Genomic DNA, 55,817 nt, shown 5'->3' with positions numbered 1-55,817 from the left:
ATCAACCGGGTCATCCCCAGCGGCTCGTAGACCATCTTCGCCTCGCGCACCTCGTCGAGGGTGTACACGTCCTGGAACTGCGCGTACGGATTGTTGGCCGAGTGCCGGTGGTTCTTCTCGGCGATCTTGGCGTAGTGCTCGGGCGTTGAGCCGTAGGTTTCCATATGCTCGACACCCGCCGCGCCGAACATCCACGGCGCCACCGGCATGGCGAAGTCCCGCAGTTCGGCCAGCGCCTGGATGTGGTTCATGAGCGGCTGTTCACGGTCGTTCCACTGCGACTCCAGGGAACCGGTCTGCATCTTCTCGAAGCCGATGGCCAGCGAGCAGTCCACGAAACCGCCCCGGATGGCCCTGGCCGCGAGGTAGAGCGCGGTGGATCCGGTGGAACAGTTGTTGTTGACGTTCACGATCGGGATGCCGGTCATCCCGAGTTCGTAGATCGCGCGCTGGCCGCTGGTCGAGTCGCCGTAGCAATAGCCCGCGGCGGCCTCGCCCACCGCGCGGTACTCGATTCCGGCGTCCGCGAGCGCCTTGGTGCCGGATTCCTTGGCCATGGCCGGGTAGTCCCAGCCCTCCCGGCGGCCCGGCTTCTCGAACTTCGTCATGCCGACGCCGACGACGAACACTCTGTTGGACATGATCACTCCTGAAAGTTGGCGCGGCTCAGGCGGTGGCGAACTCGGCCAGGCCGTCGGTGATGAGGAACTTGCCCGGCTTCTCGTCGCCCGCCGTCTCGTAGGCGTAGACCTCGCGGTCGCCCACCACTCCCTTGCGCCACACGCTGGTGGTGATGGTCTCCAGCGGCAGACCGGGTTTGGTCAGTCGCACCGCCAGACGCTTGAGCCGCGTCGGGTCCTGCGGGCTGATCTCGGTGATCAGCGCGTGCGAGGTGAACGCGATCGTGCACAGACCGTGAATGATGATGCCGGGCAACCCCATCGCCCGCGCGAAGTCGTCGTCGAGGTGGATCGGCATCGGATCCTCGGCGGGCCCGGAGTAGCGGAAGGTCTGGTCCTCGTCGAACTTCTGCACCGTGGTGAAGTCGGCCTCGCGGGCGCGCAGTGATTCGTCGAAGGCGTGGTCCGGACTGGCTGTTCCGACAGACCCCTCGAACTGTCCGCCCCGGAAGAACCCGATGAAGTACTGCTCGTTGACCAGATCACCGCTTTCGCCGCGGGTCTCCATCAGCGTGGTCACCACGACGCCCGACGACTTGCCCTCCACGCCGATCGGCTTGGCGCGCACCGTCAGGGTCTCGCCGGGCACGATCGGCCGGTGGAGCCGGAAGTCGTGCTCCCCGTGCAGGATTCGCATCATCAGTTCGTCGGGGACCACCGACATGGTGGCGTCGGCCATCATGACCATCGCGGGAACCACCGCGAAGACCGGCGGCGCGTAGGTACCGTCCAGGTGCTGCGCGATGGGGTCGTTGGTGGCTTCGGCGTACGCGATGGTCTGCTCGGCGTCGACCTTGAACCGCTGTTCCTCGCCCCAAGTGTCTAGGTGATCGAGGTTGAAACCCTCGTTGTCGGCCACGGCTGTCTCTCCTGTGCGCGTCGTTGGGCAGTGCCTGACTCGACGGTAGGGAGCGCGCACCCCTGGCTGCGATGACCGAATCTCTCTGCGCGTTGACCGAAACGCTCGACCTGACCGTCGCGCCCGGATTCGATTGATACGGTCTGGCCCGTGCCCTCCTCCGACGCCCAGAACACCCTGCCCATCGGCCGGGTGCGCGCCATGGTCGACCTGGCCGCGCACCGCGGCTGGGACGTGGACGCGCTCCTGGCGCAGGCCGGCATCCCGCCCACCCTGCTGTCGGAGGAACGCTCCCGGGTCACCTGGGAACAGGGCGCCGAGCTGGTGCGGCGGGTGTGGTTGGCCACCGATGACGACCTGCTCGGTCTCGGCCTGCAGCCCGTGCCGCGCGGAATGTTCCGGGTGGTGTGCTTCGGCTTGATCAGCGCGCCCACCCTCGGCGCGGGCATCCGCCGCTTCGAGAGCTTCGAACGGTCGCTGCCCGGGTTCCCGGCGATCGTGTTCACCGAGGCCGAGGGCCAAGCGCGGCTGGCCTTCGATATCAGCGCCATCGCCCACCCGATCGCCATTCTCGTCGACACCATGCTGGCCACCACGCACCGCTTCCTCGGCTGGATGATCGGCAGGCGGTTACGGCTGCTGCGGGTGGAGCTCCCGTATCCGCAGGACCCCGAGATCGACGACTACGACATCATCTTCGGTGCGCCCGTGGTCTTTTCGGCGGGGGCGCCGACACTCGTCTTCGACGCCGCGCAGCTGGACGCGCCGATCGTGCGCACCGAGGACGACCTGACCGCCTTCCTGCGCGACGCCCCGTCGGGTGTGATCGGTACCCGCAGCTATTCGGTATCGCTGGCCGCGCAGGTGCGGCGCATCCTCGAACGCGGCCTCTCGGGCCGATGGCCGACCGTCGACGACATCGCGCGGGAACTGCTGATGAGCCCGCAGACCCTGCGCCGCAAGCTGCAGGAGGAGCACACCACGCCGCGCGATATCCGCGAGGAGATCCTGCGCGACGCCGCGATCGCGAGCCTGGTTCGCGGCGAGGAGACCGTGGCCGCGCTCTCCCGCCGCCTCGGCTTCTCCGAACCCAGCGCGTTCTCCCGCGCTTTCCGCCGCTGGACCGGCAGCCCGCCCGGGTCGTATCAGCACCCGCCCGCCGAGTGAGCGATCTGGTCAAGCCCGCGATCGACCGGGTCATCGCCGCCGGCGCGGCACCGCCCTAGCGTCACAGCGGAGCCGACAAGAACAGAGGAGTTCACTCGTGGCCCTGCACCGATCGCCGTGGATGGATGAAGACCTGGACGCGCTGAGGGACCTCGCGCGCCGGTTCTTCGAGAAGGAATGCGCCCCCAACGAGGACCGCTGGGCGCGGCAACATCACATCGATCGCGACATCTGGAACAGGGCGGGCGAACTGGGGCTGCTGTGCCCCAGCATCCCGGAACAGTACGGCGGTGGCGGCGGCACGTTCGCCCACGAGGCCGTCATCCTGGTCGAGCAGATCCGCGCGCTGGCCCCGAGCCTGGGCAACCCCGTGCACAGCGGGATCGTCGCGCACTACCTCAACGCCTACGGCACCGAGGAGCAGAAACTCGCCTGGCTGCCCGGGATGGCCGCAGGCGAGCTCGTCGGCGCGATCGCCATGACCGAGCCCGGCACCGGCTCGGACCTGCAGAACATCAAGACCAAGGCGGTCACCGACGGTGACGACTACGTCATCACCGGGGCCAAGACCTTCATCACCAACGGCTACCTGTCCGACCTGGTGATCGTCGCCTGCAAGACCGCCGACGGCAAAGGGGCCGACTCGGTGTCGCTGATCGTGGTGGAAACCGAGCGAGACGGATTCCGGCGTGGGCGCAACCTGGAGAAGATCGGCCAGCACGGCCAGGACACCTGCGAGCTGTTCTTCGACGGCGTCCGGGTGCCGCGGTCGAATCTGCTGGGGACGACCGAGGGACTGGGCTTCATCCAGCTCATGCAGCAGCTGCCGCAGGAACGGCTGATCATCGGCGTCATCGCCGCCGCGGCGATCGAGCAGACCGTCGAGATGACCCTCGCCTACACCAAGGAACGCGAAGCCTTCGGCAAGCCGCTGTTCGCGTTCCAGAACACCCAGTTCACCCTCGCCGAGTGCGACACCATCAAGACCATCGCGTGGTCGTTCCTGGACGACTGCATCACCAAGCACCTGCGCGGCGAACTCGACGTACCCACCGCGGCCAAGGCCAAGTGGTGGCTCACCGAGCAGCAGTGCCGGGTCGCCGACGAATGCCTCCAGATGTTCGGCGGCTACGGCTACATGGCCGAGTACCCGATCTCCCGGATGTACGCCGACGCCCGGATCCAGAAGATCTACGGCGGCGCGAACGAGGTCATGAAGCTCATCATCGGACGCTCGCTGTGAAAGCCGGCCCGCTGCACGGGGTGAAGGTCGTCGAGATGGCGGGGCTGGCGCCCGCTCCGTTCGGCTGCATGATCCTCGCCGACCTGGGCGCCGAGGTGCTGCGCGTCGATCGCGGCGGCGCACCCGGCGCTGGACTCACTCCGCCGGAGGGTCCGCTGGACCGCGGCAAACACTCTGTGGCGCTGAACGTCAAAAACCCCGCCGACCGCGAAACCCTCTACGCGCTGATCGACCAGGCCGATGTGTTCGTCGAAGGCTATCGACCCGGCGTCGCCGAGCGCCTCGGCATCGGGCCGGAGGATCTCGCCGCGCGCAATCCGCGGCTGGTCTACGGCCGCATGACCGGGTGGGGCCAGGACGGCCCGCTGGCTCCTCGGGCCGGACACGACATCAACTACATCGCCCTCTCCGGCGCGCTCCACCTGATCGGCCGGGCGGGCGAACGCCCGGTGCCGCCGGGCAATATCCTCGGCGACTTCGCCGGTGGCGGAATGCTTTTGGCGCTCGGTGTGATATCCGCACTCTACGAACGCGCTCGGTCCGGGCAAGGCCAGGTCGTGGACGCGGCGATGGTGGACGGCTCGGCGCTGTTCACCGCGTTCATGCACGGCATGCACCAGGCCGGCCTGTGGAACGCTCCGCGCGGGGAAAATCCGCTCGACGGCGGCGCGGCGTTCTACGACACCTACGAATGCGCCGATGGCGGGTACGTGGCGGTCGGGTGCGTCGAAACGCAGTTCTACGCGCAGCTTCTCACCATCCTCGAGATCGACGATCCAGCGCTCCCCTTCCAGCTCGACCCGTCCGGATGGCCGCGTCTCAAGGAAGTCATCGGCGCGAAATTCAAGGAGCGAACCCGCGACGAATGGGCTGCCCGCTTCGCCGACTCCGACGCCTGCGTCACCCCCGTCCTCACCCCGTGGGAAGCCCACGAGCACCCCCACAACCAGGCCCGCCACGCCTTCATCGACATCGACGGCCTCCGCCAGCCCGCCCCCGCCCCACGCTTCACCCGCACCCCCACCACCACCCCGGCGGCACTGACGAAGGATCCGGAACAGATCCGAAAGCTGCTGTCCGCCTGGGGAGTCCCGAAGGAGATGGTCTCTCGTCTCACCTAAACCGCCGTCCCGGCCCGATGAGCAGCAGGGCGAGCGCCACCGGAGCCGGAGCGAGGAAGGTCCAGCGCCAGTCGATTCCGGTCAGCACCCCGGACAACAGCAATCCGACGGTGAAACCGGCCGCTCCGAACAACGCATCGGTGAGCACAGCGCGTCGCTGGCGCGCGGCATCGGGAAACGCGGCACCGATGAGTGCCAGGCCGAGAGGCGCGGTCAGCACGACGCAACCGCCCTTGATCACCCGCGTCGCGATCAGCAGGCCGATGTCATCGGTGAGCCCACCGTTCAGCGACGCCACCGTAAACACCAGCATGGCGCCCAGATAGACCCTGCGCGTTCCCCATCGGGTGGTGATCATCGGGCCCAAGGAACGGGGCGAACGCCGCATCGATCTCGGGTGTCGTGCCGACGCCGATCGCCAGCGCGTGCAGCACCTGCCACCGCCCGCGGTCCAGATCCTGATCGGCCAGCGCGGCCGCCATGTCCTCCTCGAACGTCAGCTGCAGAATGAGCAGCCAGTATCCGAGGCGTTTGGTCGTATTCTGCTGGAGCATAAGGGATCTCACCTTCGGTCATCGGAAGTCGATGACCGAAGGATCCGCAGTGTCACTGAAGTCGCAGCGCCGACGCCTAGGCGGGAGCTCGAACCCCGGCACCGGGGGCGCGCACGGCGCGCTGAAGCAGCTCGCGCAGGTGGGCCCGGTCGTGGTCGGCCAACTCGCCGAGGGGCGATTCCAACGTCATCACCCGTTTCAGCTCCTCGCGCAGCTCGGCGCCCCGAGGACTGAGTATCAGCTGTTTGGCACGCCGATCACTCGGGTGCGGCTGCCTGCTGACCAGACCTCGGTTCTCCAGTTTGTCGATGACGAACGTGACGTTCGACGGCTCGCACGCCATCCGAACGGCCAGCTGCCGCATGGTCAGCGGTTCACCCAGTTCGTGCAGCGCGATCGCCTGCGTCGCGGTGAGTCCGACGGTGGCGGCGCACTCGTGGACATGGTCCTGGATCTGCCGGGCGAGCTGATTGACGAGCGCGCACAGGTCGGCTGCAGGCAGTAGTCCCATGTCCGGTGAGTCGGCTTCCACGAGTCCAGTGTACCGCCGATACATCAAGCCTTAATCCTTGCAGCTTAAATTGTTTCTGCTTTAAGCTTCAGTGGTTCGCACGACTGTCGTTCACGTCTCGAGAGGTAGCGCCCGATGAGCGAAATCACCGACACCGCAGTGGGGCTCACGAAGTCACCCACCCCCGAACCACCCGGCGCCGGACGGATGACGGGCGGGCAACGACTCACCCTGGCCGTCCTACTCGGGGCCCAGTTCATGGTTGCCGTCGACTTCTCGATCCTGACCGTGGCGCTGCCGATCATCGGCGACAGTCTCGGGTTCTCCCTCGCCGATCTGCAATGGATCACCACCGCGTTCGCCCTGGCCTCTGCCGGGTTCATGCTGCTGTTCTCACGAATCGGCGACCGGATCGGCCGCCTGCGCATCTTCCTCGCCGGGATGGCGCTCCTCACCGTGGGCTCGCTCGTCGGCGGCCTCGCCGACAGCCCAACTGTGCTCCTGGCGGCACGCGTCGCGCAGGGCCTCGCAACGGCGGCGGTGATGCCCGCCGCGCTAGCCCTGCTCACCACGTCGTTTCCCGAAGGCCCCTTGCGGAACAAGGCCATCAGCTTCAACGGCGCGCTCCTTTCGCTCGGGTTCGCCGCCGGCGCACTGATGGGCGGCGTCCTCGCCGACCTGCTGAGCTGGCGATGGAACTTCTTCGTCAATGTGCCGTTCGGCCTGCTGATCCTGATCTGCGCGCCGCTGGTGCTCCGACAGAGTCGCGCCGAACACGCCAAGCGACTCGATCTGCCCGGAGCGTTGACCGTGACCGCAGGCCTGCTCGCGCTCATCTACGGTCTCACCGGAGCTCAGCACAACGGCTGGATCAGCATTCCCACCCTGGCCTCGCTGGCGCTGGCGGTCGCCCTGCTGGCGGGATTCATCCTCATCGAGCTTCGAGCACCAGAACCGCTGGCGCCGTTGCGCGTGCTCTCCCGCAAGACGGTGAAATGGGGCAACATCGCCGGGCTACTCACCTTGTCGATGGAAAGCGGTCTCTCGTTCCTGTTGACCATCTACATGCAGCAGGTACTGGGCCTGTCGGTCCTCGCCACCGGCCTCGCGTTCACCCTGCTCGGCATCGGTGTCTTCCTGGGCGGAGTCATCGCACCGAAGGTCATCGGGAGAGTCGGCATCCGGGGAGCGCTGCTGCTCGGCCTGGTGGTGCAGGCGGTCGCGACCGGCGCCCTGCTGGCGATCGGAGAACAGGTCAATGTCGGCATGGCAATCCTCCTCGTCGGTTCCGCCATCGGCGGCGTCGGCCACGTCTGGGCGGTCGTGGCGTACACGATCACCGCGACGTCCGCGCTGCCCGACAGCGAGCAGGGCTTGGCCACCGCCCTCACCTCGATGACACAGCAGATCGGCTTCACCCTCGGCGTCCCGGTCCTGAGCGCGGTCGCCGTCGCCTGGATGGGTCATCTGGGCGATGTGACCTCGGTGGAGACCATTCTGGGTGGCGTTAGATTCGCGATCCTCGTCGACGCCGCCGTGGTCTTGATCGGCGCATGGCTGATCGCCGCATTCCTGAAGTCGACCGACCTGACGCCGGAACCGACCAACACCGAGCCCTGAACCTACGGCGCATAGAGAAGTCACAGCTCCAGTACTCCACGTATCGCGCCGGATCAGCTCGGAAAGCGCCCCGCCCGGGCGGGGCGCACCAGCCCGCGGGCCGTTGACCACTTTCACCGACACGGATTCAGAAACCGGATTCGCTGTCGCGCAGTGCACTGCGGCCGTGGACACGCCCCCAGCGCATTTCGGGCGGCGCGCTCTCGGCGGTGGTCGGCGCACCCTCTCGAGTGCGCAGCGAGTGGACACGTGCTGAACACCGTTGGAGCTGAATGCTTCTCCATCCCTGATCGGCGTACCGACGGGGCAGCCCTGCCACCCACGGCACGGGCGCCACAGCCATCTCTGCGACAGCGCACAAATGAAATCCACCGGCCAGTCAAATGAGACACCCGCACCACAACCCGAGCTACGCGGTCCGAGAAGGACCTGGCACAGGCCCGTGGTCGCGGCGTATCGGACCCGCGACACAGGGGGCGGCAGGCGGCATCTATCAAACACACAGCCAAAACGGGGGTCACGGGGAGCCATGACCGAAAAACAGGTCAGGCCCGGTCAACGACCGGGCCTGACCTGCTATTTCTGTGGAGCTAAGGGGACTCGAACCCCTGACCCCCACATATAGCGCCATGAGCTCATCGGGCTGGCGAGGATGGAACTTCAGCGTCCACACCAAACGACCTCCTCCGAGACGCGACAGATGTGGCACAGATCAGCCCGTCTGTTGCGGCGGATCATGTTCAGCGACGAGGGATTGCACTGCGCGTTGCAGATACTTCGGCCAGGACCGGGCCGTATGGCTTCCACTCGTGGCCACCCCGAGGGGCCCGACGCCGGGCATCCAACCCCCATGACCGGTAGTCAGAACGTCAAATTCGACTGACAGCATCGCAGCGTCTCATCCATCAGTATCACCAGACACCACCTCGGCTACGAAAGCGCGGGGTAACCGGGAGGGCAGCTCGAGTCCCAAGTTGGACGGTCACGATCGTTCCTTGAGATCGTCAGACCGCTGTCAGCTCAGGCGAGCCGTCCGGCGATGACGATCGCTGTCGATGTGCGGCTAACGATGATCGGTGGCACCGGGGCCTCTACGTCGGGATCACATCGAAGTACTCAGCCCCGACGTTGTTGAACAGCCGTCGACCGTTATTCGTAGCCAGGCCACCGACCTCGCCTTCCGATGAGTCCGCCTCGAAGATTGCCGGCATCGAGATCCCCGACCGACACCTTCTCGCCAAGGTCACTGCCGGAAACTTCGTACAGACCATCCGACGGACTAGAGAACCTCTACCCACCTGAGAAATTCGTCGAATTACACTGTAGTACAGCATTTTTCATCTATCTCCCGATCGCCATCTCCTAAGAGCTCCTAGGCCCAGGGTCGATGACTTGCCAGTCGTTGTCGTACTTGGCGGCGAGGCTGCGGGCCTGCCCGCATCGACGAAGCGGAGCGTGACAGCGGCTCGGGTGATCCCGACAATCGCGGCGACACCGAGCACGATTGCGATGATGATCAGTCCACGTCGAGACCAGTTGCGCCCCTTGATATGCCCTACAATTCACGCGCGTGATCCTCGCACTCCGCCCGGTGTCCGCAGCGAACACCCGCAAGTCAACACCATTGCTGTTGCATTCCGTGCTGGAGTGTCGCTACGCTGGTCTCGGCATACCGAGGAGGGGGTTCGCGTGTCGACCGAGTCAGGCACGCCTGGAACAGATTTCGCTATGGTTCCAGGAGAGGTGACTGATGCCGGAGTCTACATCCAGCAAGTCGCGGAGTCCCTGATCACCGGACTGAGTTCGCTCGACCGTGAGGTTTCGAGCGTCCTCGACATTTGGAGCGGCGCGGCGGCAGATGCTTTCGGGGATGGCTGGACTGATACCAAGAAGGGTGCCGCTGACGTGTTGAATGCCCTCAACACCATGGGCGAGCTATTGGAGTTCGCAAGTAAAACAATTGCCGACCAAGACATTTCGAACGCTGGCGATTTGAGTTCGATCGACCTACCAGAACTGAACATGTAATGGCCGACAACTCCCGCGAATTCACATTCGATATCGACGAGTTGGACCAGCTCGTCACCCGCGCCAATGGATTCATCGGATTCCTCACCGACAGTCTCGACGGAATCAACCAGCGAATCGCCACCGTTCACCAAAACTGGGAGGGAGCCGCCGCCACCGCCCAGGAAGAAGCCTATCGGAAATGGGCAACCGGGGCCGCTACGGTGGTGGAAGGCCTCACCGAGATGTATAACGCCGCCGTCACCGCCCGCGACGCCTACAGTGCGGCAGCGGAAATCAACTTGCGAATGAGCGGTGGCTGAACTCAGTGGGCTCGATCTCCCCACAGTCCTACGAGAGCGCGGCCAAGGAATGCTACGACCTGTCGGAGAAATTCCAAACCGTCTACAACTCGCTGCAAACCGTCCTTTTGGAAACAAGCGCGATGGCCGGTGGTTATCAGGCGGTCAAGACGTGGTCGAAAGCCTACGACGACCGCGCCGCCGCCGTGACGCTGGTAGCGACCAGCTTCGCGTCGGCCCTGCAACACTTCGGGGACATACTGACCGCGGCCGGCTACAACTGGAAGTGCGGGGAGTACAAAGCCAACCGCGACCCCAAGAAGGGTGACCCACCGGCCTTACCCAGTGGCTTCCCCTCGGAACTACCCTATGGCGCGGGCGTAGTCACCGGCGTCGCGTCATCGGGGACCAACAGTCGCGGACTCGAGACGGACTGGACCGAACTGCAAGATAAAGTCACCGCGCTTGTCGCTGGTGGCGAAGTCCCTGACGGCGACACCGACAAGCTCGCACGCGCCGCAACCGCATGGAAGACCTTCGCCCAGTCGGACCCGGTATACGGCGGCAAGGCACGACTATTAACGGTCGCCTCCGGACTGGAGCGTGGATACGGATCCGATGTCCCGGAGGACATCCCGAACCTCGCAGGCCACCTCCGTACGCTCGCTACCAGCGTGGGCGAGATCGAGGCCGCCGCCCGCGACATCGCGGCCGGAGTCGAGGCCCACAAGGTTGCTTTGACCACGATGCGCTCGGACATGAACACTCAGTTCGCCATGGTGGTAGTCGCCACTGCAATTCAGATCGGGACTTCGATGGTGCGGGTCAAAGAGCCACCAGCGAAGCAATAGAAACCGAATGAGCAAAAGACACCCAGCGAACGTCAAGAAGAGATCGACTTCCTGAACCAGGCCGCCGGAGCTTTAGCTGGTCCCGCCAATACATTCCTCATCGCGCTGAGCGGATTCACCTTCAGCATGGCAGTGATGACGAAAGGTGGACTGACCACCATTGCCGACCTGCCGATATTGATCACTGAAATGGATCTAGATAATGACGGAAAACCCGATGCTCCGTTAACATTCCCCCCGCAGTCCGCCATCGACAAAGTCCCGACCGAGTGGGGAGAAGGAAAACCGAACAGCAAGAAGGTTGGACATCGTTGGGAGGACCCCAAGAACCAGGGCAACGGCATACGGATCGACGAGGGGGACCCCACCAGTCAGTACCCGACACAGCAGGTGGACCACGTCATTGTCCGATCGGGGGGTAAGGTAATAGGCCGGGATGGAAAGCCCATCGACGGGAGCATCAAAACCAACCCTGAGATGGCACATATACCATTGAGCGAATGGCTGACTTGGAGGAGTTGGGATCAACCATGACCAACGTTCGATATCCCGAGATGCGCAGGTCCGTGATAGAAGCGCTCGCATCATTCGCCGATCCGGACTATCAAAGGAGAGTCTGGATAAATCGCGAATTCCCGCAAGAGAATTTTTACGACGACCTGGACGTAAACGTGAGTATCTTGTACGACGACTGCGTAGTGGTCCCCGACCCTCGCAGCAGGATCGGCACCGTGCTCGTAGATGGACCAGAGATCGACCGACTGATCGAGTTGGACCAGGTGCTCGGCCCCATGATTCGCCGACTAGGAAACGCACCGGATGCCACATACCTCGCCGATTCAGAGTGGCCGCTAGTGGTTGCCGCCGCACGTGCAGCTCTGGCTGCGATGGGGGATATATGACCACCCTTCAGATAGTTCTTGCCGAAGCAGTGCCACTCGGCCAGGTCGAGGTTCGGGCATCTCGCGTCGACGTGCGGGTCGTAGCCTCGAGCTCGACTTAGCGATCAGGCCTCAGTCTCCCCAAGACGCTGGCCACAGAACTTGGCGCCGTACCACCATCGTTGCCGTCATCGACGAACAGCCGGACGAAAGTGTTGACAGCATCCGAGATTACCGAGGTCGGCCGGGTACATCTGAATCGGCAAGCCGATCGCGCTCTTCGGCATCGGATCAGAATGCCGTGGCAGCTGCCCCGTGGCCGCCACTTCCGAAGCAGCCAGGTCGATCACTTCTGGGCCGCCGACGGCCCAAGCCGTATCGACGGGAAGCAGAACGAGGGTAACGCGGGGCCAGACACAAGACAGGTCAGGCCCGATCCAAGGAGAGTCGGCTCCGTGCTGACCCCTTACCACAGCCAAGGTTCGCGCCCGCGGCCCGACCTGCTCGGTCGTGATGACTCACCCGGAGGAAGTGGACCATGCGATCTGGAGCGCAGGATTTCTCAGGTAGTGGGTGCTGCCACCGACCTCCACAGCCGGGACGTGGGATCTGTTCGCGGTTGAAGGTCTTCCGCGAGGACAAGAATCAGCAGCGGCCACAGGCCCACGGCCAGAACGGGCGCGGCGACAGCGGGCACAGAGGAATGCAACGGGGACCTTCGGGCACGAAAAGAGCCCCCAGCGGCTGCCGAGGGCTCGAAGGGTATGGACGTTAAGAACGACGAAAGCCTCAGTGGCAGTGCGACTGAGGCTTCAGGCATACCTGTGCCCGTGTAGAAGCGAATACAGCAGCAGCCGCTATGGCCGGGGTGCGCAATCTATGGTCCCCAGCGGGCGACACCGCAAGCCCGTGCGGCGAACTTGACCCCCAAGAATTCCATCCCGCGACCAAAAGCTATCACTGGACGGCGGAGTGAGATCCCCGGACAGGTTCTCAGTGTCGCTACGGCCGCGTCGCCCATCACGGCGGATCGGAACCACGGCGGTCCGCCCGCCGCATCCATCAAGCGCACAACCAAAACGAGGGGTTTACGGGGGCCAGAACCGGAAAAACAGGTCAGGCCCAGTCAATGACCGGGCCTGACCTGCTATTTCTGTGGAGCTAAGGGGACTCGAACCCCTGACCCCCACACTGCCAGTGTGGTGCGCTACCAGCTGCGCCATAGCCCCGTGTTCTTTTGTTTCAGCCGCTCTCGCTGCTGCCTGAATGAAGTTACACCATGCATCTCGGCGACAACAAATCGGCTGGTAGACGGCGGAAAAGTGGGGTTCTGTGCGGGGCGGGAGTGGCGTGGGTGGGAGGCGGGGAGGGTGGGGGCGGAGTAGAATGTGCCGAACCTCACGTAGGGGTGTCAGGGGGCGAGGTTCACGACCCAGTTCGCGTCGGTCCAGTCGATCTTGGTGGTGCCGTCGTAGATGGCGGGGGTGGCGGCCTTGTTGCCGGTGCGGGCGTCGAGGTCGTCGAGGTTCTTCTTGGCGGCGGTGCGGGCGGCGTCGAGCTGGGTGCCGTTGGTGATGCACGGGCCGACCGACTCGGGGGCGCCGGATTCGATGGCCAGGGCGGCCAGGGCGGGGTTGCTCAGGTCGTCGCCGCCCTCCTCGGGCTGCTTGGTGGTGAACAGCGCCTCGTGGAACTTGCTGTAGGTGGGGCCCGAACCGGCCTGGGCGACACAGAGATTCGCGGCGAACGCGCGGGTGGAGTAGTCCTTGCTCTTGGACTGCGGGTCGAGGAACGTCACGAAGTGGTAGTTCACCGCCAGCTTGCCCTCGTCGATCTTCTGGGCGAGTTCCTGCCCGAAGGTCGTCTCCATGACGCCGCAGGCGGGGCAGATCGGGTCCTCGAAGATATCGATCGTCTTCGTCGCGTCGGGCTTGCCCAGGCGGATGACACCCTCCGGCGTGGCCGTGACCTGCACGGCCGCGTCGCGCACGGCACCGTAGCCGGCGTTGCGGACCTCGGTGGGCGCCTGCTTGGTCCACTTGAAGGCGGCGAACACGAGGAGCCCGATCACGACGACAGCCACCGCGGCCAAGGCGTAGGTGGTGTTGCTGGAAACGGGACGGGGATTGTGCTGGGAACCGGCGCTACTCACCCGTCCACAATGCCTCGAGTGCTCGGCGACGCGCCGCCGGGGCGGTCGATCGTGCCGCTGACCTGGGGATCTATCGGGTCGGCGTGTCGGAGTCGAGCGGCTTGCGCAGCGGAACCAGCCCCGCGCGCACCACCGGCACGCCGTCGGGACAGCCGTCACAGCTGCATTGCGGGTCCAGGCCGTCGCCGGCGTGGTCGAAATGCTCCGGGTCCTCGGGGTGGCGGATGCGTGACGGCTCGGGCGTCAGCACCCAGACCGTCGCCGAGACCGCGAGCACACCGCCGGTGACGGCCATGCCCACCCCGAACGAGGTGTGCTCGGCGATCCAGCCGATCCCGATCGGCCCGAGCACCGTGCCCAGGTCCGCCGCCATCTGGAACGCCGCCAGCACCGGTCCGCCGCGCGAGCGGGTCCCGATCACATCGGCCAACGCCGCCTGCTGGGCGGGGCTGAACATGCCGGACCCGACCCCGGCCACGAACGAGGCCACCAGGAACCAGGGCAGCGACGGCGCGAACCCGAGCACGCCGGTGCCGAGCGCGCAGATCGCCGACCCGGCGATCAGGAACGGTTTGCGGCCGAACCGGTCCGACAGCCGGCCCGCGACGAACAGCACGGCGGCATTGCCCGCCGCGAACACCGTCAGCGCCACGCCCGCCATGCCCGACTCCTGGTGCAGGGTCTCCACGACCAGCAGCGGGACGAAGGCCATGCGCACGCCGAACACGGCGATGCCACCGGCGAAACTCGACAGCAGGATCGCGCGGTAGGCGGGCTCGGACCACGCGTGCCGGAAGGTGAACGCCGGTGCCGCCGCGCTCTCCTCGGCCGCCAGCACCGGCGACTCCCGCAGACCGAGGAACACGATGAGGCACACGATCAGCAGGGCGGCGGCGTAGATCAGGAAGGGCGCGCGCAGCCCGAGCCCGGCCAGCGCGCCGCCGACCAGCGGACCGAGCAGCGAGCCGATCAGGAAGCTGGTGGAGTACACCCCGGAGACCCGGCCGCGCGCGGCGGGCGGGGACACCCGGATGATCAGCGCCATCGACGACACCGTGAACATCGTCGAGCCGACGCCGCCGAGCGAACGCAGCACCAGCAGTTGCCAATACGTCTGCGCCAGCGCGCACGCACCCGTCGACAGCGCGACGATCAGGATGCCCGCCAGGTACACCCTGCGCTCGCCCAGCTTCTGCACCAGCCGCCCGCTGGCGGGCGCGAACAGCAGCCGCATCAGGGCGAACGCGCTGACGATCGCCGAGGCCGCCGCGATGCCGACGCCGAACTCGCGCGCGTACTGCGGCAGCACCGGGGCGACCAGCCCGAAGCCGAGCGCGATGACGAACGCCGCCGCGATCAGGACCCAGATCTCGGCGGGTAGCCGGACCTTGGCGGGTGCGCTCACTCGCTCAGCGCCTGGGTCACCATCTCCTCGGCGGCGGCCTGCACCTGGGTGAGGTGCTCGGCGCCGAGGAAGGACTCGGCGTAGATCTTGTACTTGTCCTCGGTGCCCGACGGGCGGGCCGCGAACCAGGCGTTCTCGGTGGTCACCTTCAGCCCGCCCAGCGACGCGCCGTTGCCGCGCGCGGTGGTGAGGATGCCGGTGATCTCCTCACCCGCGATCTCGGTGCCGGTGATGGCCTCCGGGGTCAGCGCGGCGAGCTTGGCCTTCTGCGGGCCGGTGGCCGCGGCGTCGATGCGGGCATAGGCGGGGCTGCCGTACTGGCGCTCGAGCTCGCCGTAGCGGGCCGACGGGGTCTGCCCGGTGACGGCGGCGATCTCGGCGGCCAGCAGCGCCAGCAGGATGCCGTCCTTGTCGGTGGTCCACACGGTGCCGTCCATCCGCAGGAACGACGCGCCCGCGCTCTCCTCACCGCCGAACGCCAGGCTGCCGCTGAACAATCCGGGCACGAACCACTTGAAGCCGACCGGGACCTCGTAGACGTCGCGGCCGAGCACATTGACGACCCGGTCGATCATCGACGAGCTCACCACCGTCTTGCCGATCTTGGTCAGCGCGTCCCACCACATCCGGTTGGCGACCAGGTATTCGATCGCCACCGCCAGGAAGTGGTTGGGGTTCATCAGGCCACCGTCGGGGGTGACGATGCCGTGCCGGTCGGCGTCGGCGTCGTTGCCGGTGGAGATGTCGTAGTCGTCCTTGATGCCGACCAGCGCCGCCATCGCGTGCCGGGAGGACGGGTCCATCCGGATCTGGCCGTCGCTGTCGAGGGTCATGAAGCGCCAGGTCGGGTCGACGAACGGGTTGACCACCTCGAGTTCGAGATCGAACCGCTGCCCGATCTCCTCCCAGTAGTCGACGCTCGCGCCGCCCATCGGGTCGGCGCCCATCCGGATGCCCGCGCCCCGGATCGCGTCCAGGTTCAACGCGTTCGGCAGGTCGGCGACGTAGTGGTCGAGGTAGTCGTAGCGCTCGACGTGGGTGCTCAGTGCCTGCACCAGCGGCACCCGCTTGACCTCGGCCAGGCCGCCGCGCAGCAGCTCGTTGGCGCGCGCGGCGATGGCGTCGGTGGCCTTGGTGTCGGCCGGGCCGCCGTGCGGCGGGTTGTATTTGAAGCCGCCGTCGCGCGGCGGGTTGTGCGACGGGGTGACCACGATGCCGTCGGCCTGGTGCTTGGTGCCGCCCCGATTGTGGCGCAGCACAGCGTGACTGAGTGCCGGGGTCGGGGTGTAGCGGTCGCGCGCGTCGACCACCGCGGTGACGTCGTTGCCCGCGAGCACCTCGAGCGCGGTCGTCCAGGCCGGCTCCGACAGCGCGTGGGTGTCGCGCGCCAGGTAGACCGGGCCGGTGATCCCGCGGGTGGCGCGATACTCGACGATCGCCTGGGTGATCGCCATGATGTGCGCCTCGTTGAACGCGCAATCCTCGCTCGAGCCGCGGTGTCCCGAGGTGCCGAACACGACCTGCTGGCTCGGTTCGGCCGGATCGGGCACCCGGCTGTAGTACGCGGTGACCAGGTGGGCGATGTCCACCAGGTCGGTCGGGCGGGCGGGCCGTCCGGCGCGATCGTGGGCCATGGTGGGTGTTCCCTTCCGTGTCGGCTGCGCGCGGCTGGTCATGAGGATCATGCGCACAACCACTGGGTAAGGGACGCGGCGGCGTATACCGCGGCCAGGCTCGCCGCGACACTGATCACGACGTTGCCCACGGCATACACGTAGGCGCCCTCGGTCACCAGACGGATCGTCTCGTAACCGAACGTGCTGAACGTGGTCAGCGCACCACAGCAGCCGGTTCCCGCGAAGGCGAGCAGCGTACTGCCCGCACTCGCGCCGATCAGACCGCCGAGCAACGCCGAACCGACAATGTTAACGGCAAGCGTGCCCCACGGCAGCCCAGTGGGAAAGCGCGCGGACACCGACCGATCGACCAGGTAACGCGCCGGTGCGCCGAGCATTCCGCCCGCCAGGACCAGTGCCGTCGTCATGCCCGGCCTCCCCGTCCCCGCGCCCACATCTCGATCATCGGATGGCACCTTCCGTCGTCGGATTCATGTGGTCCGCCCCGCCACCCACCTGGTCGCGCCCATGGCCACGACGACAGCGCCGAGCCCGGCGAGCATCGACAGCCCGAGATAGGCCACCGCCGTGGCCGCCGCGCCGGCGTCGATCAGTCTACGAAGCTCGAGGGCGAAGGTGGAGAAAGTCGTGAACCCGCCCAGCACACCGATTCCCAGGAACGGGCGCACCAGCTTCGGCGCCGCCCACAGTTCGGTGACCGTCACCATCAGCACACCGATGGCGAAGCAGCCGACCACGTTGACCGCCAGCGTCGACCACGGGAACTCCCCCGGCCGGACCGGCCACCACTGCGCGACGCCGAAACGCGCGGTCGCACCGAGGCCACCACCCACCGAGATCGCCGCCAGGACGGCCGGATCGAGCGCCGGGGGCCGCGATGCCATGCGCTGCCCTCCCCTGCCGATCCGATGATGGTCGTTGCTCATGGTATCGAGAAGCACCGACAGCCGGACGGGCGGTCGCCCGCAACGACGGCGCGAGCGCGGACTCGGGCAAACTTCCAGCACCCACGCGGCGGCACCCGCCGGGAACGCGAAACACGACGGCCCGGACCGATCTCGGTCCGGGCCGTCGTGGCGTTTCCGGCAGGTCAGTGCGCGAGCACCGGCTCGCCTTCGGCGGGCGCGGGCACCGTGTTCGGCATGAGCAGACCGATCACGATCGCGCCCAGCACGAACGTCGCTGTCGCCCACCAGAAGCTGGTGGTGTAGCTCTCGATCGCGCCCTGCGCCATGGTCAGCGGGCCGGGCTGGTGCGAGGACACGTAGTCGGTCATCGCCGAGGCCGCGATCGTGCTCAGCAGCGCGGTGCCGATGGAACCGCCGACCTGCTGGCTGGTGTTGACCATCGCCGAGGCCACGCCCGCGTCGTCGTGGTGCACACCGGCGGTCGCGCCCTGGAACGCCACCGACATCGCGCCACCGAGGCCGAGGCCCAGCAGGATCAGCGCGGGCAGGATGTGGGTGACGTAGCCGGTGTCGAGACCGATCCGGGTCAGCCACAGCATGCCCGCCGCGGCGACCAGGAAGCCGCCGCTGATGACGACCTTCGGCCCGACCTTCGGCAGCAGCAGCGAGGGCGCGGTGGTCGAGGAGGCCACCATGCCCGCGACCATCGGCAGGAACGCGACGCCGGTCATGATCGGCGAGTAGCCCAGGGTCAGCTGCATGTAGTAGGTGAGGAACAGGAAGATCGCGAACATCCCGATGCCCATGATGAACACGGTCAGGTAGGACGCACCACGAGTGCGGTCGGCCACGATGCGCAGCGGCAGCAGCGGATGCGCGACCCGGGTCTCGATCCAGGCGAACGCGGCCAGCAGCACGGTGCCACCGATCAGGAAGGCCAGGGTCGACGGCGCGGTCCAGCCCTCGGTCTCGGCCTGCGAGAAGCCGTAGACGATGCCGAACAGCGCGGCGGTGACGGCGATCGTGCCCGGCCAGTCGAGCTTGGGCCGGGTGGTCGAGACGTGCTTGGCCAGCAACAGCACGGCACCGACCAGGGCGACCGCGGCGAAGATCAGGTTGACGTACATCGCCCAGCGCCACGACGCCCATTCGGTGAGCGCGCCGCCGAGCAGCAGGCCGATGGCGCCGCCGGCACCGGCGACCGCGCCGAAGATGCCGAAGGCCTTGGCCCGCTCACCGGGTTCGGTGAAGGTGACCGTCAGCAGCGACAGTGCGGCGGGGGCGAGCAGCGCGCCGAAGACACCCTGGCCGACACGGGCCGCGACGAGCATCTCGAAGCTGGTGGCCGCGCCACCGATGGCCGAGGCCAGCGCGAAGCCGATCAGGCCGATGATGAAGGTGTTGCGGCGGCCGAACAGGTCGCTGAGCCTGCCGCCGAGCAGCAGGAGGCTGCCGAAGGCCAGGGCGTAGCCGGTGATGACCCACTGCCGGTCACCGTCGCCGAAGCCGAGGTCGGCCTGGGCCGCGGGCAGGGCGATGTTCACGATCGTCGCGTCCAGCACGACCATCAGCTGGGCGATGCCGAGAACGGCAAGCACCCACCAGCGCAGGGCGTGGGACCCGCGGCGGCCGGTGTCCGCGGCCGCGGGACTCTTCGTCCCGGTCTCGAGTGTGGTGGTCATAACTCCCCTTGTAGGTCGGCTGGGTTCGGTGCGAGTGGCATAATCGGAGATACCGCCTCCGCTTCATTCGAAGCTACCAGATTAACGGAGAAACCACCTCCGCTTAATCCCGTCGATTGGTAGGATGTACCTGTGAATCACGCCACCACGACCGCCTCACCGCCCCGCCGACTGCGTGCCGACGCCGCCCGCAATCAGGCGCGCATCGTCGCGGCCGCGCGTGAACTATTCGCCGATCACGGCCTGGAGATCACCCTCGACGACGTCGCCGAGCGCGCCGGCGTCGGCGTCGGCACCGTCTACCGGCGCTTCGCGAACAAGAAGGAACTGATCGCCGAGGTCTTCGACCAGCACATGGTCGACTTCGCCGACGCCGCCGACGCGGCGATGAACAACCCCGATCCATGGCTGGGCCTGGTGGAGTTCTTCGAGGACGCCTGCCGGCACCTGGCGACCAATCGTGGCTTCGGCGAGGTGATGCTCGAACTCGAGGAGGACCCGGCCCGCTTCGCCGAACTGCGCGACCGGATCCGCCCCTCGGTCACCGCGATCATCGATCGCGCCCGCGACGCGGGTGCCGTGCACCCCGACGTCACCACCACCGATTTCTTCGCGCTGATCCACATGGTGAACGCCTTCGCCGAGTTCGCCGGCCCGGTGAATTCCGAAGTGTGGCAGCGCTATATGGCGATCACCCTCAATGGCGTGCGCACCGACGCGGTACCGCGCAGGCCGCTGCTCGTGGCCCCGCTGACCGATGACGAGGTCGAGCGCGCCAAGGCGGCCGGCTGCCTCGGCCGACGCCGCTGAGCAGTACTTCTTCCCGCGACGAGTAGCGCGCGTCACAGTCCATCCTCTACAGTTGGACACATGACCAAGAGCACCTGGGTGAACTGGGCGGGCGAGCAGCGCTGCTCACCCGCCGTCGTCGCCGCACCACGCGACGTCGAGGAACTGGCCGAGATCGTCACCGCGTCCGCCGCCGCGGGCCGGACCGTGCGCGTCGCGGGATCGGGCCATTCGTTCACCGATGCCGTGCTCACCGACGGCACCCTGCTCGATCTCGGCGGCCTGGACCGCGTGCTCGACGTCGACACCGCCACCGGCCGCGTCCGGGTCGAAGCGGGCTTGACCCTGCACGCGGCGAGCCCGCTGCTGCACTCGCACGGCCTGGCCTTCCCCAACCTGGGCGATATCGACACCCAGACCATCGCGGGCGCGACCGCCACCGGCACCCACGGCACCGGCGCCAAGCTGCGCAATATCTCCGCCGCGCTGCACTCGGTGCAGATCCTGCGTGCCGACGGCACCACGGTCGAGCTCGACGAGGAGACCGATCCCGACGGCTGGCGCGCGGCGCGGGTCAGCATCGGCGCGCTCGGCATCGTCACCGCGGTCACCCTGCAGCTGGAGCCGTCGTTCGTGCTCGACCTCGTCGAGCGACCGGTCCCGATCGCCGACGTGCTCGCGAATCTCGACGAATTCGCCGACGGCAGCGATCATTTCGAGTTCTTCGCCTTCGCGCACGCCGAGGTGGCGATGACCAAGTCGAGCAACCGCAGCGTCGAGCCCGAGCAGCCGCGCGGCAAGGCGGGCGCCTGGCTCAACGACGTCCTGCTCTCGAATCATCTGTACGACACCATGTGCAAACTGGGCAGACGGGTCCCCGCCACAGTCCCGGCGATCCACCGGCTCGCGACCAAGGCGGGCAGCAACAATCGCAAGATCGACCGGTCCTACCGCGTCTTCGCGACCCCGCGCCTGGTGAAGTTCAACGAGATGGAATACGCCATCCCGCGCGAGCACGCGCGGGCCGCGATCGGCGAGATCCTCGACGTGACCAAGCGATTCGGCACCCCGATGCCGATCGAGGTGCGCTGGGTGGCCCCCGACGACGCGCTGCTGTCCCCCGCCGGCGGACGCGAGACCTGCTACATCGCCGTGCACCAGTACGAGGGCATGGTGTGGGAACCGTATTTCCGCGCGTGCGAAGCGGTGTTCGACCGGTACCAGGGCAGGCCGCACTGGGGTAAGCGGCACTTCCAGACCGCCGAGACGCTGCGCACCCGCTACCCCGAATGGGACCGGTTCGCCGAGGTGCGCCGCCGGTTCGATCCCACCGGCGTGTTCGCCAACGACTACGTGAACCGGGTACTCGGCCCGCTGAGCTGACGCGGCCGAGGCGGACATCCGCCGGACAACAGTGTCGCCGGTCGGCCCCACACCCACCGTGACGGATGGAATGATGGTCGGCGATACCCGAAGCGCCACAAGCACTTCGCCCCTGCGCCGAAAGGGCGACCATGGCCCACACTCCCAGCGTGTTGTTCGTCTGCGTCCACAATGCGGGTAGATCGCAGATGGCGGCAGGTTTCCTACGGGCGATGGCGGGCGACCGGATCGACGTCCGGACCGCGGGCAGCGACCCGGCGGCGGCGCTGAACCCCGCCGCCGTCGCGGTGATGGCCGAGATCGGCATCGACATCGCCGGGGAACGGCCCAAGCCCCTCACCGACGACGCCGTCGGCCTGTCCGATGTGGTGGTCACCATGGGCTGCGGCGAGGTGTGTCCGTACTTCCCGGGGATCAGCTACCGGGACTGGGTGCTCGCCGATCCGGCCGGGCAGCCGATCGAGGTGGTCCGCAGTATTCGCGATCACCTGCGGATCCTGATCGGCAATCTCATCGCCGAACTGGTGCCGGTGCCTGCCCGCTGAGATCGTCGGCGGCGACGTCCGATTCGTTCAAGACGACTCCCCACGACCGTGTCTACGCTGCGGATATGACTCCTCAGCTCGATGTCGTCTCGATCGTCGTCTCCGATATGGCCGCCTCGGTGGCCTTCTACCGCAAACTGGGGCTCGTGTTCCCCGAGGGCGCCGAGTCCGAGGTCCACGCCGAGGCCCACGTCGGCAATGGCCTGCGGCTGGCGTTGGACACCGAACAGGTGATCGCCTCGTTCACTCCCGGCTGGCAGCCGCCGACCGGCTCCGGCCGCAGCGGCATCGCGTTCCGCTGCGCCGACCCGGCCGAGGTCGACAAGCTCTGGGCCGAACTCGTCGACGCCGGCTACCACGGTGAACTCGCGCCGTGGGACGCCGTCTGGGGCCAGCGCTACGCCACGCTCGCCGACCCCGACGGCCAGGGCATCGACCTCTACGCCCCGTTGCCCAGCGAATAGGCCGACCAGCCGCCCGGGTCGCGCCGACGCTGCTGATAGCGGCCCAGGATCTCGCGGACCTCGTCGCTGACCGGTGGTTCGCCGGTCAGCCTGGTCCACAGGTGGGTGTCGTGGTCGGCGAGCGTCACCGGCCCGGTCGCGGCGACATCGACGACGAAGGTGAACTGGCGGGTGCGCGCGCCACCACCGGACAGATAGTCGAATTCGCCCAGGTAGTCACTGATCCCGGTGACCTCGAGACCGGTCTCCTCGAAGACCTCGCGCGCCACCGCGTCGTCGAGCGACTCCCCCGGCTCCACGACCCCACTCGGCAGTTCCCAGCGACCGCTCAGCGAATCCGATCGTCGGCGGCGGAGGATGAGCACCCGGTTGTGGCGGACGACGATCGCTCCGACGACAAGTCGACGGACTTCGTCTCTTTCGGCCTCGATACGGAGCGTGGAGTACACGGATACGTCGATCATCGGGTTCACATCCTCTCGTCGGTGGTTCGGACTTGCCTGGCACATACGACGGGGCGTGCCCTCTGAGCGTAACTCGCCGGTACGACCTTGCCGAATGAGACTTTCCGGGCGCGGACGGCGCGATCACCCCGCCTGCAGCGCGCGAACTGAACATCCGGCCAGGTCACGGACATCCCGGGACAGATGCGCCTGGTCGGCGAACCCGGTGACCGCGGCGGTCTCGGCCGCCGGAACACCAGCGCGCACCGCCGCCAGCGCCCGCTGGAACCGCAGAATACGGGCCAGCGTCTTGGGTCCGTAGCCGAAAGCGGCCAGTGAGCGCCGGTGCAGCAAACGCGCGGACATCCCCGCCGCGGCCGCCGTCCGCGCCACCGACGCGCCCGCGGCGATGGAGTCGACGATCCCGGCGAGGGCCGGATCGGGCGGTGCCGTCTCGGCGGCGAATCGCAACGCGATCGATTCCAAGGCCGCAACGCGGTCGGGCGCGTTGTCCACCCGGTCGACCAGGGTGCGGACCCGGCGGCCGGGGAACAGCTCGGCCAGGTCGACCCGTCGATCGAGCAGTTCGACGGCGGGAGTGCCGAGCAGCGCGGGCGCGATACCCGGCGCGAACCGGATACCGACGAACTCCGCGGCCCTGGCGGTGGGCACGTGGACGGCGCGACTGTCCGGACCGGCCACCATCAGCGTGCCCTCGGTCCAGATCAGGTCCATGCAGCCGTCGGGGAACACCGTGACCGGGCCGCTCGGGGCGGTCACCGCGCGCGTCCAGACCACGGCCCGATCCAGCCGCGCGGCGCGTTCCCGGTACTCCGTCACGCTTCGACGGTAACCCCGGCCACCGACGAACCGCTCCGCCGCGCGCCCGCCGTCGATACCCTGACGGCGTCGGGACAGTGAGGTCCCGTTTCGCGAAAGGACGCGGCCCATGCCCGCAGACGACTTGGTCGACACCGTCAACAGCGCCATCGAGGTGGCCGTGCCCGTGGCCGCGACCATGGGCGTCCGGGCGCTCGAGGTGCGGCGCGGTTACGCCGTCACCACCGTGCCGAGCGAGGGCAACGGCAATCACTTCGGCGCCATCTACGCGGGCGTGCAGTTCACCGTCGCCGAGGTGCTCGGCGGTGCGATCACCGCGGGCAGTTTCGACACCTCGGCGTTCTATCCGCTGGTGAAGTCGTTCGACATCGCGTTCCGGGCGATGGCCCGCAGCGATCTGCGCGCGGAGGCCACCCTGAGCGAGGACGAGATCGCGCGCGTCAGCGCCGAGGCCGCGGCCAACGGCAAAGCCGATTTCGTGCTCGAGGCCGTCGTCACCGATGCCGCGGGCACCACGGTCGCCACCTCGCGCGGGCTCTACCAGCTGCGAGCCTTCGGGCGCTGAACTCGTAGGGTCGCGGCATGACCGTGCTGCGCTCCGTCCTGCTGTTCGTGCTGGCCGCCGTCGCCGAGATCGGCGGCGCCTGGCTGATCTGGCAGGGTGTGCGCGAGCACCGGGGCGTGGCATGGATCGGCGCGGGCGTGCTGGCGCTCGGCTTGTACGGCTTCGTCGCGACCCTGCAACCCGACGCCCACTTCGGCCGCATCCTGGCGGCCTACGGCGGAGTGTTCGTCGCGGGATCGCTGCTGTGGGCGATGGCGCTGGACGGGTTCCGGCCCGACCGCTGGGATGTCCTCGGCGCGCTGGTCTGCCTGGTCGGGGTCGCCATCATCATGTACGTGCCGCGCGCGGCGAGCTAGGCGTGTCCCCGCGGCCGACCAGGCCTGACTGCCGCCCGGCGCGGAATCGGTCGTAAGATCTGGCGGCACAACGTTTCGGCTCGGCGGAGGGGTGGCTCCATGCAACCGGCAGGATCAGTGCAGCGGCCGCGCGTCGCGGGCTTTCCCGGCCCCGACATCGACGACGAACCCGACGTCTGGTCGGGCGCGGCGATCGACGACGACCGGATCAGAGCACTCGCCGTCGGCGCCTACTACGGGCGCAGCTGGGGCGCGTACTGCGACGGCGTCGCATTCCTGCCCGAGGAGGACGACAGCACCTCGACCCGGCGCGAGACCGCGATCGAGGGCCTGCACGAATCGTGGGGCGTCGACAACGCCGACGACGCGCGCGACACCATCCGCAGGCTGCTCGCCGGCATGCACGCGCCGCTGTTCGAGCTGGTCCACCCGCTGGCGGTGGCCGCGGCCACCGAGGCCGGCCGGGTCGACCGCGCGGGCCTGGCCGACGAACATCGCGAATTCCTGCACACGCTCTCGGGTTTCCGCGGCTACCGCGGCCCCGCCGGCATCGACCGCGACTACGACGCCTGGCTGCAGGCCATCAAACTCGGCATCACCGAGAGCCTGCCGACGCCGCTGCAGACCGACGCCACCGCCTGGGACCTGGCGCGGCTGGTCTTCATCGCCCGCGCCGCCTGCACCGCCGGGTATCTCACCGAGGACGAGGCCTGGGAGCACATGCTGACCGGCCTGGATCGCGCCCGGCAGCACTACCGCAACTGGCGTCAGTTCGGCGACGGTTTCCTCACCGGCGCCATCTTCTGGGCCGCCGCGCAGGATCTCTCGGCCGCCAGGACCCAGATCGCCGAACGCCGGCGGATGATCGCCGGACTGCACCTGCGCCCGTCGAGCCCGTGGCGGCGGGTGGCCCTGCACCGGGGCGCGCCGGTGTTCAGCCCGGCATCGCCAGCATGATGCCCACGGCCTGACGCCGGAACGGATCGTCGGCGACCATCCCCAGCTTGCGCCGCTCCACCAGCAGCTGCCATTCACCGAACAGATCGGCCGAGGACGGCAGCGACGGCGAGATCGACCCGTCGACGTGCTCGATCTCGCAGGCCAGCCGCAGCGCCTCGGCCACCCGGCCGAAATCCTCGGGCTCCCAATCCAGGAAGTCCAGGTCGCTGCCCGCGCCCGACACGCGCAGCGTCACCACCTGTCCCGGCACGGTGCGCACCTCGGCGCCGGTGAGCACGGCGACCGGGAACTCGTAGATCGCCCACGCCGAGACGAACAGCAACCGCAGCGTGGTGATCGCGACCAGTCCCGGCGCACCCTCGTGCCCCGCCTGAGCCAGTTCGAGCACGTATTCGTCCGGGCGTGCGCAGCCGTGCAGGATGTCGATCTCGCGGACCGAGTTGCCCGCGAAGCGCATTCGGCCCGCCGCGGCCGAAACGTCCGGGCGCCGCGGACCGTTCGGGCCGGGAACCGGGCGCGGCGGCACGAGATTCGGGCGCGGCGGGAACACCCGGCGCAAACTGATCAGATCGCGTTCGACCGCCCTGATCAGCACCTGCGCCTGCTCGCGTAGCCCGGTCTCGAGGAACACCGGCACCGGATGCCGGTCGGTCGCCGACCCGTTGACGCGAAACTCCGACGACCGGAAGAACAGCAGCATCGCCAACTGCTCGTCGTCGGTCGTCGCGAGCGCGATCCTGGCCAGCTCGGCCACGCCGACATCGAGCGCGGCCTCGTTGTCGGCCCGCAGCGGTGTCGTCACCAGCCTGCCGTCCGCGTATCGCACCGCGACGCGCGCACCCCACACCTCGATCACAGCCACATCCCTCCTGGCCCGCCCCGCCTCGCAGGATCCTACCGATGGGCTGTCGCGGCGGAAGGGGGCGGCGTAGATTCGACTGCGCTGCTCGGGTGAGTTTTCTTCCACGAAGGGATCGCCGTCATGAGCGTGTCACCCCGGTATCGGGGGCACCGCGGAGCGTCCGCGGTGCTCGCGTTCCTGCTCGTCCTGGCCGCCGCGGCGTGCGGGTCCGACAGCGATTCCGGGTCGTCGACCGCGCCGCCGGACAGTCCCGAGACCACGGCGATCACCGATATCGTGCGCGGCAAGGTGACCGAACTCGGTGTCAGTTCCGCCGTCTACGGCGTCTGGCGGGGTGAGGAACAGCTCGCGCTCGGCGCGTTCGGCGGCTCACCGCTGGGCGTCCCCGCGACCCCCGACATGAAAGTGCGCGTCGGCCAGCCGATGGAGCCGATGCTGTCGACCGTGCTGTGGCGCCTCGACGGCGACGGCGTGCTGAAAATGGACGAACCGATAGCCCGCTGGCTGCCCGATTTCCCCCGCGCGGACAAGATCACCCCGCGCATGCTCGCCGACAGCACCTCCGGCATCGCCGACTACGTGACCGATCCGGAGTTCCTGAAGATCTTCGCCGAGAACCCGATCCGCGAGTGGACCGCGACTCAGCTGTTCGAACGCGCCAACGCCCGTCCACCGCTGTTCGAGCCCGGCACCGACTTCGGCTACGCGCACAGTGATCTCGTCGCCCTCGGCGAGGTCTTGCAGAACGCGACCGGCAAACCCCTGGGCGAGTTGATCGCCGAGCACATCCTCATCCCGCTCGGCATGCACAACAGCAAGGTCGTGTTGAATCCCGCGATCGACGAGCCGTACCTGCACGGGTACACCAACGAACGCAACGGCTTCGAGGACTCCACCTTCTGGAACCCGACCGCCTTCCTGCACAGCGGCAACATGAACGCCCCCGTCGCCGACATCGGCCGCTGGGTCCGCGCCCTGGCCACCGGCGAACGCCTCACCCCCGACCAGTTCCAGCAGATGATGGGCCCCTCCACCGCGGGCCTCGGCCCGTTCACCCCCGAGAAGTACTTCGCCTTCGGCGTGGTCCACCTCGCCGACTGGCTCTACATGAACCCCGCCTACGGCGGCTACGACGGCATCGCCCTCCACGACACCAAGACCCAGACCACGATCATCGTCTACACCACCCACGGCCCCACCTCCCCCGCCACCAACAACGCCATCCCCATCGGCACCGCCCTGGCCACCCACCTCGTCCCCGACCGCCCACCCGCGATTCCCGGATGACCGCCTCGCCCTCAGCCACCGATCCGGACGAACCCCGGGGCGATCACCGTCCCCCACCGGCGGATGGACCGTTCACTCTGAACGTCGACGACGAGATCTTCACTGTCACGATCTCGCCGGACGGTCGCTCGGGTTATGCCTGGGACTCCGGCCCCAACCCCGGCTACGGATTCGACGGCTTCGCACCGCGGTTCACCCACCCGCCCGACGGCTATCGGCCGAGTGCCGAGCCGATCCGATTCCCGACGTTCGAGGAGCACCGCCGGTCCATCCGCACTTTCCTCGACCAGGTCGACCCATCGACCGGCTACATCGAAGAATGAGCCGAGTCCCACCGAGGAACGGCGGGCGTTGCGCGGCCGGGGATTCGAAGATCACCCGGAGGTGGCAGGCTGTGCTGATGGCCGACGAACTAGAACCCGCCACCGAACACTCCGGTGGCGAAGCAACCGAGTCGCAGGAAGATGCGACCAAGCGGAAGTTCCGCGAAGCACTCGAGCGAAAGAACGGAAAGGCCGGCGTCGGCGGGGCCGCGCACAACGCCGCCAAGGTCCGCGGCACCCAGTCCGCGGCAGGTGGCAAGCGCACCTTCCGCCGCCGCGCGGGCGGCTAGCCGATACGACAAAGCCCCTCACCTGGATGCCAGGTGAGGGGCCTCGAGTGGAGCTGCCGGGAAGTTACTCGAAACACGTCAACCTCCTGCGAAGCCTTTGCGAGCTGGGCGAACGACTGCACGCATGCGGATCACGGAGTTCAACGGATCCGGAGCCTCGAACCTCCAGGGGCGCGAAGAAGCACTTGAAGCCCGAGGAAGTCGCCGAGATTGTGGCCAAGTACGAGGCCGGCGCGTCCATGACTCAGCTGATGGTCGAGCATCAGATGGCGAAGCGGACCGTAGCGAGAACGCTGCGAGAAGCTGGCGTCGCCATCAGAGCGGCAGGCGGACAGCGAGGTCGGCAACCCCGATCGCCGGAAGGGGACGGAACGACCACCTCCAACGGATACACTGCGTAAGCCTCACCGACGGTTCGCAGCCATGGGTCAACAGCCACGCCGTTAGATGGGCGTTCGAAAACCCCGATCTGGAGAATGCTTGCCAGCAACAGCGGGCGCAGGACTCTCCTCCACCTCGGTAGCACAAGATCCCAAGCCTTCAAAAAGCATTCACCGTGTACCCGCGAAACTGCGCAGCCCTCCTCTTACCGGGTCAGCTTCTCGGCGAGTGAAATTGTGAACCGGATCGTGTTCGCCAATTGCTCGTCAGTCATGGATTCTGCGGGCGACTGGCCGATTTCGAATCCCGCCACGTGGTCGTTGAGGTAGACCTCGACTCTCACCTCGGACACTTCCTGCGCGCCCGGGCGCCGGTCGTAGACCCAGGTCGGATAGCCATACCCGTCGACCTGCCTGTAACCTTGCCCGGTCTTCACGTTGGCATTGTCCGTGCGAACCCTCTCGCGTTCTGCCGGTGGCAGTTTGCTGTCTTTGTCCTCGAACAGGGACGCCGCCATACCCCCGCTGCCTGGCCAATCGAAGGTGCACGTCCTGTGACCCACGCCGCCTTTCTCCATCTTGAATCTCGGATCCTGGGTCCCACCGGTAACACCGGCTATATGGAGTTCGTTCACGAGGTAGTCGTTCCACGGAATGCACAGCTCCGACAGGGCCGTAGCGGTTGCTGGCTCCTCATCTGTAGAGCAGCCAGCGGTCAGTCCCACCGTCAGCGCAACTGCGAGGGCAGACACAGCTATCCGGTTCATCGGACCGACCCCAATCCTTGGCCGTATTGGATGTGATAGTCCTGCAAGTGGTCATGGAATATTCCGCCACGATGGTTGTTCAGCACATTCGTCAGGTTGCCATTGACCGTGTGATGGTCGCCGCCCTTGGCTGCGAGAAGTTCGTCGTAGCTTTTCAATGTGCCATCGCCGTTGAACATGTAATTGTATGTCGGGCTATGGTCGAGCGCCCCGTGGGATTGGAGCGCTTGCGCGATCTGATAATTCTGACGCGAGGCGTCGTAGGTGTCGTAGCTGACGGTCGTCGCCGGAGTATCGGGCGGCAGATACACGCCGACGATACTGTTCTTGGCAACGGTGTTGTAAGCATCAACCGCTGGCGCCCACACATCTTTGACGACTGGCGTATATTTCATTCCGGTACTCAGTGCAGACTTTATTCCGTCATAGGCCTCACCCTTGTTGGCGAAGCTGTTGGCACCGTGCGCTTTTGCGTCTTTTCCTCGCTCTTCGGCTTCGGCCGTGAGGCCCTGGTCGATCAGCCCCCGGATCACCCCAGCACGACTGGCGAGCTCGCCATTCGGTTCCTCCGGATTGGCGACTGCCGAATTGGCCCACGCCTGCTGCAGCTCCGACGTTGTCATGAATGCCTGGGCATTGAAATAGGTCGCCGCGTCCTTGTCGGTATCCATGACCGTGAAGACACTCAGAGCTTTGGAGTGATCGTCGTCAGTACCCCAGTAGAAGTTGCGAGTTGCCGTCTTATCGTCAGCAACCCCGGCCATATCAGCGATATACGGACTGAGCGCCGAGGCGATGCCTTGCGTTGCGCGTGGGTTGGCGGCACCGATCGATTCCGAATACGGGCCGTTGACGTTGAGTAGTTCGTCCTTGTGGCCCGCGACGTAGTTGGCCAAACCGGACGCCGCCGCACCGGCGCGATCGGCAACGGCCGTGTCGGGCGACGTGGCGTCGCCCTCTATCCAGCTGAGCATGTCTTGGACTGCGGCACCGTCATCCTTGCTGTACTCGTTCGTCAGCAGCGGGCCGAAAATGTCTTCTCGCTTACCCGGGTCAGCCAGCACCTCGGTGACGGCGATCTTGTCTTCCCCGGCCGTTTCGACCAACGACTGGACAAGATCACTCACGAGACCGTCTTCGGTTTCTCTGGTGACGTTGTGCCCACTCTTGTCAACGAGATCACCTGCAGTATTGAGGAGCTCGCGGTTGATGTCGCTGCCAGGCGCGGTCATCTTGTCGCCGAGCGCCAGCATCGACGTAACCTGCTTGAGCTCGCCACCGTCGATGTTCGAGTGGTGGGTGCGGTTGCCATCTCGAAGTGAGTAGTCACGGGTCAAGACGTTGGAGATCCCGGACGGGATCTGGTTGAGGCCGCCTTGCAGTTGCATCGGGTTCCCGGTGGGGCCGATACCGGTGGCACCGACGTTGGGGTTGGCCAGCGTATTGAGTCCATTGACCACGCTCGCGGCATGCACGGTATCGCCGCCGGTGCTCATCTGCTCGGTCATCCAGACCAACCCGTCCTTACCTGCGGTGTTGTAGAACGAATGCAGGTAGGCGAACTGGGCCTCGGTCAGATCGACCTTCTTGCCGGAGTTGATATCCGCGATGTCCTGTGCCGTGAGTCCGGCCTCGGCGAGGCGATCTGCGATGAGCCGCATCTGAGCCGGAGTCGCATTGCGGTCGGCGACAAGCAGACCGTCCTGCACTCCGGTGTTGCCGGAGTCGATGGTGTCCATCGTCCAGGACCCGAGCCCTGCCTCACCCGCGGCTTTCTGCACCATGTCGAGCAGTTCCTGCCCGGCAGCCTGGGCCAGAGCGAGGTCTTCAGCGTTGAATTGGTTGACCAGACCTTTCACCCTGGTCGATGCCTCGACCGCGTAGGTGGCGAGCTGCTCAGCGCTCATCGGGATCGTCTGTCCGGGCGCAGCGCCAGGAATGTCTTTCTTACCCGCCGGGACGGTCACCGTGCCGTCGTCGGCGACATCGAAGCCTTGCCGCAGATAGTCGTCGGCCGCCTTGACCGCGGCCGAGCAGTAGCCATCCATCGCCGAGCCGTGCTTGCGGTAGGCCGCGGCGATGTCGTCGAGTTCGCCGATCAAGGTGTTGCCGGCCACCCGCTCGCCGAGCGCTCGCTGGTTCGCCGCTGTCGCCGCAGCTCCTTTCCAGTTGTCCTGGCTGGCATCGACTTTGACGTACATGTCGTTCATGTGCGTGCTGAACGTAGCGACGAGCGCGTCGATCGCACCGGCCACAGCGTGTGTAGTGGCTTCGGGATGGAAGCCGCGCATGGCGGCCAGACCGACGGTCACGAGTACACGCCTTCCCCAAGATTGCCCAGCAGACCGGCGAACGCCTTGTCGGCTTCCTCGTAGTTCATGCAGCACCTGATTGCCGCGCCGCCCATCGCATTGATCCGCGAGGCGACCGAGGTCAGGGCGGTCTTGACCTGATCACTGGCTGCTGCCGAAACAGCTGCGGTCGCTGTGCCTTTCAGATCGTCGACCCCGACCCGAAAGGGTTCCTTGGTGTCCATTCCCTCGACGGCAGCACCGACGCGCGATAGCTCCATACCGAGTGTGATGAGCACTTCTTTGTTGACATCCAGACCGGTCATAACTCCTGGCCCCTCCCCTGATTCAGCAACTCGCTACATGACGTGTCATACGGTGCTGCTTCTAACTCACCGGTGGCAGTGCGGCTTCTACGGCTCGGGCTGCCTCTTCGCGCGTCTTACTCAGCACTGCTGTCACGCTCCCCGCCTGCCATCCCGCCAGCCTCCGCCGTCATCACACCCATTCACTTCGTAGGACGCATCTCGGCCCGGATCGGTTCCCCCATCTTCAGAAAGTCGGCGGACCATGGTGGACGGGCGAATGATGCTCCGTCCGCCGATTGCTAAGGGTTGTCCCGTAAGTCCGGGAGAGCTACGTCAGACCCAGTACCCCGTGTCCGCGCTAGGCAGTGTCCTCAAAGCCACATGACCCAGCGTGGCCAGATCCAGCATGCCGTGGAACGAGAGGGACTGCTCCAGGACCCCTACTACGCGGGATGGGTCATCGTCGACGAACAGCTCCGACCGGGTAGGCCGACGCTATCGTCACCCAAGAATTGTTCGATCGGGTTCAGGATGTCCGAGACGTGCGAAGCCGCCGCGGGCAGCGGGATCGCGTGCTTCAGCACTATCTCGAGGGCGACCTGTCTGTGGTCGCTGTCGAGGCGACGGCAGGACCTCGCGATTCATCTACACCGAAGCTCGTGGGCGCAATGGCAAGCGGTACAGCTACTTCTTGTGCCGGGGTCGCCAGGAAGGCGTGTGCGATTTGCCTCACCTCCCCGCTGATCGCGTCGAAGATGCCATCGTCGAGCACTACGGGACGCTCCGCATCCCAGAGGGGTTCCAGACGACGGCGCGTGAGCTCCTCGGCCAGGTCATGACAGACGAACAGGCCAGCGTCCGTCAGATGCACAGCAGTATGACCAAGCAGCTCAAAGACCTCGACGCCAAGGAAGAGCGACTGCTCGACCTGGCCGCCGACGGCACGCTGCCACAAACCAAGATCAAAGATCGCCTGCGGAAGATTCACGCCGATCGGGCGGCTGTCGAAGCCGGTCTCACCGCGACGAACGCTGAACTCGCTGTTGGGGTGGAGATCCTCGAACGAGGGCTCGACCTCCTGGCCGATCCGTGGGATCTGTACCGAACCCGCACCGATGAGGTCCGACGCCACCTCAACAGGGCGTTCTTCGAACGCCTCTACCTCGACATCGACGGGGTCGTCGCCGACGAGCTGCAGCAACCATTCGCCGACCTTCATACTGTGGCCGGAGCCAGGATGACCTGCGGAAATCCTTCGATACGACCAGCGCCCAGGAACGGGAAAAGCGGCCCTACTCTCGGCGGGGTCCTTTCGGACCCCGTTTCGAGTAAGACCGCTCTTGTGGAGCTGCCGGGAATCGAACCCGGGTCCTCCGCCGCGTCTTCAGGGCTTCTCCGTGTGCAGTTCGCTAGGTCTCTGCTCGGATCTCCGAGTCTCGCGAACAAGCCCGGATGACGATCCCAGTCGCTGTTGGATGTCCCGTCCGACTCCGCGACCGAGCCGAACGGTAATTCCCTCTAGCTGATGCCAGGGTCCGGGTCGAGGGACGAACCCGGTCCGACAGAGACGACCTGCTACTTAGGCAGCGAGGGCGTACTCGCGCTGATTGGAATCGGCGCTTAATTGGTTGCAACGACGCTTACGGTGGTCTCTTGCCTGCACCGACACGCTTCCCCTGAATCAACGTACGCAGTCGAAACCGTTCAGCCCCGTACGTGCCCGCACCGTGCGGGCTAGTCATGTTAACACTGCCGTCGCCGGGAATCTTCCCGATATTTCTGCCAGCGCGCGGTGTCGCCGATGTGACTCGTCAGCGAACCACACTTATTCGCACCGCCGATCCGGGGAGATGCGCCGGTCGACCGGGGTACTGTTCTCGATCGGCTGGACCGGGACGCGCGAGATCCCGTGTGCGGCTGGAACAAGGAGTTACCTCATGGCATTCACCAGCCGGCTGCGCCGGTCGGCCGCCGTGCCCGTCGTGGCCGGCCTCCTCCTCGCCGCGGCGTGCTCCGCCGGCGATTCGACCGCCGGGCCGGGAGTCACCAGCGCACCGTGTCCCGGATCGACGCACAAGGACCGCGGGTGCATCTATCTCGGCGTCCTGTCGGACCTGGCGAACGGCCCGTTCTCCGCCCTCGGCTCGTCGATGAACGAGGGCCAGCTGGCGTTCTGGAACCAGGTGAACCAGGCGGGCGGCATCGGCGGCTACGACATCGACATCACCACCAACGCCCGCAACACCTCCCTCGACCCACGCACGCATCGCACCGCCTACGCCGAGATCGAGCCGCACGTGCTCGCGCTGGCGATGAGCTTCGGCACCGCCCAGACCATCGCGATGCTCAATCAGATGGACACCGACGACATGGTCAGCGTGGCGGCCACCCAGTGGTCGGGCTGGAACTATCGCAGCGCCGACCGCAATCTGGTGCTCAGCGCGGGCTATTCCTACTGCACGGAGGCGGTGACCGGCCTGGACTGGTTCACCCGCACCCACTACGCCCCGCGCAATATCGCCATCGTCGCCTACCGTGGCAATTACGGCGGCGACTACGCCAGCGGTGCGCTGAAGTGGGCGATCGCCAACGGTGCCACCATCGCCGACCGGGTCGACACCGGCCCCAACGGCGAGGTCGGCAACCAGGACGGACCGGTCGAGGAGGTCCTGGCCGCCGATCCCGACCTGGTCCTGCTGGCCACCGGTCCCGCCGAGACCGCGGAGATCGTCGGCAAGCTGGTGAAGTCGGGCTACACCGGCCGCTTCCTCGGCTCGCTGCCGACCTGGAACGCCGCGCTGTTGCAGACCGCCGCGGCCCCCGCGCTGACGGCGCTCTACAACTACACGACCCCGGTCGACAGCTGGAACGGCGACAGCGTCGGCGCCCGGCACGCCCGCGCCGCCGTCGATCGCGCACCGGCGAACTTCGGCTATTCGCTGGGCTGGGCGATCTCCTATCCGCTCAAGGCCCTGCTCATCGCCGCGGCCGAAGAGGGCGAGCTGACCCGGGCCGGGTTGCGCCGCACGATCGAGGACCTGCGACCCGATGGCGAGGGCATGGTCGTCATCCATCCGGCGGGCGCGGTCCAACCCGATCTGAGCGGTGAGTGGACCTCGGTGTTCGAACCGGACAAGGCCGCGCCGATGGGCGCCAGGGCGATCGAGGTCGGCTATCAGGGCGAGACCCTGGGCAAGCTGGACCTGCACGAGCCCTGCACCCGGCTGTAGTGGCCTCAGCTCGCGGCGATCATGGCGACCGCCGCGAGCGCGAGCACCATGCCCACCTTCTGCGTCCCGCTGATCCGTTCGCCGAGCAGCACCATCGCCAGCAGCACGGTCGCGGCCGGATACAGCGAGCCGATCACGCTGACCACCGACAGCAGCGACCCGTGGAAGGCGTACAGCAGCGCCGCGTTGGCGATCACATCGAGGACGCCGACCGCCAGCGCCAGCCGCAAGGGTTCCCCGCGCAGGCCGCGGAACTGGCCCGCGGCCAGCGCGGAGGTCCACACGACGGCCGTCGCGGCGGCGCGCTGACCGAGCAATGGCCACAGCCCGGCGCTCGCGCTGGTCTCGTGCAGGAAGAAGAACGCGAAGCCGAACGCGGCGCCCGAGCCGACGGTGAGCAGCGCGACCCGACGGGTGAAACGCAGTTCCCGGCCGCCGATGATCTCCTCGGTCGTCTCGTCCGGCGCTTCCCGGCTGACCAGCACCACCGCGACCAGCGCGAGCGCGATTCCCGCGATCGCGGCGGGCCGCGGTCGCTCGCCGAGGAAGAACCCGGCGATCACCGGGATGCCGGCGACCAGCACCGCGGTCACCGGCGACACCACCGACATCGGACCGTCGGCGAGCGCGGCGTAGAACCACCACACCGCCAGTCCGCTGGCGACGCCCGCGGCCAGGCCCCACAGCATCGATGCCGCGTCCGCGTGCCCACCGACCAGCGGCGCGATCAGCAGGACCAGCAGCACCGACCACGGGTAGGACACGACGACCACCCGCAACGCGGTGACCCGCCGGGCGGCGATCCCGCCGAAGAAATCGCTGACTCCGTACCCCGCCGCCGCCACGAGGGCGAGCAGGACGGAGATCAACGCATGCCTTTGACCCGCCGACCGATCTCGCGCGTGACCTCACGCTCGGCCTGCCTGCGGGCGAGGTCCTGACGCTTGTCGTAGTCCTGCTTGCCCTTGGCGAGCGCGAGCTCGACCTTCACCTTGCCGTCGGAGAAGTACATCGACAGCGGCACCAGCGTCTGGTTGCCCTCCCTGGACTTGCCGACCAGGTGCTCGATCTCGCGCTTGTGCAGCAGCAGCTTGCGGGTGCGCCGCGGCGAATGGTTGGTCCACGTGCCGTGGCTGAACTCCGGAATGTGCAGGCCGCGCAGCCAGACCTCGCCGTTGTCGACGGTCGCGAAGGCGTCGACGAGAGACGCCTTGCCTTCGCGCAAGCTCTTGACTTCGGTGCCGACCAGCGCGATCCCCGCCTCATAGGTGTCGAGGATCGTGTAGTTGTGCCGCGCCCGGCGGTTGGTCGCGATGACCTTCCTGCCCTTTTCCTTCATAACGGTCAACTCTAAGTGACCGCGCCAGCCGTTTATTCCAAGGTCCGTCCCACCCTCAGCTCGCCGCGCGCTCGAGGGCGCGGGCCAGGGCTCGGTCGCGTTGTTCCTCGAATCGGGTCGCCTTGGCCTCGAGGTCGAGCAGGTAGGCGTGCAGCTCGTCGCGGGCGCGTTCGCCCTCGTCGCCGAGATCGGTGCGGTCGAAGACCTTCCAGGTGCGCAGCACCGGCTCGAGCACGACGTCGAGGTGCTGGCGCAGGTCGTAGACGCCGTGCTTGGCCAGCATGACCGCGTTGCGACGGAAGTTCGGCTGGTTGAGGCCGGGCATCTGGAAGCGCACGACGACGTCGGTGATGGCGCGCATCGTCGCGTCGGGGGTGAGGTCGAGGGCGGCCGCGCACAGCTTGCGGTAGAAGATCATGTGCAGGTTCTCGTCGGTCGCGATGCGCGCGAGCATGCGGTCGGCGATCGGGTCGTCGCACAGCCTGCCGGTGTTGCGGTGGCTGATCCTGGTCGCCAGTTCCTGAAAGGTGACGTAGGCGACGCCCTTGAGGAACTGCGAACCCTTCTCCGGCTTGGCGATGCCGGCGGTCATGTGCGCCATCCTGGCTTCCTCGAGCGCGACCGGGTCGACCGCGCGGGTCACCACCAGGTAGTCGCGCATGACGATGCCGTGGCGGTTCTCCTCGGCGGTCCAGCGCCCGACCCAGGTGCCCCAGGCGTTGTCGAAGCCGAAGGTGTCGGCGAGCTCGCGGTGGTAGGAGGGCAGGTTGTCCTCGGTGAGCAGGTTGGTGATCATGGCCGCCTTGGCCACCTCGCTGAGTCGCGACTGCTCCGGGTCCCAGTCGATCCCACCCATCGCGGCGAAGTTGCGGCCCTCGTCCCACGGCACGTAGTCGTGCGGGTGCCAGTCCTTGGCCTTGGCCAAGTGGTCGTTCAGGTTCGCTTCGGCGGTCGGTTCGAGCTCGGCCAGGATGTCGCTGTCGGAGAGCTGGAGCGTCAAGATGTCACCTCGGAGTTGGCGGGCGGGAAAGGCGGACCCCCTGCGCCCACCATGCTGTGTGGACGCGTCCGCGGCGGTCACATGACGAAACACTGTGTTCGCTCACAGGAACCGACCGTCCGGGCTAGGCGGGCGGTAGTGCCGGACCGAACTGATCGATACGCAGGGGCAGGGCGGGCCACGGGGTGCGGTCGGGGGTCAGCTCGCCGACGACCAGCACGCCCGCGGCGTCGAAGGCGGCCCTGGCCCGGTCGAGGTGGTCACCCGAGGTCACCAGCACCGCGGCGCGCAGCTGGTGCTCGGCCATCAGCGCCGCCGTGAAGCGGGCATTGGCCACGGTCGAATCGGCCTGCGGCTCACGCAGGATCCGCGCCGGGTCGATGCCCGCCGCCACCAGCCAATCGGCCATCGCGTCCGCCTCGCTCAGCCCGGCCCGTGGATTGCCGCCCGTAACGATGATCGGCGACCACGGCGCGAACACCGCCTGCACGAGGCCGGCCCGTAACCGCCGGACCAGTTCCGGGCGCACGGTGCCCTCTGGCGTCAGGCCGTAGCCCAGGATCACCACGGCGGTGTCCTCGCCGTAGGTGCCGGGCAGCGACGGCGTCAGAAGGCGGGGCAGGTCTCGCACGCCGATCGGCGACGAGGGCTCCGCGCTGCCCGATGGTGCTGCCGCACAGACGATTCCGGTCGCGGTCAGGACCGCGCACACCCCTCGCGTCACCCAGGTCACCCACACCGTTCCCGTCGCCTCCTCGGGCCGGGACCGATCGCCGCGATCGGTCGAGGAGGCCTACAGTGCGCCGGGAAGCGGGCCGCAGGCAGGGCTATGACCTGCGGCTACCACAGGTCACAGCGCTCGGCGTCATCCACTGGTCCGCAGCATCGCAAACATTCCGGAACCGCTCGGGTACCGAAACGCCGTGGGCGGGCGCGTGGATGAGAGGTCAGCCGCCGGGGCGCAGGGCCAGATAGAGCGCCAGCGCCGAGGCGAAGAGGAGGAGCAGCGCGACGGTCGACCAGCGCGGCCTGCCCCGGTGAACCACCGGCTGGTGACCGCCGAGCAGGCTCGGCGCGACGACCGGGTCGATGTGCCGGTGCGGCAGCGGCGGCAGCGGAGCGTCGGCGCCGCCCGAGCTCGTGCCGCCCGACGAGTCGCTGTCGGAGCCTTCACCGTTCGCCATGGCTCGACAGTATCGCGCGCCACCCCGGTTCGTCGCGCGTTCCTTTTCCGCTCACTGTTCGGCGAGCGCGGCCAGCACCCCCTCGCCGTAGCGGGCCAGTTTGTTCTCGCCGACGCCGCCGACGGTACCGAGTTCGGCGAGCGAACCCGGTTTGCGCGCAACGATTTCGCGCAGTGTCGCGTCGTGGAAGACCACGTAGGCGGGCACGCCCTGCTCCTTGGCGGTGGCCGCGCGCCAGGCCCGCAGCCGCTCGAACAGCGGCAGATCGGTCGCGGGCAGATCGACGGCCGCCTTGGCCGATTTCGCGCTGCGCGCGGGCCGGGCGGCGCGTTCGGGCTCGCGGCGCATCGGCACCTTCTTACCCTCGAACAGCACCTCGTTGCTGGCGTCGGTCAGGGTGAGCACGCCGTACTCCCCCCGCACCGCGAGCAGTCCGCCGGCGAGCAACTGCCGCGTCACGCCCCGCCATTCGGTGTCGCGCAGGTCGGTGCCGATCCCGAACACCGACAGCTCGTTGTGCCGGTGCTGGGTGATCTTCGGATTCGTCTTGCCCAGCAGGATGTCGATCAGGTGGCCCGCGCCGAAGGCCTGTCCGCGTTCCCGCTCGAGCCGCAGCACCGTGGAGAGCAGCTTCTGTGCCGGGACCGTGCCGTCCCAGGTCTCCGGCGGGTTCAGGCACACATCGCAGTTGCCGCAGGGTTGGCCGGGCTGCCCGAAATAGTTCAGCAGCCGCACGCGACGGCAGCCCACCGTCTCGCACAGCGCGAGCATGGCGTCCAGATGCAGTTGCAGCTGTCTGCGGTGCGCGGCGTCGCCTTCGCTCGAGTCGATCATCTTGCGCTGCTGAACGACATCGGCGAGGCCGTAGACCATCCACGCGGTCGACGGCTGGCCGTCGCGGCCGGCGCGACCGGTTTCCTGGTAGTAGCCCTCCACCGACTTGGGCAGGTCCAGATGGGCGACGAACCGCACGTCGGGCTTGTCGATGCCCATGCCGAAGGCGATGGTGGCCACCACGATCAGGCCGTCCTCCCGCAGGAACCTGGCCTGGTTCTCGGCGCGGGTCCGGTTGTCCAGGCCCGCGTGATAGGGCACCGCGCGCACGCCGTTCTCGTTGAGCATCGCGGCGGTCTTCTCCACCGAATTGCGCGACAGGCAGTAGACGATGCCCGCGTCGCCGGCGTGCTCGGCGCGGATGAAGTCGAGCAGCTGCCGGTCGGCGCGGTTCTTCGACTCGATCCGGTACTGGATGTTGGGGCGGTCGAAGCTGGAGACGAACTGCTTCGCCGCACCCAGGTCGAGCCGCTCGACGATCTCGGCGCGGGTCTTCTCGGTGGCGGTCGCGGTGAGCGCGATGCGCGGGACATCGGGCCAGCGCTCGTGCAGCAGCGACAGTGCGAGATAGTCGGGCCGGAAGTCGTGGCCCCACTGCGACACGCAGTGCGCCTCGTCGATCGCGAACAGCGCCACCGTGCCGCGGTCGAGTAGCCGCAGCGTGGACTCCAGGCGCAAGCGTTCGGGCGCGAGATAGAGCAGGTCGAGATCACCGGCGACGAACTGCGCCTCCACCGTGCGCCGCTGATCCGGGGACTGGGTGGAGTTGAGGAACCCGGCCCGCACGCCGAGCGCGCTGAGCGCGTCGACCTGGTCCTGCATGAGCGCGATCAGCGGGGAGACGACCACGCCGACGCCGGGCCGCACCAGCGACGGCACCTGGTAGCACAGCGATTTACCGCCACCGGTCGGCATCAGGACCAGCGCGTCACCGCCGCCGACGACCTGCTCGACGATGGCGGCCTGGTCGCCGCGGAAGGCGTCGTAGCCGAAGACCCGGCGCAGGACCTCCTCGGCGGTCTCCGGGCGAGCGGGGGCCGCCGCGCGGCCGGGCGTGGCCGGAGCGAGGTCGTCGAAGTGGAAGCCGCCGGTGTCGTCGAAATCGTGCTCGGAGACATAGCCACCGTCGGACGGGTACGCGTCGTCGGGCGGGAAGTCTTCGGGCGGGAAGTCGTCGACATCGGGGGCCGTGGCGCCGGAATTGCTCACCGGGCCATCCTACGAGCGTGGACCGGGACCGCAGCCCGTCCGCCGGGCCCGACGACGTGGTTCACCGGCCCCCGCTCACATGTGGATAACCCCGATCAGCCGCGCAAACGGGCGAGGACCTCGTCCTGGAGCAGGCCGTTGCTGGCCACCGCGTCACCGCCGTGCGGACCGGATCGGCCGTCCAGGGAGGTGAACGCGCCACCTGCCTCACGGACCAGGATGTCGAGCGCGGCCAGGTCCCACAGCGACACCTCCGGCTCGGCGGCGATGTCGACCGCACCCTCGGCGACCAGGCAGTAGTTGAAGAAATCGCCGTAGCCGCGAACCCGCCATACCGCGTCGGTGAGATCGATGAATCGCTCCCGCAGCCCGCGCTCGTGCCAGCCCGACAGGCTGGAGAAGGCCAGACTGGCCGAGTCGAGAGCGCCCACCGCCGACACGGTGATCGGCTTCGGCGCGCCGGGGTGCACCTGCGCCCACGCGCCCGAGCCCGCGGCCGCCCACCAGCGCCTGCCCAGCGCGGGCGCGCTGACCACGCCGACCACCGGCACACCGTCGACGAGCAGCGCGATCAGGCTGGCCCAGACCGGCACGCCACGGACGAAGTTCTTGGTGCCGTCGATCGGGTCGACCACCCACTGCCTGCCGGTGAACTCCGCGTCGCCGCCGAATTCCTCGCCGAGCACGGCGTCGTCGGGGCGTTCGGCGGCGAGCACGCGCCGGATGACCTGCTCGACCGCCAGGTCGGCATCCGAGACCGGCGTCAGGTCCGGCTTCGAGTCGACCTTCAGATCGACGGCGCCGAAACGCACCCGCGAGATCGCGTCGGCCTCGTCGGCCAGTCGGAGGGCAAGGTCCAGGTCAGCGGAGTAGGCAGCCACACAGCCAGTGTATTTGGGTGCGCGGCGGCTCCCGACGCCGCGGCCCGCGGACGTGCCGCTCGGCCGGAAGCACGCGTGCTCACGGTGGCCGCCGGGTGCGCGGCGCGGCCTCACCGCCGGGCCGAGCACACGCTCAGGCCGCGACCTGCGCCGCCCGCGCCGCGACCAGAGCGCTCGCCCACCAGTGCACCTGGTCGAGCAGCGCCTGCGCCGCGGCCTCGAACTCCTGCGGCTCCCGCAGCCGCCCGTCCTCGTCGAAGAGCAGGTAGTAGCGCGGGAAGGAGACGTAGTTGCGCACGGTGTGGGCGTTGAGCTCGTTGAACACCTGGCGCAGGTGCTCGATCGCCAGCAGTCCGCCGGAGCCACCGCTGTAGCCGACGAAGCCGATCGTCTTGGCGTCCCACTGGGTGTAGTGCCAGTCGATGGCCGACTTCAGCGCGGCCGGGTAGCTGCGGTTGTAGTCGGGCGTGACGACGACATAGGCGTCGGCGGCGGCCAGCCGTTCGGTGAACTCGGCCATTCCCGCCGGACGCGGCATGTCGGGGTCCACCGCGGGCGGCACCGGCGGCAGCGCGGCGGGCAACTCGGCCTCGGCCAGGTCGATGATGTCGACGTCGAAGCGGTCGTCGACCTGCTGGGCGAACCAGCGCGCGACCACCGGCCCGAACCGGCCCTCGCGGACGCTGCCGATGATGATCGCGAGCTTCAGTGGCTGTGTGGACACCGCGTTCTCCTCTGTCGTCTGCCCGGCCCGATCGGCCGGTGTCTCCACCGTCGCCGTTCGCGACGCTGTCAGGGAGACCACGCTGAGAGTGGTAGTGGCACGGCCACTCTCCGGGCCGCGCCGGTGGGTACCGTCGATCGGGTGAGCGACAACGAACTCGGTCTGTTCCTGCGGACCCGCCGCGAGGCCGTCACACCCGCCGAGGTCGGGCTGCCCGCCGGGCCGCGCAGGCGCACGCCGGGGCTGCGCCGCGCGGAGGTCGCGATGCTGGCGGGGGTCAGCGTGGAGTACCTGATCCGGCTCGAGCAGGGTCGCGACCGGCACCCCTCGCCGCCGGTGCTGTCCGCGCTGGCCGAGACGCTGCGGCTGAGCCCGCGCGAACGGGTGCACCTGCACCAACTCACCAAGGGCATGTCCGGTTTCAGCTGCGGCGCCGCCGAGAACGGCCCGAACCGCACGGTCCGGCCGACGATCCGCGCGATCCTCGACCAGCTCGAGCCTGCGCCCGCCGCGATCACCAACCGGTTCACCGAAGTGCTGGCCTGCACCGCCGGCTACCGCACGCTGATGGCGCCCAGCGGCCTGTTCGAGCAGGGCGAACCGGCCAATGTCGCGCGGTTCGTCTTCACCCATCCCGGCGCGCGCGAGCTGTATCCGGACTGGGACGAGGCCGCCGACAAGCTCGTCGCCTCGCTCAAGCAGGGCCCGTTCCGCGCCGACCCGATGGTGGCGGCGCTGGTCGACGAGCTGACCGTGACCGCGGGCGCCCCGTTCACCGACCGGCTGGCCGCGCTGCCGGGACTGCCGCCCTCGGGCGGGATCAACCGGATCAGTCATCCCGAGGCGGGCACGCTGCGGCTGGCCTACGAATCGCTGGATCTGTCCATCGACGACGACCAGTCGCTGTATGTCCTGCTGCCCGCCGACGAGGCCAGCGCGACGGCACTGGATCGACTGCTCGGGCGACGTCCCGGCGGCCTGCGCGCCATCGCGAGCTGACCCGCGCGGGTGCGCGTGTTTCACCGTGTCGGAGCCGACCGGTAACCTTGGGAATCGTGCATCCTGACGTTATCGCCGACCTCGCCGAACTCGACACCACGCTCAAGACGGTCGAGTCGGTCCTCGATGTCGAGGAGCTACGCCGTCGTATCGACGAGCTCGAGCACCAGGCGGCCGATCCCGAGCTGTGGAACAACCAGGACCACGCCCAGCAGGTGACCAGCGAGCTGTCGCACGCCCAGAGCGAACTGCGCCGCGTGGAGGAACTGCGTCAGCGCCTCGAAGACCTGCCGGTGCTCTACGAACTGGCCGAGTCCGAGGAAGGCTCCGCGGCCGAGGAAGCCACCGCCGACGCCGACAACGAGCGCGCCGCGCTGCGGGTCGACATCGAGGCGATGGAGGTGCGCACCCTGCTCTCGGGCGAGTACGACAAGCGCGACGCGCTGGTCAACATCCGTTCCGGCGCCGGTGGCGTCGACGCCGCGGACTGGGCGCAGATGCTGATGCGCATGTACATCCGCTGGGCCGAGCGGCACAAGTACGTCGTCGAGGTCTACGACACCTCCTACGCCGAGGAGGCGGGCATCAAGAGCGCCACCTTCGCGGTGAAGTCGCCCTACGCCTACGGCACCCTCTCGGTGGAGATGGGCACGCACCGGCTCGTCCGGATCAGCCCGTTCGACAACCAGGGCCGTCGCCAGACCTCCTTCGCCGAGGTCGAGGTGCTGCCGGTGGTCGAGACCACCGACCACATCGAGATCCCCGAGGGCGAGGTCCGCGTCGATGTGTACCGCTCCTCGGGCCCGGGTGGGCAGAGCGTCAACACCACCGACTCCGCGGTGCGCCTGACCCACATCCCCACCGGCATCGTGGTGACCTGTCAGAACGAGAAGTCACAGCTGCAGAACAAGATCTCGGCCATGCGCGTGCTGCAGGCCAAGCTGCTCGAGCGCAAGCGCCAGGAGGAGCGCGCGCAGATGGACGCGCTCAAGACCAACGAGGGCGCCTCGTGGGGCAACCAGATGCGTTCGTACGTGCTGCACCCGTACCAGATGGTCAAGGACCTGCGCACCAACTATGAGGTGAACAACCCCTCGGCGGTGCTCGACGGCGACATCGACGGCTTCATCGAATCCGGAATCCGTTGGCGCATGCGGGAACAGGCCGACGCGTAGCCACCTGTTCGCTCGGCCGGTGTGACGCTGTTCGCGTTTGACCGGGCACCGTGACCCCGCTGTAACCTTTCGGGTGTGTGTTCGAGCGAACCGGAACTGTGCCAGCGCAAGCCCCGTCGACTCTCGGCCGGGGCGAGGCGATGAGCGGCGTCCTGGCGATCAACACGGCACCGGAGATCACCGCGTGGCTGCGGTCCAGCGGGCTCGAGATCGTCCTGCTGGTGGTCGGCGCGATGCTGTTCGGCCGGTTCGCGGCGTTCGTGCGCGACCGGGTGACCACCAAGATCGACGCGGGTTTCCACTCGAGCGACGCGCTGGTCCGCACCGAGGCCGCCAAGCACCGGCACGCCCTGGCCCAGGTGATCACCTGGGTGGTGCTGACCATCGTCTACGTGCTGGTCGGCATGGAGGTGCTGCGCAGGCTCGGCTTCGCGGTGACGGGTCTGGTGGCGCCGGCGGCGGTGCTCGGCGCGGCGCTGGGTTTCGGCGCGCAGCGGATCGTCCAGGACATCCTGGCCGGGTTCTTCCTGATCACCGAGCGTCAGTACGGCTTCGGTGACGTAGTGCGGATCGCGGTCACCGGATCGGCCGACGCGGCCGAGGGCACCGTGGAGGACGTGACGTTGCGCATCACCACGCTGCGCAACTCCGACGGCGAGGTCATCACGGTCCCCAACGGGCAGATCGTGAAGGTGACCAACCTGTCCAAGGACTGGGCACGCGCCGCGATCGACGTGCCGGTGTCGGCGCAGGCCGACATCACCAAGATCAACGAAATCCTGCACGAGGTGTGCACCAAGGCCTACCAGGACCGCCGCCTCAAGCCGCTGCTGCTCGACGAACCGTCCGTGATGGGTGTGGAAGATCTCTCGCTCGACGAGATGAACATCCGGATGGTTGCCCGCACATTGCCGGGCAAACAATTCGAGGTGGGGCGCGAGCTGCGCGTGCGCGTCGCGGCCGCCCTGCGTAAGGAAGGAATCAGTGAAACCACGTAAGTCGACGGCGATCCTCATGGCCACCTGGGTGTCCACGTTCGTCGTCTATCTGTTCGTCAAGCCCGCCGACACCACCAGCACCGGACCGGTCTCGCTCCTCAACGCCGTCCCCACCTGGGTCGATCAGACGCCATAGGGTTGCTCGACGCCTCGCCGAGGCCGTCGGGGCCCGGTCACCGGGGAGGTCGCTGGCTACACTGGCTCCCCGTGATCACCATGCGCAACGTCACCAAGTCGTACAAGACCTCGACGCGGCCGGCGCTGGACAACGTCTCCGTCGAGGTGGACAAGGGCGAATTCGTCTTCATCATCGGCCCGTCCGGTTCGGGGAAGTCGACCTTCATGCGACTGCTGCTCAAGGAGGAGTCGCCGACCGCGGGCGAGATACGGGTGGCCGATTTCCGGGTCGACCGGTTGCCGGGGCGCAAGGTACCCAAGTTGCGCCAGCGGATCGGCTGCGTCTTCCAGGATTTCCGGCTGCTCCAGCAGAAGACCGTGGAACAGAACGTGGCCTTCGCGCTCGAGGTGATCGGCAAGCGGCGTCAGTTCATCGAACGCACCGTGCCCGAGGTGCTCGACATGGTCGGGCTCGGCGGCAAGGGCAATCGGCTGCCCTCGGAGCTGTCCGGTGGTGAGCAGCAGCGCGTGGCGATCGCGCGCGCGTTCGTCAACCGGCCGCTGGTGCTGCTCGCCGACGAGCCCACCGGCAACCTCGACCCCGACACCAGCGCCGACATCATGGCGCTGCTGGAACGGATCAACCGCACCGGCACGACCGTGTTGATGGCCACCCACGACAACCACATCGTCGACGCGATGCGCAGGCGGGTGGTGGAGCTCGACCACGGCAGACTCGTGCGTGACGAAGCGACCGGTGTCTACGGGGTGGGGCGATAATGCGACTGAGTTTCCTGTTCACCGAGGTCGCCGACGGTCTGCGCCGCAACCTGACGATGACCATCGCGATGATCCTGACCACCGCGGTCTCGCTGATGATGCTCGGCGGCGGCATGCTGTCGGTGCGGATGGCCGACAAGACCGAGAACTTCTTCATCGGCAGGCTCGAGGTGCGGTTCTATCTCGACGACGCCGTCTCCGACACCGACCCGGACTGCGCCGCCGACCCGTGCAAGTCGCTGCTCGCGGATCTGAAGGGCACCTCCGGCGTGGAGAGCGTGCAGTTCCTCAACCGCGCCGACGCGCTCGAGGAGGCCAAGAAGCTGTTCGCCGATCAGCCCGAGATGGTGCAGTACATCGCCGACTCACCGCTGCCCGCCTCACTGCGGGTGAAGATGACCGACGCCGATCAGTACCAGCACATCTACGACAGCTTCGCGACCAGGCCGGGCGTGCGGATCGTCGCCAACGACAAGGAGTTCGTCGACCGGCTGGTCAGCCTGTTCGACGGCCTGCGCAATGCCGCGTTCGGTCTGGCGCTGGTGATGGCGCTGGCGGCGATGCTGCTGGTGCTGAATATGGTGCAGATCGCCGCGTACACGCGGCGCACGGAAGTCGGCATCATGCGCCTGGTCGGCGCGACCCGCTGGTATACCCAGCTGCCGTTCCTCTTGGAGGCGGTCGCGGCCGCGTTCGTCGGCTCGGTGCTGGCGATCCTCGGGCTGGTCATCGCCCGGCCGCTGGTCATCGACCGCGCGCTGGGCCCGCTGTTCGACAGCAATGTGTTCCCGCGCATCACCGGCGACGACATCGCCGTGGTCGCGCTGACCATCGCCCCGATCGGCATCGTGTTCGCCGCCGTGACGGCCTATCTCACCCTGCGCTTCTACGTCAGGGAGTAGTCCCGACACCGCGCCGGCGGGGACTTGTTATCGCGTCCCCGCCAGCGGCGTCTGTGCGCCGAGTGAGGCGCCGAGTTGCGCGATGAGTTCGGTGCGCTGGCGGTCCAGATCGGCGATGCGCCGGTCCAGCTCGGCGGTGCGCTCGGACATGATCCGCACCGACATCTCGCATGCCTGCACCGGTCCGTCCGGTTCGGCGCACGGCATCAGCTGAGCGATGTCCTCGGTGGTGAGGCCTGCCGCGAGCAGCTCACGGATCTTCGCCACGGCCGCCACCGCCGATTCCGGATAGCTGCGATAGCCGTTCGGGTCGCGGTGCGGATGCAGCAGCGACTGCTCCTCGTAGTAGCGCAGCAGCCGCGTGCTGACCCCGGTCCGGTGCGCGAGCTCGCCGATCAGCATGTGATCGCCCGCACGTTGGCCTTGACCTTCACACCCATGTGAATCCCTAACCTCCGGCGCATGACAACGATTCCCCTGCGGACCACCGTCCACGGCTCCGGCCCCGGTCTCGTGCTCGCCCACGGCGCCGGTGGCGCGATCGCGAGCAACTTCGGCGTCGTCCTCGCCGACCTGGCCGCCGAGCACACGGTGGTCGCCTCCGACTATCCCGACGACGACACCCCGCTCGACCTCGATACCCTCGCCGACGCACTGGTGGCGGCCGCGGTCGAGGCGGGCGTGCCGACCTTCACCGTCATCGGTTTCTCCCTCGGCACCGCCGTCGCCGTGCGCGCGGCCGCCCGGCATCCGCAGCGGGTCACCGGTCTGATCCTCACCGCCGGGTTCGCCGCCCCGGACAACCGCGCCCGGCTGGCCGTGCGGGCCTGGCAGGAGCTGCTCGCGCGCGACGCCTCCGACAGCTTCGCCCGGCTGGTCCTGCTGACCGGGTTCTCGCCGGAGTTCGTCAACGCGCTGCCCGCGGCCGCGGTCGACGAGCTGGTCGCCCAGACCGCCGCCTCGATCCCGGGTGGGACCAGGCAGCAGGCCGCGCTCATCGAGACCGTCGACACCACCGCGGACCTGGCGGGCATCACCGTGCCGACGCTGATCGTGAACACCACCGCCGATCTCCTCGTCGACCCGGCCAATTCCCGCGCCCTGGCGGCCGCGATTCCCGATGCCGAGTACACCGAGATCGACGCGGGTCATGTGGTGATGGCCGAGCAGCCCGACGAATGGCGCAAGGTGCTGCTGGAGTTCCTGACGCGACACGGTCGGTAGTCCGCGGTCAGCCGAGGGCGCGCAGCCGCGGCCACACCTGCGACCACGGCCGCACCGGCTCGCGGCAGACGAACAGCGGTGCGCCCTGCTCGTCGTTGTCGAGGCCGAGTCCGTTGTCGAGCACGCCCGCCGGTTCGACGACCCCGCACAGGCCGTCGAGCCGGTCGCGCTCGATGCCGACGGTGAGCACCGTGGTCGCGGTGTCCGGCGGCGGGCCCCACCACCAGTAGGCGTTGTGGCCCGAATACGGTGTCGGCAGACCGTATTCGGCGCCGTAGCGTTCGATGGCACCCGCTTCGCCGTAGTTCGCGGTGAGCACGGCGGCCCCCGGTGGCCGGGCGGCCGCGATCTGCGCGACATAACCGGGCCAGCCGACGGTCTCCCCGGCGTCGTAGTTCACCGCGAGCACCGGCGAGTCCGGCAGCTGCGCGACCGGGAGCACCGGCAGGAACAGCATCGCCGACAGCACCGCGTTCACCGCGACCACCGAACCCACTGCCACCCAGCGCTTTCGCGAGTCCCCGAGCACCGTGGCGAGCCCGACCGAGCCGGCGGCGAGCAGCACCGGATACATCCCACCGAGGTAGTACGCCTTGCCACCCGCCACCAGGAACAGCACGAACAGCAGGCCGTAGGCGAGCGCGAACGCCTGATACCGCGAGCGCCACAGCCGCCACAGTCCGTATCCCCACAGCGGCACCAGCAGCGGGCCGAACAGCCCGAACTGCAAGAGCACGAACATGATCGGCGAATCCGAGGTCCCCGACGACCCACCCGCGATCGCCCGGCTCAACGCCCACTGCGGCCAGCCGTTGTCGGCCTGCCACCACAGATACGGCGCCGCGAGCACCGCCGAGATCCCGAGCGCGACCGCGAAATACCCGGTGGCGAAGACTCTGCGCCGACCGGTCAGCAGCAGCGCGAAGACGAGCGCGCCGACGGGCACGACGATCAGCACCTTGTTCTGCACCGCGAGCCCGGTCACCGCGCCGACCGCGAGCCACCATCGCGGATCGGCTCCGCGCACCAGCTTCAGCACCAGCAGGCAGATCAGCGACCAGCCCGCCAGGTCGAACACCGTGGTTCCGAACAGATGCCCGGCCGCCTGCATTATGGCCGCGCTCGCCACCGCGGCGGCCGCCAGCGCCCGCGCGCCGCGTCCGCCGCCCAGTTCTTTCGCCATGAGCCCGGCGCAGACCACGACGAAGGTCGCGGCGGCCACCGCTGGCAGCCGCAATACCCACAGCGCATCGGGGTCGATCGTGGCCATGAGCCGGGCGAGCGCGGGTGTCAGTGGGGGCTGATCGGGATATCCCCAGTCCAGCCGGCGGCCCGCCGCCAGGAAGTACATCTCGTCACGGTGGTAGCCGTAGCGCGTCGTGGTGATCAACAGAACAAGGGCGAAAACCGACGCGATCACGGTCACTCGTCCAGACTGACACGAAATCCCCGATTTCGCGGACATCGACGAGCTTCTTACTCCAGAGTAAGATAGTCTTACCGAGGAGTAAGATAGCTGGGGTCCACAGCGCCCCGACAGCCGAGGAAATCAGGTGATGATGAGCACTCGAGACAGCGCGACGAAGCGACGTCCGAACGACACGTCCGCGGTCGGCCTCAGCCAGCCCAAGCGGGACTGGATGGGCGCCGCCATGCGCGCTTTGACGACCATTACCGGGTCGGAGCTCGCCGAGAAGTACAACCTGCGCAAGCCCATCGAACGCGTCACCTACGAGGGCACCAAGACCGGGTTCCGCACCCTGGGCGCGGCGACCCGGACCTTCGCCAAGGTCACCGGCGGCGGCCAGCCCAAGCGGCTGCCCGACAACGAGGCCAAGACGAAGGACTACTTCGACCTCACCCCCTCCGACGAGCAGCAGATGATCGTCGAGACGGTGAAGGACTTCGCCGGTGAGATCCTGCGCCCGGCCGCCTACGAGGCCGACAACGCGGCCAAGGCGCCGCGCGATCTGCTCGAGCGCGCCGCCGAACTCGGCATCACCCTGATCAACGTGCCCGAGGAGCTCGAAGGCGCGGCCAGCGAGCGTGGCGCCGTCACCAACGCCCTGGTGGCCGAGGCCCTCGCGCACGGCGACATGGGTCTGGCGCTGCCGATCCTGGCGCCCAGCGGCGTGGCCGTCGCGCTGTCCCAGTGGGGCACCGACGCCCAGCAGCAGACCTATCTGCCCGCCTTCACCGGCGAGAACGTGCCGCAGGCGTCCGTGGTGATCAACGAGCCGCGCGCGCTGTTCGACCCGTTCGCCCTGCAGACCAAGGCCACCCGCTCCCCCAGCGGCTTCCGCCTCTCCGGCGTGAAGAGCCTGGTCCCGGCCGCCGCCGATGCCGAACTGTTCATCGTGGCCGCCGAGCTCGACGGGCGCCCCGCGCTGTTCATCGTCGAGTCCGACACCGCCGGTCTGTCCGTCGAGGCCGACCCGAGCATGGGTCTGCGCGCCGCGGGCCTGGGTCGCCTGGTGCTCGACAACGTGGCGGTCGGCGCCGACGCCGTGCTCGGCGACGGCGACGCCAAGGCGCGCGCCGAGGAGTACGCCGACGCGGTACAGCTGGCTCGCCTGGGTTGGTCGTCGCTGGCGATCGGCACCGGCCAGGCCGTGCTGGACTACGTGATCCCCTACGTGAACGAGCGCGAAGCGTTCGGTGAGCCGATCTCGCACCGTCAGGCGGTCGCGTTCATGGTCGCCAACATGGCCATCGAGCTCGACGGTCTGCGGCTGGTGACCCTGCGTGGCGCCTCGCGCGCGGAGCAGGGACTGTCGTTCGCCCGCGAGGCGGCGCTGGCGCGCAAGCTGGCCACCGACAAGGGCATGCAGATCGGCCTGGATGGCGTGCAGCTGCTCGGCGGTCACGGCTTCACCAAGGAACACCCGGTCGAGCGGTGGTACCGCGACCTGCGAGCCGTCGGCGTTGCCGAGGGCGTGGTGCTGGTCTAGTCGGTCCGTCTTCGATACCCAGGAGAATTCCATGATCAATCTCGAACTCCCCAAGAAGCTGAAGGCGAGCGCCAACCAGGCCCACCAGGTCGCCTCCCAGATCTTCCGTCCCATCTCCCGCAAGTACGACCTCGCCGAGCACGAGTACCCGGTCGAGCTCGACACCATGGCCGCCATGATCGAGGGCCTGTCGGACTCCGGCACCCAGAAGATCGGTGGCGCCGCCGGCGGTCGCGGTGACGAGGCCGACGCCGACGTGGTCGCCAACGCCAACGGCGGCAACATGTCCGCGCTGCTCAACGCGCTGGAGACGTCGTGGGGCGATGTCGGCCTGATGCTGACCATCCCCTACCAGGGTCTGGGCAACGCCGCGATCGCCGCGGTCGCCACCGACGAACAGCTGGAGCGCTTCGGCAAGGTGTGGGCCGCGATGGCCATCACCGAGCCGTCCTTCGGTTCCGACTCCGCCGCCGTCACCACCACCGCCGTCCTCGACGGTGACGAGTGGGTGCTCAACGGCGAGAAGATCTTCGTCACCTGCGGTCAGCGCGCCACCCACATCGTGGTGTGGGCCTCGGTCGACAAGAGCCTGGGTCGCGCGGCGATCAAGTCCTTCGTCGTCCCGCGCGACGCTCCGGGCCTGTCGGTGGCGCGGCTCGAGCACAAGCTCGGCATCAAGGCCTCCGACACCGCGGTGCTGCTGCTGCAGGACTGCCGCATCCCGGCCGACAACATCCTCGGCTCGCCGGAAGTCAACGTGGAGAAGGGCTTTGCCGGGGTCATGCAGACCTTCGACAACACCCGCCCGCTGGTGGCCGCGATGGCCGTCGGTGTCGCCCGCGCCGCGCTCGAGGAACTGCGCACCATCCTCACCGAGGCCGGTGTCGAGATCTCCTACGACACCCCCGCGATCAATCAGCACGCCGCCGCCGCCGAATTCCTGCGCCTGGAAGCCGATTACGAGTCGGCCTATCTGCTCTCGCTGCGCGCGGCGTGGATGGCCGACAACAAGAAGCCGAACTCGCTCGAGGCTTCCATGTCCAAGGCCAAGGCGGGCCGCACCGGCACCGACGTCACCCTCAAGGCCGTCGAACTGGCGGGCACCCTTGGCTACTCCCAGCGCCTGCTCCTGGAGAAGTGGGGCCGCGACTCGAAGATCCTCGACATCTTCGAAGGCACCCAGCAGATCCAGCAGCTGATCGTGGCTCGCCGCGTGCTCGGAAAGACCAGCGCCGAGCTCAAGTGAGCCGGTAGACGGCGCGAAACCGGTGCGAGCCGCGATGACTCGCACCGGTTTCGCGTTGCGGGAAGTTGTCGGGGCGGCTGACTAAGGTGACACCGTCGCGTGCCGCGGGGCAGGCAGAAGCGAGGGTGGCATGGGCTGGACAGCGAACGGACTGCTCGTCGAAGGGGCGGTCGATCCGACGCGGTTGCCGGGGCACCCCGGCGGTAGCGGCGAGACCGTCGATCTGGCGCAGGCGTTCTCGCGTCCGGTCGACTACGCGGTCGCCGAGGTGGACGGCTGGACGTCGATTCTGGATCCGCACATCCTGGTGACCTTCGACGACGACGTGGTCCTCGCGCTCGCGGAAACTCGCCGCGCACTGGCCTATGTCGCCCACAGCGTGTCGGACGTCTACGGATTCACTTGGTACTCCGGCGGTCAGCCGATTCGGCGAATCATCTACTCCGCCGGCGAGCTCGCCGACGAATCCGGCGAGGTACTGCCCGACGAAGCCCGGCTCGAAGCCGCCATCGACGAGGACTTCACCTTCGACATCATCGCCGGGCTGACCGGACTCGGCTGGGGCAAGATCGCCGACGCCACCTATCGCGTGTGGACGGCCTGAAGACGGATCGACCAACGCCGCGGGGCCGTGTGGATCAGCCGAACCGGACATCAACCCCGAGCAGTCGCCGAACCCTTCAGCCCTGGTTGACCGGACATCTCCGTCTTGGGATGATCTGACGATGACTTCTCTTTGCCGAAAGGCCGATGGCGCGTAAGCCGCCGGGCCGGATGCGGGCCGTACCACTGGCGCATCCGCCGATCTCTCCAATCAGGAACAGACGTGTCGTCGCCGGGGTTTCCGCGCGGACGCAGCACGAAATCGCGCAGTTCGAGGATGCCCGGTGGTGGCCGGGCGCGGTCGACGAAGCGTTGACGAGTTGGGTTGCCAGGGTGCACGGGCCACGGCGGTGGTTGCTCGAGCTCAGTCGCGGGCCAGGGTGTGGTGTACCGGAATGTTGTCCCGCGGTGAACAATTCACGAGAAGTCCTCGAGCAGGCCCTGTGCGCGCTGCCCCGCGCGGCGGCACGGGAACTCCGCGTTCTCGTCCGCCCTCTCGACGAGCGTTTCCTCTCCCGCACGCACCCCGATCCGACCGCCGCGCCGGATAGTCCCTGGTGGCAGCGGCGCTGCTGATCCTGCCCCGTCGAGACCCGATCCGCTCCCCGCTCAGAGGGCTGTCTGGTCGTCGAGGTGCAGGCGGCGGTCGAGGCGGTGGGGGTCGACGTCGAGGAGTTTGCGGTCCCAGTGGGCGAGGTCGGCGGCGGCGGCGTAGGTGGTGTCGAGGAAGTGCAGGAGGGTAGCGTCGGGGTCGTCGGACTTGCGGACGACGTCGTACGGGAGGACGAATTCGCCCAGGGTGGAATCCCATTCGGCGCCGTCGGGGCCCGCGGGCTTGGTGGAGTAGCCGTCGGGCGCCGGGTAGGCGTAGGCGTAGAAGGTGCCCTCGGTGCCGCCCGCCCAGAAGCCGGCGCTGGCGCACTCGCGGGAGTAGGCCTCCTCCATGACCCAGTCGGCGCAGTTGGGCGCGCCGCCGGGGTGCGGCGGCGCGGTGCGGCCGGAGAAGCGGGTGCAGGCCAGGTCCAGGGAACCCCAGAACACGTGCACCGGACTGGTTTTCCCGGCGAAGCCGGCGCGCCAGAGCTGGAAGACCCGCTCGGCCTGGACCAGCTGCTGCCAGAACAGGTGCACGGCGTCGCCGTCGTAGGAGTGATGGGTGGTGTCCTCGGCGAACGGGATCGCGGGGTCGACCTCGTTGGGTGAGGCCTCGATGTCGACGACGATGTCGAGCCGGCCGAGGACATGGCCCAGCTCGGCGTAGAAGTCGGCGACGGTGCGCGGGCGCAGCGCGATCATGGCGCGGCGGCCGTCGCTGGTGCGCAGGACGAGTTCGTGGTCGACGAAGTCGAATTCGATGTCGAGCAGGCGGCCGTCGACGGGGATCGCGCCGGTCGCGAGTCCGCGCGCGGAAACCGCGAAGGTGACGTTCCACCAGTGGTTCACCAGCGGCGTGCCCGCCATCTTCAGCTTGCCGATGATCTGGGTCCACATGTGCAGGGTGTCGCGGGTGTCGCTCCAGGAGTCGACCCGCAGGGTCGGCCACACGGCTTTGGCGGGGGTCAGGGTCATCGTCGGTCCTCGCTCTCTCGGTGCCCGACCGGCGCGGGCGCACCGTTCACTGACAGCCAGGGAGCTGGCTGACTGGTCAACCGTCCGACATGTTCTGCGATGCCCCATCGTACGTCGGCGCAGGTAACGGGCACGGAAAGAGCGAATCACGGACCCGCACAGTTGCCTGAGACTCGGAGTCCCATATAAAGTGAGAGCTGGGCCACCCCGAAGGAGACACCGCCGATGCTGTCCACCACGCTCAAGAACACCGCGACCGATCCCGAGTACCACGAGATCCTGCGCAACCTGTCCGACGGTTCGGTGAACCGGCACTTCGACCCGTATGTCGATATCGACTGGGAGTCGCCGGAGTTCGCCGTCCATTCCGACGATCCGCGCTGGATCATGCCCGACGAGGACCCCCTGGGCCGTCACCC

61 protein-coding genes, 1 tRNA gene and 1 other RNA gene (1 of these 63 running past the window's edge) are annotated in these 55,817 nt (G+C 67.7%); 32 read left to right on the top strand and 31 right to left on the bottom strand.

Going from position 1 to position 55,817, the window contains the following annotated elements; genetic code table 11:
* Both ACIO52_RS23235 and ACIO52_RS23230 read right to left on the bottom strand, forming a co-directional pair.
* Positions 1-641: the 5' portion of a lipid-transfer protein gene (locus tag ACIO52_RS23235; protein WP_316575771.1), read on the bottom strand. Its footprint begins 571 nt before the window's first position; 641 of the gene's 1,212 nt are visible here — the first part of the coding sequence; its start codon is at positions 639-641; its stop codon lies off the left edge, out of view.
* Positions 642-666: 25 nt separating this feature from the next.
* A complete protein-coding gene (locus ACIO52_RS23230; RefSeq protein WP_316575772.1) occupies positions 667-1,539 on the bottom strand; it encodes a MaoC/PaaZ C-terminal domain-containing protein in 873 nt (290 codons plus the stop codon).
* Positions 1,540-1,689: 150 nt separating this feature from the next.
* Here ACIO52_RS23230 and ACIO52_RS23225 point away from each other — a divergent pair, with 150 nt between their 5' ends.
* The 3 genes from ACIO52_RS23225 (at position 1,690) to ACIO52_RS23215 (ending at position 5,070) form a co-directional block, all read left to right on the top strand.
* A complete protein-coding gene (locus ACIO52_RS23225) occupies positions 1,690-2,706 on the top strand; it encodes an AraC family transcriptional regulator (RefSeq protein ID WP_402646696.1) in 1,017 nt (338 codons plus the stop codon).
* Positions 2,707-2,827: 121 nt separating this feature from the next.
* Positions 2,828-3,949 (top strand): acyl-CoA dehydrogenase family protein, encoded by a 1,122-nt coding sequence (locus ACIO52_RS23220; protein WP_280345670.1) that lies wholly within the window; start codon positions 2,828-2,830, stop codon positions 3,947-3,949.
* Positions 3,946-5,070, top strand: a complete 1,125-nt coding sequence (locus tag ACIO52_RS23215; RefSeq protein WP_402646693.1) for a CaiB/BaiF CoA transferase family protein — start codon at positions 3,946-3,948, stop codon at positions 5,068-5,070. The genes ACIO52_RS23220 and ACIO52_RS23215 overlap by 4 nt, the downstream gene beginning before the upstream one ends.
* Here the strand turns inward: ACIO52_RS23215 and ACIO52_RS23210 are convergent.
* The 3 genes from ACIO52_RS23210 to ACIO52_RS23200 form a co-directional block, all read right to left on the bottom strand.
* Positions 5,063-5,368 (bottom strand): MFS transporter, encoded by a 306-nt coding sequence (locus ACIO52_RS23210; protein ID WP_402646690.1) that lies wholly within the window; start codon positions 5,366-5,368, stop codon positions 5,063-5,065. The two genes, ACIO52_RS23215 and ACIO52_RS23210, sit on opposite strands and share 8 nt — an antisense overlap.
* On the bottom strand, positions 5,337-5,624 hold the full coding sequence (locus ACIO52_RS23205) for a hypothetical protein (protein WP_402646687.1): 288 nt from the start codon (positions 5,622-5,624) through the stop codon (positions 5,337-5,339). The genes ACIO52_RS23210 and ACIO52_RS23205 overlap by 32 nt, the downstream gene beginning before the upstream one ends.
* 76 nt (positions 5,625-5,700) lie before the next feature.
* Positions 5,701-6,156, bottom strand: coding sequence for a MarR family winged helix-turn-helix transcriptional regulator (locus tag ACIO52_RS23200; RefSeq protein WP_402646684.1), 456 nt, complete (start codon positions 6,154-6,156; stop codon positions 5,701-5,703).
* 114 nt (positions 6,157-6,270) lie between these two features.
* Between ACIO52_RS23200 and ACIO52_RS23195 the strand changes: the two genes are divergently transcribed.
* The 6 genes from ACIO52_RS23195 (at position 6,271) to ACIO52_RS23170 (ending at position 11,817) form a co-directional block, all read left to right on the top strand.
* Positions 6,271-7,755 carry an MFS transporter gene (locus tag ACIO52_RS23195; RefSeq protein WP_402646681.1) on the top strand — a complete coding sequence of 495 codons (1,485 nt, stop codon included), beginning with the start codon at positions 6,271-6,273 and terminating at the stop codon, positions 7,753-7,755.
* 1,689 nt (positions 7,756-9,444) lie between these two features.
* Positions 9,445-9,783, top strand: a complete 339-nt coding sequence (locus tag ACIO52_RS23190) for a WXG100 family type VII secretion target (protein ID WP_402646678.1) — start codon at positions 9,445-9,447, stop codon at positions 9,781-9,783.
* Entirely contained in the window at positions 9,783-10,085 is a 303-nt protein-coding gene (locus ACIO52_RS23185) for a WXG100 family type VII secretion target (protein WP_402646675.1), read from the top strand. Before ACIO52_RS23190 ends, ACIO52_RS23185 begins: the two co-directional genes overlap by 1 nt.
* A gap of 5 nt (positions 10,086-10,090) precedes the next feature.
* Entirely contained in the window at positions 10,091-10,915 is an 825-nt protein-coding gene (locus ACIO52_RS23180; protein WP_402646672.1) for a hypothetical protein, read from the top strand.
* A gap of 135 nt (positions 10,916-11,050) precedes the next feature.
* Positions 11,051-11,449 carry a hypothetical protein gene (locus ACIO52_RS23175; protein ID WP_402646669.1) on the top strand — a complete coding sequence of 133 codons (399 nt, stop codon included), beginning with the start codon at positions 11,051-11,053 and terminating at the stop codon, positions 11,447-11,449.
* Positions 11,416-11,817 carry a hypothetical protein gene (locus tag ACIO52_RS23170; RefSeq protein ID WP_402646666.1) on the top strand — a complete coding sequence of 134 codons (402 nt, stop codon included), beginning with the start codon at positions 11,416-11,418 and terminating at the stop codon, positions 11,815-11,817. The genes ACIO52_RS23175 and ACIO52_RS23170 overlap by 34 nt, the downstream gene beginning before the upstream one ends.
* Positions 11,818-12,952: 1,135 nt before the next feature.
* On the opposite strand, the gene ACIO52_RS23165 is transcribed toward ACIO52_RS23170, so the two are convergent.
* From ACIO52_RS23165 to ACIO52_RS23135, 7 genes are all read right to left on the bottom strand, one after another.
* Positions 12,953-13,025, bottom strand: a tRNA-Ala gene (locus ACIO52_RS23165).
* 182 nt (positions 13,026-13,207) lie between these two features.
* Complete coding sequence (locus ACIO52_RS23160; protein WP_402646663.1) at positions 13,208-13,948, bottom strand: DsbA family protein; 741 nt, start codon at positions 13,946-13,948, stop codon at positions 13,208-13,210.
* Positions 13,949-14,018: 70 nt separating this feature from the next.
* Positions 14,019-15,353: an MFS transporter gene (locus ACIO52_RS23155; protein WP_402646660.1), complete on the bottom strand. Its 1,335-nt coding sequence runs from the start codon at positions 15,351-15,353 to the stop codon at positions 14,019-14,021.
* Entirely contained in the window at positions 15,350-16,987 is a 1,638-nt protein-coding gene (pgm, locus tag ACIO52_RS23150; protein WP_218717602.1) for a phosphoglucomutase (alpha-D-glucose-1,6-bisphosphate-dependent), read from the bottom strand. Before pgm ends, ACIO52_RS23155 begins: the two co-directional genes overlap by 4 nt.
* Positions 16,988-17,034: 47 nt before the next feature.
* Positions 17,035-17,397, bottom strand: a complete 363-nt coding sequence (locus ACIO52_RS23145) for a CrcB family protein (RefSeq protein ID WP_218717603.1) — start codon at positions 17,395-17,397, stop codon at positions 17,035-17,037.
* Between the two features lie 63 nt (positions 17,398-17,460).
* Positions 17,461-17,874, bottom strand: coding sequence for a fluoride efflux transporter CrcB (crcB, locus tag ACIO52_RS23140; RefSeq protein ID WP_218717604.1), 414 nt, complete (start codon positions 17,872-17,874; stop codon positions 17,461-17,463).
* Positions 17,875-18,080: 206 nt separating this feature from the next.
* On the bottom strand, positions 18,081-19,580 hold the full coding sequence (locus tag ACIO52_RS23135; RefSeq protein WP_218717605.1) for an MFS transporter: 1,500 nt from the start codon (positions 19,578-19,580) through the stop codon (positions 18,081-18,083).
* 132 nt (positions 19,581-19,712) lie between these two features.
* Between ACIO52_RS23135 and ACIO52_RS23130 the strand changes: the two genes are divergently transcribed.
* From ACIO52_RS23130 to ACIO52_RS23115, 4 genes are all read left to right on the top strand, one after another.
* Positions 19,713-20,390, top strand: coding sequence for a helix-turn-helix domain-containing protein (locus tag ACIO52_RS23130; RefSeq protein ID WP_316575791.1), 678 nt, complete (start codon positions 19,713-19,715; stop codon positions 20,388-20,390).
* A gap of 60 nt (positions 20,391-20,450) precedes the next feature.
* Positions 20,451-21,752 (top strand): D-arabinono-1,4-lactone oxidase, encoded by a 1,302-nt coding sequence (locus ACIO52_RS23125; RefSeq protein WP_316575792.1) that lies wholly within the window; start codon positions 20,451-20,453, stop codon positions 21,750-21,752.
* A 131-nt stretch (positions 21,753-21,883) separates the two neighbouring features.
* Positions 21,884-22,297 carry a heat-shock protein HtpX gene (locus ACIO52_RS23120; protein WP_218717608.1) on the top strand — a complete coding sequence of 138 codons (414 nt, stop codon included), beginning with the start codon at positions 21,884-21,886 and terminating at the stop codon, positions 22,295-22,297.
* 65 nt (positions 22,298-22,362) lie between these two features.
* Positions 22,363-22,761, top strand: coding sequence for a VOC family protein (locus tag ACIO52_RS23115; RefSeq protein ID WP_316575793.1), 399 nt, complete (start codon positions 22,363-22,365; stop codon positions 22,759-22,761).
* On the opposite strand, the gene ACIO52_RS23110 is transcribed toward ACIO52_RS23115, so the two are convergent.
* Positions 22,737-23,225 (bottom strand): NUDIX hydrolase, encoded by a 489-nt coding sequence (locus ACIO52_RS23110; RefSeq protein ID WP_402646653.1) that lies wholly within the window; start codon positions 23,223-23,225, stop codon positions 22,737-22,739. The genes ACIO52_RS23115 and ACIO52_RS23110 overlap by 25 nt on opposite strands.
* A gap of 123 nt (positions 23,226-23,348) precedes the next feature.
* Positions 23,349-24,044, bottom strand: coding sequence for a DUF6597 domain-containing transcriptional factor (locus tag ACIO52_RS23105; protein ID WP_402646650.1), 696 nt, complete (start codon positions 24,042-24,044; stop codon positions 23,349-23,351).
* 109 nt (positions 24,045-24,153) lie between these two features.
* On the opposite strand from ACIO52_RS23105, the gene ACIO52_RS23100 reads away from it, so the two are divergent.
* The 3 genes from ACIO52_RS23100 to ACIO52_RS23090 all read left to right on the top strand — a co-directional run bounded on the left by ACIO52_RS23100 (position 24,154) and on the right by ACIO52_RS23090 (position 25,922).
* Entirely contained in the window at positions 24,154-24,609 is a 456-nt protein-coding gene (locus tag ACIO52_RS23100) for a DUF4442 domain-containing protein (protein ID WP_316575795.1), read from the top strand.
* A gap of 17 nt (positions 24,610-24,626) precedes the next feature.
* A complete protein-coding gene (locus ACIO52_RS23095; RefSeq protein ID WP_316575796.1) occupies positions 24,627-24,965 on the top strand; it encodes a YnfA family protein in 339 nt (112 codons plus the stop codon).
* Positions 24,966-25,082: 117 nt separating this feature from the next.
* Positions 25,083-25,922 (top strand): DUF1266 domain-containing protein, encoded by an 840-nt coding sequence (locus ACIO52_RS23090; RefSeq protein ID WP_218717614.1) that lies wholly within the window; start codon positions 25,083-25,085, stop codon positions 25,920-25,922.
* Here the strand turns inward: ACIO52_RS23090 and ACIO52_RS23085 are convergent.
* Positions 25,900-26,787, bottom strand: a complete 888-nt coding sequence (locus ACIO52_RS23085; RefSeq protein WP_218717615.1) for a hypothetical protein — start codon at positions 26,785-26,787, stop codon at positions 25,900-25,902. The genes ACIO52_RS23090 and ACIO52_RS23085 overlap by 23 nt on opposite strands.
* Positions 26,788-26,907: 120 nt before the next feature.
* On the opposite strand from ACIO52_RS23085, the gene ACIO52_RS23080 reads away from it, so the two are divergent.
* The 3 genes from ACIO52_RS23080 (at position 26,908) to ACIO52_RS23070 (ending at position 28,687) form a co-directional block, all read left to right on the top strand.
* Positions 26,908-28,074, top strand: coding sequence for a serine hydrolase domain-containing protein (locus ACIO52_RS23080; RefSeq protein ID WP_402646645.1), 1,167 nt, complete (start codon positions 26,908-26,910; stop codon positions 28,072-28,074).
* On the top strand, positions 28,071-28,397 hold the full coding sequence (locus ACIO52_RS23075; RefSeq protein WP_316575799.1) for a hypothetical protein: 327 nt from the start codon (positions 28,071-28,073) through the stop codon (positions 28,395-28,397). The genes ACIO52_RS23080 and ACIO52_RS23075 overlap by 4 nt, the downstream gene beginning before the upstream one ends.
* Positions 28,398-28,474: 77 nt before the next feature.
* Positions 28,475-28,687, top strand: coding sequence for a DUF5302 domain-containing protein (locus ACIO52_RS23070; RefSeq protein WP_218717618.1), 213 nt, complete (start codon positions 28,475-28,477; stop codon positions 28,685-28,687).
* A gap of 586 nt (positions 28,688-29,273) precedes the next feature.
* On the opposite strand, the gene ACIO52_RS23065 is transcribed toward ACIO52_RS23070, so the two are convergent.
* From ACIO52_RS23065 to ssrA, 5 genes are all read right to left on the bottom strand, one after another.
* A complete protein-coding gene (locus tag ACIO52_RS23065) occupies positions 29,274-29,585 on the bottom strand; it encodes a hypothetical protein (protein WP_402646641.1) in 312 nt (103 codons plus the stop codon).
* 245 nt (positions 29,586-29,830) lie between these two features.
* Positions 29,831-32,146 (bottom strand): hypothetical protein, encoded by a 2,316-nt coding sequence (locus ACIO52_RS23060; protein WP_402646638.1) that lies wholly within the window; start codon positions 32,144-32,146, stop codon positions 29,831-29,833.
* On the bottom strand, positions 32,143-32,451 hold the full coding sequence (locus ACIO52_RS23055) for a hypothetical protein (protein ID WP_342800612.1): 309 nt from the start codon (positions 32,449-32,451) through the stop codon (positions 32,143-32,145). The genes ACIO52_RS23060 and ACIO52_RS23055 overlap by 4 nt, the downstream gene beginning before the upstream one ends.
* 565 nt (positions 32,452-33,016) lie before the next feature.
* Complete coding sequence (locus ACIO52_RS23050; protein WP_402646635.1) at positions 33,017-33,652, bottom strand: hypothetical protein; 636 nt, start codon at positions 33,650-33,652, stop codon at positions 33,017-33,019.
* 121 nt (positions 33,653-33,773) lie between these two features.
* Positions 33,774-34,145: a transfer-messenger RNA gene (ssrA, locus tag ACIO52_RS23045) on the bottom strand.
* 225 nt (positions 34,146-34,370) lie between these two features.
* On the opposite strand from ssrA, the gene ACIO52_RS23040 reads away from it, so the two are divergent.
* The gene (locus tag ACIO52_RS23040; protein ID WP_402646632.1) at positions 34,371-35,663 is read left to right on the top strand and encodes an ABC transporter substrate-binding protein; all 1,293 of its coding nucleotides are present in this window, start codon (positions 34,371-34,373) and stop codon (positions 35,661-35,663) included.
* A gap of 5 nt (positions 35,664-35,668) precedes the next feature.
* On the opposite strand, the gene ACIO52_RS23035 is transcribed toward ACIO52_RS23040, so the two are convergent.
* From ACIO52_RS23035 to ACIO52_RS23000, 8 genes are all read right to left on the bottom strand, one after another.
* Positions 35,669-36,532 carry an EamA family transporter gene (locus ACIO52_RS23035; protein ID WP_402646630.1) on the bottom strand — a complete coding sequence of 288 codons (864 nt, stop codon included), beginning with the start codon at positions 36,530-36,532 and terminating at the stop codon, positions 35,669-35,671.
* Entirely contained in the window at positions 36,529-37,002 is a 474-nt protein-coding gene (gene smpB, locus ACIO52_RS23030) for an SsrA-binding protein SmpB (protein ID WP_110036321.1), read from the bottom strand. Before smpB ends, ACIO52_RS23035 begins: the two co-directional genes overlap by 4 nt.
* Before the next feature lie 55 nt (positions 37,003-37,057).
* A complete protein-coding gene (locus ACIO52_RS23025; protein ID WP_218717620.1) occupies positions 37,058-38,002 on the bottom strand; it encodes an acyl-ACP desaturase in 945 nt (314 codons plus the stop codon).
* 124 nt (positions 38,003-38,126) lie between these two features.
* Positions 38,127-38,726 (bottom strand): YdcF family protein, encoded by a 600-nt coding sequence (locus ACIO52_RS23020; protein ID WP_218717621.1) that lies wholly within the window; start codon positions 38,724-38,726, stop codon positions 38,127-38,129.
* A gap of 223 nt (positions 38,727-38,949) precedes the next feature.
* Complete coding sequence (locus ACIO52_RS23015; protein WP_218717622.1) at positions 38,950-39,186, bottom strand: hypothetical protein; 237 nt, start codon at positions 39,184-39,186, stop codon at positions 38,950-38,952.
* 51 nt (positions 39,187-39,237) lie between these two features.
* A complete protein-coding gene (recQ, locus tag ACIO52_RS23010; protein ID WP_394358744.1) occupies positions 39,238-41,229 on the bottom strand; it encodes a DNA helicase RecQ in 1,992 nt (663 codons plus the stop codon).
* Positions 41,230-41,324: 95 nt separating this feature from the next.
* Positions 41,325-42,110: a histidinol-phosphatase gene (hisN, locus tag ACIO52_RS23005; RefSeq protein WP_218717624.1), complete on the bottom strand. Its 786-nt coding sequence runs from the start codon at positions 42,108-42,110 to the stop codon at positions 41,325-41,327.
* Between the two features lie 133 nt (positions 42,111-42,243).
* On the bottom strand, positions 42,244-42,834 hold the full coding sequence (locus tag ACIO52_RS23000; protein ID WP_218717625.1) for an NADPH-dependent FMN reductase: 591 nt from the start codon (positions 42,832-42,834) through the stop codon (positions 42,244-42,246).
* Between the two features lie 141 nt (positions 42,835-42,975).
* On the opposite strand from ACIO52_RS23000, the gene ACIO52_RS22995 reads away from it, so the two are divergent.
* The 6 genes from ACIO52_RS22995 to ftsX all read left to right on the top strand — a co-directional run bounded on the left by ACIO52_RS22995 (position 42,976) and on the right by ftsX (position 47,805).
* Positions 42,976-43,833: a helix-turn-helix transcriptional regulator gene (locus ACIO52_RS22995; protein ID WP_218717626.1), complete on the top strand. Its 858-nt coding sequence runs from the start codon at positions 42,976-42,978 to the stop codon at positions 43,831-43,833.
* 56 nt (positions 43,834-43,889) lie between these two features.
* Entirely contained in the window at positions 43,890-45,008 is a 1,119-nt protein-coding gene (gene prfB / locus ACIO52_RS22990; protein WP_316575808.1) for a peptide chain release factor 2, read from the top strand.
* 140 nt (positions 45,009-45,148) lie between these two features.
* Positions 45,149-46,006, top strand: a complete 858-nt coding sequence (locus ACIO52_RS22985) for a mechanosensitive ion channel family protein (protein ID WP_218717628.1) — start codon at positions 45,149-45,151, stop codon at positions 46,004-46,006.
* On the top strand, positions 45,993-46,142 hold the full coding sequence (locus ACIO52_RS22980) for a hypothetical protein (RefSeq protein WP_218717629.1): 150 nt from the start codon (positions 45,993-45,995) through the stop codon (positions 46,140-46,142). The genes ACIO52_RS22985 and ACIO52_RS22980 overlap by 14 nt, the downstream gene beginning before the upstream one ends.
* A 71-nt stretch (positions 46,143-46,213) precedes the next feature.
* The gene (gene ftsE / locus ACIO52_RS22975) at positions 46,214-46,903 is read left to right on the top strand and encodes a cell division ATP-binding protein FtsE (protein WP_218717630.1); all 690 of its coding nucleotides are present in this window, start codon (positions 46,214-46,216) and stop codon (positions 46,901-46,903) included.
* A complete protein-coding gene (gene ftsX / locus ACIO52_RS22970) occupies positions 46,903-47,805 on the top strand; it encodes a permease-like cell division protein FtsX (protein ID WP_218717631.1) in 903 nt (300 codons plus the stop codon). Before ftsE ends, ftsX begins: the two co-directional genes overlap by 1 nt.
* Before the next feature lie 27 nt (positions 47,806-47,832).
* Here the strand turns inward: ftsX and ACIO52_RS22965 are convergent, their stop codons facing one another.
* Positions 47,833-48,207: a MerR family transcriptional regulator gene (locus ACIO52_RS22965; RefSeq protein WP_402646619.1), complete on the bottom strand. Its 375-nt coding sequence runs from the start codon at positions 48,205-48,207 to the stop codon at positions 47,833-47,835.
* Positions 48,208-48,267: 60 nt separating this feature from the next.
* Here ACIO52_RS22965 and ACIO52_RS22960 point away from each other — a divergent pair, with 60 nt between their 5' ends.
* Complete coding sequence (locus ACIO52_RS22960) at positions 48,268-49,029, top strand: alpha/beta fold hydrolase (protein WP_402646616.1); 762 nt, start codon at positions 48,268-48,270, stop codon at positions 49,027-49,029.
* 7 nt (positions 49,030-49,036) lie between these two features.
* Here the strand turns inward: ACIO52_RS22960 and ACIO52_RS22955 are convergent, their stop codons facing one another.
* Positions 49,037-50,455, bottom strand: a complete 1,419-nt coding sequence (locus ACIO52_RS22955; RefSeq protein WP_402646614.1) for a glycosyltransferase family 39 protein — start codon at positions 50,453-50,455, stop codon at positions 49,037-49,039.
* 130 nt (positions 50,456-50,585) lie between these two features.
* Here ACIO52_RS22955 and ACIO52_RS22950 point away from each other — a divergent pair, with 130 nt between their 5' ends.
* From ACIO52_RS22950 to ACIO52_RS22935, 4 genes are all read left to right on the top strand, one after another.
* Positions 50,586-51,980 (top strand): acyl-CoA dehydrogenase family protein, encoded by a 1,395-nt coding sequence (locus ACIO52_RS22950; RefSeq protein ID WP_218717635.1) that lies wholly within the window; start codon positions 50,586-50,588, stop codon positions 51,978-51,980.
* A gap of 31 nt (positions 51,981-52,011) precedes the next feature.
* Positions 52,012-53,226 (top strand): acyl-CoA dehydrogenase family protein, encoded by a 1,215-nt coding sequence (locus ACIO52_RS22945; RefSeq protein WP_218717636.1) that lies wholly within the window; start codon positions 52,012-52,014, stop codon positions 53,224-53,226.
* A 130-nt stretch (positions 53,227-53,356) separates the two neighbouring features.
* The gene (locus tag ACIO52_RS22940; protein WP_218717637.1) at positions 53,357-53,830 is read left to right on the top strand and encodes a hypothetical protein; all 474 of its coding nucleotides are present in this window, start codon (positions 53,357-53,359) and stop codon (positions 53,828-53,830) included.
* Between the two features lie 407 nt (positions 53,831-54,237).
* Positions 54,238-54,405, top strand: coding sequence for a hypothetical protein (locus tag ACIO52_RS22935; protein WP_218717638.1), 168 nt, complete (start codon positions 54,238-54,240; stop codon positions 54,403-54,405).
* Positions 54,406-54,438: 33 nt separating this feature from the next.
* On the opposite strand, the gene ACIO52_RS22930 is transcribed toward ACIO52_RS22935, so the two are convergent.
* Positions 54,439-55,398, bottom strand: a complete 960-nt coding sequence (locus tag ACIO52_RS22930) for a DUF5996 family protein (RefSeq protein WP_316575811.1) — start codon at positions 55,396-55,398, stop codon at positions 54,439-54,441.
* Between the two features lie 225 nt (positions 55,399-55,623).
* Between ACIO52_RS22930 and ACIO52_RS22925 the strand changes: the two genes are divergently transcribed.
* Positions 55,624-55,817, top strand: a 194-nt coding sequence (locus ACIO52_RS22925; protein WP_402646608.1) for a diiron oxygenase, incomplete at its 3' end; no start/stop codon positions are given.

The sequence above is a fragment of the Nocardia sp. NPDC087230 genome, assembly GCF_044744725.1.
GTDB classification, from domain to species: Bacteria; Actinomycetota; Actinomycetes; order Mycobacteriales; family Mycobacteriaceae; genus Nocardia; species Nocardia canadensis.
Note: the sequence above shows the minus strand (reverse complement) of the source record. Positions and strands in the feature narration are given on the sequence as shown.

What these genes read in the sequence shown, in the direction of transcription:
- ACIO52_RS23220 (WP_280345670.1), top strand. Translation starts at nt 2,828, where the DNA reads ATGGATGAAGACCTGGACGCGCTGAGGGACCTCGCGCGCCGGTTCTTC.
- ACIO52_RS23205 (WP_402646687.1), bottom strand. Translation starts at nt 5,624, where the DNA reads ATGCTCCAGCAGAATACGACCAAACGCCTCGGATACTGGCTGCTCATT.
- ACIO52_RS23195 (WP_402646681.1), top strand. Translation starts at nt 6,271, where the DNA reads ATGAGCGAAATCACCGACACCGCAGTGGGGCTCACGAAGTCACCCACC.
- ACIO52_RS23185 (WP_402646675.1), top strand. Translation starts at nt 9,783, where the DNA reads ATGGCCGACAACTCCCGCGAATTCACATTCGATATCGACGAGTTGGAC.
- ACIO52_RS23175 (WP_402646669.1), top strand. Translation starts at nt 11,051, where the DNA reads ATGACGAAAGGTGGACTGACCACCATTGCCGACCTGCCGATATTGATC.
- ACIO52_RS23170 (WP_402646666.1), top strand. Translation starts at nt 11,416, where the DNA reads ATGGCTGACTTGGAGGAGTTGGGATCAACCATGACCAACGTTCGATAT.
- pgm (WP_218717602.1), bottom strand. Translation starts at nt 16,987, where the DNA reads ATGGCCCACGATCGCGCCGGACGGCCCGCCCGCCCGACCGACCTGGTG.
- ACIO52_RS23145 (WP_218717603.1), bottom strand. Translation starts at nt 17,397, where the DNA reads ATGACGACGGCACTGGTCCTGGCGGGCGGAATGCTCGGCGCACCGGCG.
- crcB (WP_218717604.1), bottom strand. Translation starts at nt 17,874, where the DNA reads ATGGCATCGCGGCCCCCGGCGCTCGATCCGGCCGTCCTGGCGGCGATC.
- ACIO52_RS23135 (WP_218717605.1), bottom strand. Translation starts at nt 19,580, where the DNA reads ATGACCACCACACTCGAGACCGGGACGAAGAGTCCCGCGGCCGCGGAC.
- ACIO52_RS23125 (WP_316575792.1), top strand. Translation starts at nt 20,451, where the DNA reads ATGACCAAGAGCACCTGGGTGAACTGGGCGGGCGAGCAGCGCTGCTCA.
- ACIO52_RS23120 (WP_218717608.1), top strand. Translation starts at nt 21,884, where the DNA reads ATGGCCCACACTCCCAGCGTGTTGTTCGTCTGCGTCCACAATGCGGGT.
- ACIO52_RS23115 (WP_316575793.1), top strand. Translation starts at nt 22,363, where the DNA reads ATGACTCCTCAGCTCGATGTCGTCTCGATCGTCGTCTCCGATATGGCC.
- ACIO52_RS23110 (WP_402646653.1), bottom strand. Translation starts at nt 23,225, where the DNA reads ATGATCGACGTATCCGTGTACTCCACGCTCCGTATCGAGGCCGAAAGA.
- ACIO52_RS23100 (WP_316575795.1), top strand. Translation starts at nt 24,154, where the DNA reads ATGCCCGCAGACGACTTGGTCGACACCGTCAACAGCGCCATCGAGGTG.
- ACIO52_RS23095 (WP_316575796.1), top strand. Translation starts at nt 24,627, where the DNA reads ATGACCGTGCTGCGCTCCGTCCTGCTGTTCGTGCTGGCCGCCGTCGCC.
- ACIO52_RS23080 (WP_402646645.1), top strand. Translation starts at nt 26,908, where the DNA reads ATGAGCGTGTCACCCCGGTATCGGGGGCACCGCGGAGCGTCCGCGGTG.
- ACIO52_RS23075 (WP_316575799.1), top strand. Translation starts at nt 28,071, where the DNA reads ATGACCGCCTCGCCCTCAGCCACCGATCCGGACGAACCCCGGGGCGAT.
- ACIO52_RS23070 (WP_218717618.1), top strand. Translation starts at nt 28,475, where the DNA reads ATGGCCGACGAACTAGAACCCGCCACCGAACACTCCGGTGGCGAAGCA.
- ACIO52_RS23065 (WP_402646641.1), bottom strand. Translation starts at nt 29,585, where the DNA reads ATGGCGGCGTCCCTGTTCGAGGACAAAGACAGCAAACTGCCACCGGCA.
- ACIO52_RS23055 (WP_342800612.1), bottom strand. Translation starts at nt 32,451, where the DNA reads ATGACCGGTCTGGATGTCAACAAAGAAGTGCTCATCACACTCGGTATG.
- ACIO52_RS23050 (WP_402646635.1), bottom strand. Translation starts at nt 33,652, where the DNA reads ATGAAGGTCGGCGAATGGTTGCTGCAGCTCGTCGGCGACGACCCCGTC.
- ACIO52_RS23040 (WP_402646632.1), top strand. Translation starts at nt 34,371, where the DNA reads ATGGCATTCACCAGCCGGCTGCGCCGGTCGGCCGCCGTGCCCGTCGTG.
- smpB (WP_110036321.1), bottom strand. Translation starts at nt 37,002, where the DNA reads ATGAAGGAAAAGGGCAGGAAGGTCATCGCGACCAACCGCCGGGCGCGG.
- ACIO52_RS23015 (WP_218717622.1), bottom strand. Translation starts at nt 39,186, where the DNA reads ATGGCGAACGGTGAAGGCTCCGACAGCGACTCGTCGGGCGGCACGAGC.
- ACIO52_RS22985 (WP_218717628.1), top strand. Translation starts at nt 45,149, where the DNA reads ATGAGCGGCGTCCTGGCGATCAACACGGCACCGGAGATCACCGCGTGG.
- ftsX (WP_218717631.1), top strand. Translation starts at nt 46,903, where the DNA reads ATGCGACTGAGTTTCCTGTTCACCGAGGTCGCCGACGGTCTGCGCCGC.
- ACIO52_RS22965 (WP_402646619.1), bottom strand. Translation starts at nt 48,207, where the DNA reads ATGCTGATCGGCGAGCTCGCGCACCGGACCGGGGTCAGCACGCGGCTG.
- ACIO52_RS22960 (WP_402646616.1), top strand. Translation starts at nt 48,268, where the DNA reads ATGACAACGATTCCCCTGCGGACCACCGTCCACGGCTCCGGCCCCGGT.
- ACIO52_RS22950 (WP_218717635.1), top strand. Translation starts at nt 50,586, where the DNA reads ATGATGAGCACTCGAGACAGCGCGACGAAGCGACGTCCGAACGACACG.
- ACIO52_RS22945 (WP_218717636.1), top strand. Translation starts at nt 52,012, where the DNA reads ATGATCAATCTCGAACTCCCCAAGAAGCTGAAGGCGAGCGCCAACCAG.
- ACIO52_RS22940 (WP_218717637.1), top strand. Translation starts at nt 53,357, where the DNA reads ATGGGCTGGACAGCGAACGGACTGCTCGTCGAAGGGGCGGTCGATCCG.
- ACIO52_RS22930 (WP_316575811.1), bottom strand. Translation starts at nt 55,398, where the DNA reads ATGACCCTGACCCCCGCCAAAGCCGTGTGGCCGACCCTGCGGGTCGAC.